Genomic DNA, 57,671 nt, shown 5'->3' with positions numbered 1-57,671 from the left:
GCCGTCCTTATCAAAAGATTCACCAGGTACTAAAGCCAGACAGGGAATCGTATAATGCACAAAATCAGTTGTTTTTATATAACCCCAGCTTTTATGTTTATGTTCACAACTATAAGGATTCCATTGATAAAAAATATGATATTCTCCTTGATAAAAACTCAAGCCATTTGGGTCGTTGATCAAGCCAAATGGCATTTCTATATGAAACCGATTGTGCCAAAAGTGTTTCATTGGCAAAGCAGCTATGATTTTTTCTTTATATTCTGTCTTTGTCCACACCATCTCTTTGCCTCCCGCAAACGCTTTCTCTCTCTATAAATGACAACGGTAAATTACTTTGTGATTCCATTTTTTTACCTGCTATAAGATCCAACAGCCCTTGCGCCGTTTTCATACCTACAAGTTCATAATCAAAAGCCACCGTCGTTAGTGCTGGATAAGATACCACCCCTACTGCATATCCCCCAAAACCAGCTACTGATATTTCCTGTGGCACTTTAATTTTTTGTTCATGCAAATATCGCAGAACACCCAAACCGATATTATCCGTAGCACAAACCACCGCCGTTGGTTTAAAGGCGAGGATTTCACTACCACTTGCATAGGCTGATTCAAAACTAAAACCGGTTTTAACAAAATCAACTTTTGCTTTTGGATGATTTTCCATAAATGCATCAATAAACCCCTGTTTACGTTCAATGCCAACCGCACGATCCATATTTGTTACTCCGGCAAACACTACATGATGATGTCCTTTTTGCCGCACATAAGCTCCCATAATACGGCCAGCTCCTTCATCATCAATTTTGACGTAATGAACTGCAGTATGCTGTTGTCCCGTAAAAACGACTGGAATATCAAAAGACTTCAATAACTGCAAATGTCCTCGGGTAATACCTAAAGAATCAATAATAATACCGTCAACACCCTGTTGCTGTAGATTACTTATATTACAAATTTCTTTTTGCTTTTTTAAGTCACTTACAAGAATGAGTCCTTGATACCCTTCCGGTTCCAGGATACGATTCACTCCTTCCAGCAATTTTCCAACCGTTACAGAATCCATACGTGGCAAAATTATGCCAATTAGCTTGCTTTGCTTCATTTTCAGACGTTTGGCAAAAAAATTCGATTGAAAACCCGTTTCTTTAATGACTTGTTTTATTTTATCCATTTTCTCTTGGCTTATATACCCCTGATTTAAATAACGTGATACGGTACTTTTAGAAACTTTTGCCATATCTGCTATATCTTGAATCGTATACTTACTATCCATGAAAATCCTCCTGTGCTTTTCCAAAAATCTGATGATATTCTTTATTACAAATATTCGTCAAAAAAAAAGAAAGCCCTGCCACACAAGAGGATTTTGCATGAATTTAAAGTGAAAGAATTACGTTATTACTGGATTCATCAAGCTTTTATATGGAACCGATCTACTAAAAGAAATCGACATGTTATATTGTTTTATCTTATAATAAGAAATTCCACTGAACTCTATACATATCGTTTGTTTCTTTTGTGTCTACATCTTTTCCCCATGCATACCAAGTTGTAAGCCCCATATTTTTGGTAAACACATAATCCAGCCCAATGCGGATTCCTTTTACATTCTGACACCAATCATCGGTATTGCTGTAACTTGCCAGTTGCGGACTTTTCCGATACATTGCAAAAACATCAAAGCTTTTTGGTTTTGTCAAATCAGCCGCTTTATATGTAAGTTTCATAAGATATGCTTTTTGATCGGTACTTGTAATACCAGAAGATGCTATTCCTTTCGCATCCGATTTCGCGTAAACTGCACAAAGACTTAAATTATCGGCAACCTTGCTGTCGAACCCAACGGTATAATAATTGACATAATCATTGACCGAAGATTGATGCTGCAAAATATTACCACCAATATGATAATAACCTAAATGTATATTGCTTATTTTACTTAATGGCACATCAAATAATGCCGCTTGATAATTTCCCGACTTATATTCATAATTTGTGCCATCAATCGTAACGGTTGTATCATCATCGGTAGAAGTTGCCAAACCACCTTCTAATGTTGTTTTCACTACGTTACCAAAGGAAATCTGTGCACCCGTTACTTTATCATCGTATACAAGTCCCTGTGGCGAATAGGCACTAAATCGACCAGCTTTAATATTTACATTTGGTAAAACGGGTCCCGCTAAATACATTTGTTCAAAAACAGAATGCTGCAGCGTTTCATTTTCGCCACCATAATTTAATTGACGTCCGTACTCATTTTCACCATGTAAAGACCACGCATCATTAATTTTATAAGCATAGTTTATATCAATATTAATGTGACTATTGGGTGTATAGCTGCCTTGCTTTGTTCCCCTTTGAACGGTCAATCCGCCCGTATTGCCTTTATCAAAACGTATCCGTCCCATTCCATCAAAGCTCAAACGATCTAGTTTGTTTTCTTTGACAACAGGCCCTTGTGTTTTTTCATTGTACACACCAATTGCTTGCAATTCATCCGAATACTCTTTGGCTAAATTATCAAGTACTACTTTTGTATCCGCATCAGCCATATTGTCTTTAGACATGGCTTTTGCCACAAGTACAGCCATTTCATTACGTGTAAGGATCTGATTTTTAGGTAAGCTCATATCATCATAACCACGAACCATACCTTTGTGGATTAAACTTTCAATCGCATTATATGACCAATCGCCCTGTAGCACATCGGCAAATGGATTTTTATTTGCGGAACCGGTTCCAGTTGTTGCCAAAAAAATTGCTGCTGTAAGTACACATATCGTATTTTTTCTCATATTCATTTTCATTACCCCTCATGTTTTATAATTTCACTGCACTCTCTGAGTAATCTTTAAAGTTGATCAATATAGTTCTTTGTATAAAAAAAACAGTTGCCGCTGCCTCAAAATACCTTTTGAACATTTGTTGATCCACTTAATGTTTTTTATTGAATACATGGTAAAGGAACCGTTTCGATAGAATTCTAAATTGATAAATAAAGCAACACTATTTATTCGCTCTGCTTAAACAGCATGAACGTAAGCGTAAAGGCTACACCAAAACCGATTGCATTGACAAAAAGATACTCAAGTAAATGATTCATGTATAAAAGTGTTCCCGGAATAACAGTAATTCCCATTCCAGTGCCGGCAAGATGCATGAGGCTTGCGGCCATACCAGCAGCAGCGCCGCCTATTAGTGCATAAATAAAAGGTTTAACAAATCGGAGATTGATCCCAAAGATAGCTGGTTCCGTAATACCAAGAAAAGCTGGAATGACGGAAGAAATATATAAAGAACGTTTTTTAGGGTTTTTTGTCTTCAAAGCAACGGCTAAAGCTGCCCCGCCTTGTGCGACAATAGCTCCAGTAATAATTGCATTAAAAGCATCTTGTCCAGTCGTGGCCAAAAGCTCTATTTCGAGTGCATTGAATACATGATGTACGCCAGTTACAACAATTACCTGATGTAAGCCGCCAACAACAAGACCGCCAAGGCCAAACGGTAAATCCAAGAATGCCTTAACTGCACTAAATATATTAGACTCAACGGAATGCATAATTGGACCAACAACAAGAATGCCAATAAGCATTGAAATGAATAATGTCATAAATGGAGTTATAATAAGATCAAGTACATCTGGCACAAAAGATTTAAACCATTTCTGCAATTTTGCCGCAAGAATTCCGAGTACCAGGGCGGGTAAAACAGACCCTTGATAACCTACAACCGGAACGGTAAGACCAAAAATACTCATTGAAATAACCTGTGCATCTCCACTTGCTACCGCATACGCATTTGGTAATTGTGGCGCAACCAGCATAAGACCAAGCACAATCCCAATAACAGGTGTACCACCAAATTTTTTCATTGTAGACCACGTAACGAGCGCCGGTAAAAAAGCAAAAGCCGTATCCGTAAGAATTTGTGACATTCGTAAAAAATTTTCACTGAACTGTATTCCTAAACTCTGCGCCATTCCACGCAATCCCATAAAAATACCAGTAGCTACAAGTACTGGTATGATTGGTACGAAAACATCGCCCAGTGTTCTTGAAATTTTTTGCAGCATTGTCATCTCTTGGTAAGCTGTTTCATTATTACTGCTGCCAGCTAAGCTTTCCGAATCACGGACAATAACCGCATAGACTTTATCAACAAAGCCTGTTCCTAAAATAATCTGGAACTGTGCTGCCGCAAAAAATTGTCCTTTTACCCCATCAATATTTTCAATAGACTTTTCATTGATCTGACTCTTATCTTTCAAAATAAGGCGCAATCTGGTGGCACAATGTTCTACAGAACGAATATTTGACTTACCACCGATATATTTCAATATTTCGGCGGCAACATATTCTTCCTTTACCATGTTGTCTGGTATACTGTCCTTCACGTTAGTTTCCCCTCCTATTGATTTTATGATCGTATCACCTAATAGCAGTGTGATCGTAGTATAATCTGCTGAATTGGTTACAACGATAACAGTTGTTGTATCATAACCTGCATTTTCAATCGCTGCCAGATCAAATTCAACCAGCATTTGTCCTTTACTTACCCGGTCACCTTGCTTCACATGTGCTGTGAAATATTGACCCGCCAATTTCACTGTATCAAAACCGATGTGAATGAGTATATCTATACCTGTCATCGATTTTAATCCAATCGCATGCATCGTTGGAAACAGGACTTCTACAACACCATCAAAAGGTGCATACACCTTACCATCAATTGGCTTTACAGCAGCACCTCTTCCCATAGCACCGTTCGAAAATCCGACATCCTTTACCTTGGACAACTCAATCAGCTCACCGGCAAGTGGGCTTTCAATACAAATATCTTGCATAGTATAAATCCTCCTTTATGAAATCGGTTCCATATTTGATATGATATCAGTTCCATATATTTTTGTCAATTAAAAGTTAGAAAATTTAATTTATTCAACACTATAGATAATGCATTAAAGAAATGCCGCCTATCCGCTTGTCAGGAATGGGATATAAAATATTTATTCGCCCGTTAAAAGAAACTATAAAATTTATGATTCGTTATAGATTCCAGTTCTAACACACAAAAAAGCAAGGCTACAGCAATAGCCCTGCTTTTTTGTGTGTTATATTTTTATGATACGGGTAGTCGTAAAGTGTTACCTTACAATTCTTATTATACTTATAAAATCTTGGATTTTTCTTTGAAAACAAAAAATTTTTATAAAAAAGTATTTTTTGTTTAATTTAACTAAAAGCCAGTATAAACGTACGTTCTATTGCTCTGTTTTCTACCTTATAAGATAATTTCAGACATAACTTCTTTTACTAAATCATCTGCGATGTCGGTCATTGTCCTTACTTTTCCAATGGATTCTATCAATACCCATTTCACTTTACCATTAACCGCTTTTTTATCATGGAATATACTTTTAAATAAACCGTCTACTGTACATTGTTGTGCTTTGATTGGTAAATGAAATTTTTCTAGCATGTTCTTTACCAGCTCTACATCTGTTGAGTGGATCAATCCTAGTTTCCAGCTGAGGCGTGCCGCCCCATACATACCAATAGCGACTGCTTCACCATGATTATATACTTCATAGTTTGTTTCACTTTCAATAGCATGTGCCAGCGTATGACCAAAGTTTAAAATAATCCGCAAACCGGATTCTTTTTCATCTTGACTTACCACCTCTGCTTTTATCTCACAAGAACGATGGATAATATGAGCTAGAACCGTTGATTCCAAAGCAAGGATTTTTTTCGCGTGCTGGTCAAGATAAGAAAAAAAATCTTGATCATAAATAATACCATATTTTATAATTTCAGCTAAGCCAGTATAAATTTCACGATTTGGCAGCGTTTTTAGCATATCTAAGTCCATAAAGACTGCACTTGGCTGATAGAATGCACCAATTAAATTTTTGCCAAGCCGATGATTGACGGCAACCTTGCCGCCCACACTAGAGTCTACCTGCGCTAGTAAACTTGTCGGGATCTGAATGAATGGTACCCCCCGCATATATGTTGCGGCCACAAAACCCGCAAGATCACCAACAACACCACCACCCAAAGCCACAATCGGTGATTTACGATCAAGTCCAAGTTCAATTGCTTTTGTATAGATTCCATCAGCCACCGTCAGCGATTTTGAACTTTCACCGGGAACCACAAAAATGATTTCTGCTTGAAACCCTGCTTGTTTTAGTAAGTCTAATAAGGCATTGCCATACAACGTCCCAACATTATTATCCGAAATAACCAAAACTGTTTTAGAAAAACTCGCTTGTAAAACAAACGTTCTAATATTTTCTGTTAGTTTGGTACCAATAAGGATCTCATAACTTTCTGTGCCAAGATCAACCATTACCTTACACATGAGCACCAACCTCCTTCCGCAGAAATAGCAAAATCTGCTCCACCACTTGTAACGGCGATAAATTACTTGTATCAATACTAAGATTAGCTTGTTGATAAAGATCTTTTCTACTATCCAATAAATTTACAATCATTTCTCGGCGTTGCGTTGCGTCTTCAAGTGCAAGTAAAGGACGTGATGATTTTCTACCGGTTCGATCTAAAATAACATCAATCTCTGCGGTCAAGGAAATAACAATGCCGCTTTCTTGTAAGATTTGCAAATTAGCAGGATTTAAAACGGTACCGCCACCAGTCGATATGACAACATTACGATACTTTGCAACTTTTTGAATCGTTTCAGCTTCTTTTTTGCGAAAATATGCTTCTCCGTATTTTGCAAACATAGCTTTTATAGTTATTTTATGATCCACTTCAATTTTATGATCTGTATCGATAAAAGAGTAACCCAAGCGACTTGCCAGTAATCGCCCCGTACTCGTCTTACCTGTTCCCATAAACCCAATCAAAATAATATTTTTCATCCGTACGTACCTTAAATCCGTTTTTGGTAATGTGCAATTGCTGCTTTTAAATCACCAATAGAATCCCCGCCAAATTTTTCTAAAAGTTCCTGCGCCACTACAATCGCGGTCATCGCTTCACCAACGACCGATGCTGCGGATACTGCACAAACATCACTGCGTTCTTTGCAAGCCAGGACGGCTTCTTTCAACTTAATATCGATTGAACGCAGTGGTTTCATTAATGTTGGTATCGGCTTCATTACCACTCGTACAACAATTGCTTCACCGTTGCTCATACCGCCTTCAATTCCACCCGCATGATTCGTTTTTCGATATACATGCTGCGATTCATCTAAAAATATTTCATCGTGAGCCAAACTTCCTGGTAGATTTGCATACTCAAATCCAGCACCAATTTCTACACCTTTAATGGCTTGAATCGACATTAAGGCGCCGCTTATTCTTGCATCCAAACGTCGATCCCATTGGATATGACTGCCTAATCCCGGCATAACCCCTAAAACAGCAATTTCAAAAATGCCCCCTAACGTATCACCATCGGTTTTTGCCTGTCTTATTTTCTCTTTCATTTTTTCTTCTGCGATAGCATCACAACAATTTAACTCGGAAAGATTCTCTCCCCACGTATCATAAGCGATGTTTGCCTCATCAATCTGAATACCGCCAATATTCGTAACCTGTGACACAATTTTGATTCCACATGCTTTTAAAAGTTGTTTTGCCAAACCGCCAACAGCCACTCTTGCTGCAGTTTCTCGGGCGCTGGAACGTTCTAATATATCACGAATATCTTTGCGATCATATTTTTTAATTCCAGTTAAATCCGCATGACCAGGACGTGCCGCTGTTACAACAGGTCCTTCTGGTTTACCTGAAACTGACATTCGCCCCGTCCAGTTTTCCCAATCTTTATTAGCAATTTTAACTGTAACTGGATCTCCCATTGTTTCGCCAAAACGCACACCTGAAAGAATTTCCATTTTATCTGTCTCAATTAACATACGTCCGCCTCTGCCATAGCCTTGTTGGCGGCGTGCCATATCTTTATTGATTTGATCAACATCAATTGTCAGTCCCGCTGGCATACCTTCTACAATTGCTGTTAAGCACTGTCCGTGAGACTCCCCAGCCGTCAAAAAACGAAACATAGTAACGCACCTCATCCATAAATTATTAAATATGTAAATCAACAGTTCAATTATACATATTTAATAGTTTATTCTATCAAGCAGTACAAATCAAGTGTATGGTAAAGAAAAAATTGTCTCATTGTAGTGGATTATACGATAAGTTCCTACTCTATCTCAATTTACAATGAATAAATACTAAGAACCAGTTTACAAACTAAAACACCATCTTGCGTCTGGATACTTAAATGGCTTCCTTTATTAAAGCGCCGTGCAGCCTCTATTTGTCGCAAAAAATGAAGTATCTGAAAATAATTACCCTGAAACTCAAGTAGAATGGGAATTTCTTGATAGTTATCTTTTGAAATCAGTTTATTCGGTTTTATCTGTAATAAAGTAACTTGGCTGGCGGCGGCCATTTTCTCAACTTCGCTTAAAAAACTGCTTAATTCCATATTATTGGGTAACATTTGTGACAAAAAATCATTTTTTTTCCTAAGTTCTTGCTCATAAGCAGCCATATCAGGATGTTCATTCATAAAATTCTCAATTGAAATTACACTTGTTTCTTTTTCTGTAACAGTTGCTGTCAAATCCAATAGTTCTTGCTGGCGAGGTACATAAACAAACGTGTACACCGTAACACTCAAAAGAATCACACCCAACAGAAAAAAACTCAGCTGATACATCAGTTTTTTAGACTTCATGATATCACCACTTTTATTTAAATTTTGCTGTAATTTCAAATACCGTAATATCTTTGTTAAAAGCTTCATCGTGCATATTTTTTGAATTGATTAATGCCGCCTCAGAAAACAATGTATCTTTTTCAAATTTTTTTACAAAAGATGCCAAAGCTTGATAATCTAAACTTTTGCCTTGCAGACTCAATTCATTTTTATCACTTAGATATACTTCCGTAAGCCATACATCATCAACAACTAAATTGCCTAAATGGACCATCATGGCATACCAAGAAATTTTTTGATTCGACAAATTGATTAAAATAGAATTTTTATCATCAATTTCCTGTTTAGTTTCAGTCAATTTTACTCGGCGGCTAACACTCTCATCAAGTAATTGTAAGGCGGCATCATTTTTTGTCAGCTGCTGTTCCATATTATAGATTTTTACACAAGTATAAGCATACCAACTACTAAAACAGCAGATCAATAAAATTAAAACACCAGCAAATAATCTATACAAGACAAAGTCATCGGCACGCTGCGCAAACGGTAACAAATTAATTTGCTGCCGTTCAATATTTTTATAAAATATCGTCTCTACGGCTGGCAAAATTTTATCAGGCTGCGATAGAATTGACTGGCTATCGAGCGCGGATGAAATAGCTATGTTTTGCTCTACCGCGGCATGTGATTGCCAAACGAAGCCCAATTCAGTTGCTTCAATAAGCTCTCCCTGCAACGCATCTGCTTCCAAAACACCTAACAGCGGCATCGAATTCACCTGAAAAACTGTCGCTACCGTGTCTAACAAGACTTTGTCCATCGCCGCAATACGCACGGTGATCTTCATTTCTTTTTTTTCAACAATTTGAAAATCATAATGATATTCACCTTCTAAAAATGGGATATATTTTTCTACATCCCATTTTATTGCTTCACGTAAAGCCGCCCCTTCTAAAACAGGAAAATCTGCCAGACAAGAAAAAATGTTTTTTGCCGAAAAAGCAACCACAGCTGCACATTTAGCCAACCCTTCAACGTCAATTGTTTTTTGCAGCAAAGCTTTATAAAGCAACGCCAATGAATCCTCTTCATATATTTGTGGAATTTGAATCTCTATACTTCGTAATAAAAGCGGGATTTTGTCTCTGCAATCCAGTTTTACAATCTGTATCGTATGTTCTCCGATAACAATACCCAAAACAACTTCATATGTTTTAACAAAAATTTTTTCCTGCCAAAATTTTATATTTTTATGCATTCCTCTGAAGCTCCCCATTAAAACATATTATTCACAACGTACAATCTCAAATTCATCATTTTTAAATTGTAAATAAACAACAATCTGAGCTTTTATCTTGCCCACATGTCCAATAGACATGACTAGCAATTGGTCATCCGCATTCGTCATATAAACTTCATAGGTGCCTTCTCTAAAAGCGTCTGTACGTGATTTCAATATCGAATCATTATCTAGTAACCCGTTTCGGGCTCGGTAAAATAGGTCTGAATCATTTTTTAAAAAGCACAGCCCATCCTGCACTCCTGCTTCCGCCAAATTTTGAGCCTGCATGCCCGACACAAAATCATTTGCCATATGCTGTTCATTCTGACTAATAAGAAACAAACCTGTTCCTAAAAATAAAAGAACAACCATAATGCATAATCCCAAAATTGAGCCAAAACCTTTTTGCATCCTTTCACCTTAATCCTCTTAAACACTTATGATCCATCCACCATCGTAGCAACAGCTGTTTCTAGTGAAATTTTTTTATTCGTATTTTCATTTACCCCTTCGATTGCTATATTGATAATATGATGCTTGATTTTTTTGCAATTGAATTTTGTAATAGAAATAGCAGCAACTTTACTTTCTCCCGTCAACGGTTGATTATCTTTCATTAAACGATTGATCGTGGGTCCCGTATTTAATTCATAAAGAATCTGTTTTTCTTGCTCTAAATGGCGTTTAGTCGTAATTTCCAGTTTATCCTCCCCTATTTCAACGATCTTTGCCGCTGCAATATCTCGCGTCATACTAAGTAGCGCAAATCGCATCTGTTGCTGTAATTCTAAATCACCTAGATAGCTACTATAAAATTTCATCAATAAAAGAAAACTCGTTCCAATTGTAAGCAATAAAAAACATAGCAGAGGCATAGTCACTAACATCTCGACCAGTGACGCTCCCTTTTTATTATGTAGGACCTGCCGCAGTTTATCCATGGCAGGAAACCAGCGTTGCCATGCTGACTTGTTTATTTATATGATTTTCTTCCCATGAAACCACCACAACTACTTTTTTCAATGCCTCATTATTTGGCACAGAATCGACTGTAGTATTTATAACATAAGCTATACCATTTTTTTTGACAGGAATAGGATCATCACTATCTTGCCAGGGAATTATGCCATTTTGATACATTTGCAATACTGCTGTATCACCTTTAATATACGCTAATTGCTTTTGCGCTAAGAAACCAGCGGTAATTTGAATTGTTGTATGTTCCATTGATTTTCCACTAATGGTATATAAACTAAACAATGCCGCAATCGCAAAAGCAATAGCCGATAGTACCATTACCTCCACTAAAAAAAATCCATTTTCATGCATAAATATAACCTCACTTAAAGAAACTTCATGGCTTTTCTATCCGAATCCGTCCTGCCACATCAATTATTACCGCCAGCCGTTCATGCCCTTTATATAAATAAATGGTCCGGGGCGGATTCATGCGTCCATCAATCGTAAAACGTACATTCACATAATTAGTGGGAATTGTAATTGGTTTCGTAAAAGTATGTTGTTTTACGATATTTGAACCTTGAAAAATAACATAACCAGACTCTGGATTCTGATCCATCACCAGCTTTGGCATGGTGTCAAACTCAATTCGATTGAATTTTGCATTCCCATTCATTCGATAAATCGATTGTTCCTGCATCCAACGTAAATCAGAAACCAGATATCTTGCCTCATAATCCAAACTTGTTTTATCTATCATCGTAAGTTTAGGTAAAATCAGGGCAGCCAGTATATTTATAATCAATAAGACACACAATAGCTCAATATAGGACGTTCCCTGCTCATCCATAAGCAATTGCCTGATAAACAGATAGAATAATGTTTCCATATAAATAAATGAAAAATGCAGCAAATGCTAAAAATGGTCCGAACGGCACAAAATCTTTCCGTGTTTTTTTGCCTGTTGCTAAAAGTAGAATTCCCACCAAACCGCCTAAAACAAACGCGATCCATAAAATCAATAAAATATCCTGCCAACCAAACCAAATACCTAGTACTGCGGCAAATTTAACATCCCCGCCTCCCATACCACCATGGCTCAAAATCATAAAAAGAAGCAAACAGCCACCGCCCGTCAAAAAACCCAAAAACATATTTAGATAAGAAGTCTGTCCTAAAAACATTTGAACAATACCTCCACAAAAAGCAAAACTAAGCAAAACTTTATCAAAAATCAAATGCCAGTCATAATCGATAAAAGCGATACTAATCAAAAAACCTATTAGTAAGATTCCCGCAAAAAAAGCTGCACTTCCGTTTTCGTTTTTGTAAACAATCACGCTTGTAAGACTTGTTAACACTTCAATCACTGCATAGCGGCAGGAGATAGGCGCTCGACAATAATAGCAGTGACCATGAAGGAAAATCCAACTAAAAAATGGCACTAAATCGATGCTGCGAATTTGCCTGCCGCAACTTGTACAATAAGAACGTGGCCATATAATAGACTGATGACGTGGTATTCGATAAATACACGTATTCAAAAAGCTCCCTAAACTCAAGCCAATTATGCCAATCCAGATGTCCATAAAACTATCTCCCATCGTTTTATTTGATCCGTTCCAAACACCTGTTTGTTTTTTAGGTAGTACCAAATTCATTTGCCATTTTACCTTGGCACAAAGCATGATCACCATCGGCATTTAACTCATAGGCCGTATTTTCAATTTTAACTTTTCCATCCGTACCACCATTCTTAACAAAACAGAATCCCTTAGGGGCTTTTAATGTATCAGCTCCCGTAATAAAAGAATTTAAATCCGTACCAATATTACTGGGATATTTACCATTTTGTGCCTGATACATTACAATAGCTGTATCAATTGTCTGTAAGTCAGATTGTATTCGAGCTGTATTCGCTTGGGCAATTGCATCATTAAATTTAGGAATGGCGATCAGCGATAAAATGCTAACGATGGCAATTACGATCATTAATTCTAATAAAGTAAAACCATTTTGATTATTTTTAATATATTTAAACATGCGAAGCGCTCCCCTTGCTTAATTTTATTGGTTGATATATGTAAGCGAATCAAACATTGGCCAAGCAATTGACAATACAATACTGCCTATGATAATCCCTAAAATTATAATCATCAGAGGTTCGAGTAAAGTTCCCATTCGTTCAGAAATACGATCTACGTCATTTTCATAATACTGGGCTGCTTTCTGCAAAATCTGATCCAATTCTCCTGTCGTTTCACCTACCACCATCATTTGTAAAAACATAGGTTCAAACACCGTCTGATCTTGCAGGGATTTCGATAAAGAAACACCTTTTTGTAAGTCGCTTTTTGCAATTAAAAAAATTTTTATTAAATACAAATTATCAATAATCTTTGTTACAATCCCCACTGCCTTATCGATAGGAACTCCACCTTTAAGAAGAGCTGCTAAGGTTGAACTAAACCTCGCAATTGCCATTTTAGTAAAAAATTCACCCAGGAACGGTATTTTTAACAACATTTGATCCAGACGCTCCCGGCAGGGCGGTCTTTGATAAACAGAATACCCTATTGCACCAATTAGACTAAAAAATAAGATAAGTGTCCATCCATAATTCACCACAAAATAGCTTCCTGCTAATAAAAGACGCGTTACGAGAGGCAGCTGTACATTTGCATTATCAAATAGTGTCACAAAAAGCGGCATAATAAATACTAAAATGAAAACCAATACAATGACAGACAACGACATAAGTAACAATGGATATAACATCGCTGATTTTAATTTTTCACGCATTTGATAATCTTTTTCCAAATAAACAGACAAACGATTCAGTACTATATCCAAAACTCCGCCACGCTCTCCCGCAGCAATCATATAAACCATAACCGATGGAAAAACCGATGCATATGAAGCTAATGCATTCGACAACGTTTGTCCTTCTTGCAACTGCATATAAATCACACGCAAAATATCTCTTAATGTCCCTGTCCCGGTTTGGTTCATCAGAATTCCCAGACTATCAGCTAATGGAATACCAGCTGTCACCATAATGGCCAATTGTCGGCATAAAAGAACGATTTCTTTGTCTTTAACGCCATTTCCCATAGTAACCATGTTTTTGATTGTTGTAATTTTTTTGATTTTCGTAATGTAATAGCCATCTTCCCTAATTAAATGCACCGCCGCCTGCTTTGATTCGGCTCGAATTTCGCCTACCATTACACGTCCTGCTATATTCCGTATTTCATACCCATAGCGATCCAGCAAAAGCACCCCCGTTCAAAATGCATCACCTCGTTGACATGAAGCCGCCACCTCTTGGGTGATGATATCTTTTTCCAACAATGCTTGTAATGCCATAGCCATCGTATTCATCCCAAATTTTCTACCCGTTTGCAATTGTGAAAAAATCTGCTGTATTTTTCCCTCGCGAATCAAATTACGAATAGCTGCGGTAACAACCAGAATTTCCATGGCACATACCCTCCCATTTCCATCTTTACGTAAAATAAGCTGCTGCGCAATAATTCCTTGCAAAGTCATTGCCATCTGCATACGGATCTGACCTTGTTGGTGAGTTGGAAACATACTAATAATACGATTGATTGCCTCGATGGTGTCAAATGTATGTAAAGTTCCTAAAACAAGATGGCCTGTTTCTGCGGCTGTAATCGCCGTGAGCATGGTCTCTGCATCGCGCAGTTCACCCACCATAATAACGTCGGGGTCTTCACGTAAAGCAGCTCGTAGTGCTTCATGAAAGGAAAAAAAGTCCAGCCCGTATTCTCGCTGATTCACCAAACTTTTTTGATGCGGATAAATATATTCAATAGGATCTTCTAATGTAACGATATGGTAGGCTTGGGTTTGATTCAGCCAATCCACCATTGCGGCTAAAGTCGTCGATTTTCCTGATCCAGTGCTCCCTGTCAATAAAATAAGACCATGTTTTTTGAGCAACATATTCTGTAAAATACTTGTTTGATTCAGCATCGACAAGCTGCGGATCGTCTTTTCGACAATGCGTATCGCCATTGCAATACAGCTTCGCTGTCGAAAAGCATGAACCCTGAAACGTCCCACTTGGGGAAACTCATAGATAAAATCCAATTCTGCTTTTTGGTCTAATTTTATTTGCTGGTCCGAATTTGTCATAAAGCAAAAAATAGCATCTAACTCTGTTTTTTCTAACGCTTGTTGTTTTTGGAAATGTAAAAGGCCATTTTTACGAAAAGCGGGTGGCGCACCCACTGTCAAATGGATATCCGATGCTTTTTGTTCAACACCTTCTTTTAAAATAATATAAACAAAATTTTCTGCCAATTTAAGTGATTCGTTACAAATTTCCATAGGTTACTCTCACAACCTCTGCTAACGATGTATTCCCTGCTAATGCTTTTTGAATGCCATCTTGATAAATTGGCACCATATTTGCTTGAGAAACACTATGTTTTATCAGAGAAATCGATATTCCATTTTGAAAAGACGCACGAACTGTATCATTCATCACCAAAACTTCCTGAATAGCCATGCGCCCTTTATAACCCGTTCCGCCACAAGACCCGCACCCTCTGCCACGGTAAAGGACGATCCCTGGTTGATAGAAATTTTCTAAATATTTACGTTCAGGAGAATTTTCTTTTACAATATAGGCCTCTTTGCAGTCTGGGCAAATTTTACGAACTAAACGCTGTGCCAAAACACCTAAAATAGAGGATGCGATTAAAAAAGGTTCAATTCCCATATCAAAGAGACGAACAATCGCCCCAATTGCATTATTCGTATGCAGCGTACTAAAAACAAGATGTCCTGTTAAAGCAGCTCGCACAGCAATTTCAGCTGTTTCGTTATCACGAATTTCACCAACCATAATGATGTTCGGGTCTTGCCGCAAAATTGACCGCAGGCCAACCGAAAAGCTGAGTCCCTTTTTAGGATTCACCTGAATCTGGCTAATTCCATCCAAACAATACTCCACTGGATCTTCTATGGTAATGATATTTTTACTAGGTGTATTGATTGCGTTTAAGGCTGCATATAAAGTTGTAGTTTTACCCGAGTTAACTGGACCGGTATTTAATATCATCCCATATGACCGGTGGCAAATATCTGTAAAAAGCTTAAAATTTGCGGGTGAAAATCCTAATTCACTCGTCTGCAGCAAGGATGCCGATTTATCTAAAATACGAATTACCACTTTTTCACCATACATAACCGGCATTGTTGATATCCGCAAATCAATTTTTTTCTGCGCATATTCATAATGGATGCGACCATCTTGCGGCATACGTGTTTCTGTTGTATCTAAAGAGCTCATAATTTTGAGGCGCGAAACAAAAAACGCATGAACTGAGATCGGCAGTTCATGCGTTTCGCAAAGCTGTCCATCAATACGAAACCGTATCCGAACTATCTCAGCTGTTGGTTCAATATGAATATCACTCGCATTGACGTCAATTGCTTGTTGGATAATTTTATCAACAAGCATAATAACTGGCGCATCATTTGGAGCTTTTGGCTGAGGCGGCTTATAAGGACTTGTCTCCACCTCAATGCTATGCAGCATTTTATGTATGAGCATTTCCATTGTATAATGATCTTCCAGCATTATTGGCATGGTATATCACCCCATCTACTCAAAATAAAAATTTACAAAAACATATATATAAGTTGCATTTATCCTATTAGTCTGCCAGGATTTAACCGAGGGCTTTTTGTAATTGTTCGGTCATAATCTGTGTATCAGGTCTTTGTTTCGTCCATAATTCAAACGCAGCTGCTCCTTGTTCTACTAACATCTGTTCACCATTTAGCGTCGGATTGCCGTGTTTTTTAGCCGCAGCTAAAAACTTGGTTTCCTGAGGCGTATAAATAATGTCATAAACAAATGTATCATTTTTTATATACTGCCAATTGACGGCCGGACTTTCATCTATTTTAGGATGCATACCCAAAGGCGTCGTATTAATCAATAAATCAACTGAACCTAATTTTTTCTGAAACACCGGATCTTCCCAGTGGAATAATTCAATATCGATAAATTTCTTAAATTCTTCAACTAGAGGTTTTACTTTTTCGATATTGCGAACACCAATGACAATTTGCTGAATTTTATTGGAAATCAAACCCCAAATAATTGCCCGAGCTGCACCACCAGCACCCAAAAGAGCAGCTTTTTTATGCTCAATTACAAAATTTTGTTTTTTTAATGCGACAATAAATCCGATGGAATCTGTGTTGTATCCAGCTAATTTCCCCTGCTCAATCACCACAGTATTTACAGCACCAATCATTCTGGAATTTTCATCGATTGTATCCAAAAGCGACATAATATTGACCTTATGAGGAATCGTAACATTAAAGCCGCGAAACCCTAACGCAACAATTCCTGCAACTGCATTTTGTAAACATTCTGGCTGCACGGGCATAGCGATATAAGCATAATCCAGTCCAGCCTTCAATAATGCTGCATTTTGCATCGCTGGTGAAAGTGAATGTTCCACGGGGCAGCCAATAACTCCCAAAATTTTTGTCTTACCTGTATATAACAAATTCATCATCCTTACTTTTTTAGATACATTTACCTACGTGAACTACATATTTTTTCAATTGTCCTATAATAATAAAAACTTCGCTGCACAATTTTCAATTCCTGCACGAAATAAGCACATTTTTTATCTTTATTTTGCTCCTGTCCATCGTTCAAAAAGTGTATGTTCTATTCCCATAGAATCACAAATTTTCCCCACAAGCATATCAATAATATCTGTGATTGTCTGCGGACGATGATAAAATCCCGGACAAGCTGGAATAATCCGAACGCCTAAACGTGACAATTTCAACATATTCTCCAAATGAATCGCATTAACAGGGGTTTCGCGGGGCACAATAATCAGCGGGCGGCTTTCTTTTAACGTAACATCTGCCGCTCGAGTCAATAAATTATCCGCTATACCATGTGCAATACTTCCCAACGTCTTCATTGAGCAAGGAACAATAACCATTGCATCATTTTTAAAAGATCCACTGGCGATTGATGCACCAATATTATCGACTTCATGTAAAACATCTACTTTTTTCGCAAAATCCACCTTGGAAATACCGCATTCATATTCCATGACTTGCAAGCCGCTTTTTGTCACAACAGCATGCACTTCGCAGTTTTTTTCTTTTAACACTTCAATGAGTCTAACTCCATAAATAGAGCCGCTTGCTCCCGTTATACCAACAATAACACGCATTTTAGACCTCGCTCACTTTCTGTTTCAGCACACTTCAAATGCATTTTTTATCTGATGCACCCGATAATTTTCTGTATTTTCATAATAAACTTCAACCACATCAAATCGACAAGGTTGATCCAACATATTTTTTTGCTGCAAATACCACTGCGCCACTTTAATGATTTTTCTCTGCTTATAATAATTGACAGCTTCCGCTGCATTACCAAATTTCAAGCTGCGCCTTGTTTTTACTTCAACAAAAACAAGAACGTCTTTGTCTTTTACAATAAGATCAATTTCACCAATTTTAACTTTAAAATTTTTCACTAAAACAGAATACCCATTTCTATGTAAATAGGTTGCTGCAATCGCTTCTCCAAGTGCCCCCAAACATTTATTATCCATAAAAACGCTTCCATTTCAAGCAATTTAATAAAAAAATCAAACTATCATAAGTTACATTAAATATTTTATATGGCAATCGTCAGGAATTTGGTATAGGGTTGCGTGGCGTTACGGAGGAATCAAACGATGCCCTGTACTAAATTCCCGACAGACTAATAGGCTAGATATCATTTATTTAATACATTCTATATAACATTACAAATTAAAATCCTTCATTCTTTTTTGGTCCATTCGATATACATACGCTAAAACTTCAGCAACCATGGCATACAGATCTGGTGGGATTTCCTTATCAATTTCAAGTGCCATAAGCATTGCTGTTAATGTTTTATTCTTATAGACAGGCACAGCATTATTTTGCGCAGTAAGCAGAATGTTTTCTGCAACGTTCCCCTTACCTTTTGCAATAATTTTTGGTGCCGTATTTTCATCTTCCCTATATTGTAAGGCAACGGCTTTAATAGTTTCTTGTTTTTCACTTTTTTCATCATTGATCATAGTTATTCACCTATCGCCCGCACTTTAAAATCTTTCAAAACCAAAGGATAATTTTCAAAAGAAGCTTTCAGTTCTGGTATATATTGATTAAACGACTCTACCATGTCTGTATTTGAAAAAGACAGCCGCACATTTATATTTTCTTTTTCATACAATCGAAATACCATTTCTACCGCACCAATATTTTCGGTAAGAAGACAAAGTCTCAGCCAAGTTTCTTTTTTTCATTATTTTGACCATTCTCATTTTCAGACTGGTCATATATATGAACATAGGTTGGATAATTTTTTTGATTCTCACCTAAATACAGCGGTGTCATAAATGCCATCGACCGATGATTTTCCGAAATTGAGTTTTCATTCCCCATTGATTTACGTAATAGCGAGGCAAAATCGTTCATATTTTTACTGGCATTTTTTAATTCATTCGCTTGCATATCCTTTAATTCACTCAAATCACACAGTTGAACAAATGTCCATAGTTTTGGTAATTCAGGCAGGTTTTGCTTGATTGCCGCCTGTGAAATAGATGTTGGTATGTTTTTTTCGCTGAGTTTCAGTAACAGTTGCAATTGCTTTGCATCTTCTTCAGGCATCATTTGCTGTTTGTTATTCATAAAATTTTTCAACAAAATAAGACTTTTTTCATCTAATGAAGAGTTATTCATCAGCTGGTTTGCTAAATTTTTCAATGTCTGCATCGTCTGCTCTGTATTTTCCAGCGGCGATGCGAGTAGTTGACTCAAGGTTTGCGGATTCACAGCTGAACTTACTACGAATTGTCTCATCATAGTAGAATTGGCTTGACCAGGTACGGATCCTGTAGAATTTTGCAGTTTAGTTTGTGTTTGCATCATTTCATTTTCATCAAATCCAGCCGTACCAGCATTTGTTAAAGTCAGATTGGAATCCGTCTTTGTGCCCACTGTCTGCTTTAATGTATCATTTGCCAAGGTTCTCGTCTCTGCATTTTGCAGTAAGGAAGAAGCCATTGCTTGCCCTTTCATTTGTGGATTGGTTCCAGCTTGATTATTTTGCTTGTTGGCTTGTTGATCCATCGATTCAGTTTCAGCTGATGTACCATGACTTGATAAGGTTGCATCCGTTTTTGTGGTAAGTGGCTGATTTAATGTATCATTTGCCAAGGTTCTCGTCCCTGCATTTTGCTGTAAAGAAGAAGCCATTGCTTGCCCTTTCATTTGTGGATTGGTTCCAGCTTGATTATTTTGTTTGTTGGCTCCATTTTCTTGATCCATCGATTCATTTAATGAATCTTCAATAGGCTCCTGCAGTGTCATCGTATTCAGTAAATTTTCATTTGCTGTACCAAAATTTTTCTGCATGGCATAAGTTGCCGAAGCCAAAGACTGTGTTGTTGTCTGTAAGGGATTTCTTGGACTGCCTTCATTTGGCATTGATTGTTTTGTATTCGTCGCCACCGTTTGATTTTCATTTTCCAAATTGCCTGTTCCTAATTTTTGCTGAGGTACATTCGTTGAAGCCGTGGTTGAGGATGCGTTAGGCTGTCCCATATTTTGCTGATTTTGCGATGCAGCATTTATCGAGGAAGGTGTCGGCAAAAACATTTTAACCAACTGTTTCAAAAAGCCTAAACTTTCCGTTTCTGATTGTGGCAAAGCGGGCATAGAACGACTGCTATTTCCTAGCAAAAGTTGTAATTGTGCAGGAAAATCTTCGATTGATTTCCCCTCTAACAATTGAAATGCCATTTTCATCAAATTTACGGAATTAAGCGTTTTTCCGTTATTTCCATCTAACTGCGTTAAATTACTTAAAAGTATTTTCAAATCATCCGGTAAAACATTTGCTTGATCCATTTCTGCCAGAGTGCCCATTTGATCTAAAATTTTTGCTGCGACATGCAATTGATCAAGCGTAAACCGTTGGCTTTGCAACACACTACCAAGACCTTCTGCTAAAGAAGAATCTACCGAAAAAGAATTTTGCAGCAAAGTATTGATAAATTTCTGTAATTCAGCCGGTATTTTTTGTGTTCCATCTGCGGTCTCTGTTGCAGCTTTTGATAACACATTCAGCATGTCCGTTACTGAATTTTCTATTGTTACATGTGTTTGTGGCTGAAAAGGCGAACTTGCTTGATCGCCTACTTCTTCATTAATGACTGTGCTATTATTTGAAATAGGTTGTGTCCGTTCTACTGGAGATATATTATTTACACCCGCAGCATTCGTTTCTATTGCCATAGTTATTCCTCCATACTTAACACTTCACAAGCGACTTCACTGGTTCAAAAGAGCGACGATGGATTGGGCAAGGACCGTATTTTTTAAGAGCCGCTACATGTTGGGCTGTTCCATATCCCTTGTGCTGCGCAAAACCATATTCAGGATACATTTTATCATATTCATCCATCATATGATCACGTTCTACTTTTGCCACAATTGAGGCTGCTGCAATTGAAGCACTGATAGCATCTCCTTTTATCAAAGACAATGATGGTATCTCTAGTTGTTCTAAAGGAACTGCATCAATCAAAACCTGCTGTGGTTTTGGCTTTAGTGATAAAATCGCATTATACATACCATTAATCGTTGCTTGATAAATATTAATCCGATCAATCGTTTTCTCATCCACAATTGATCTTTCAATAGCAATTGCTTCTTTTATCAGCAATTCATAAATTGACTCTCTGACTTTCGCTGATATTTTTTTTGAATCATTTATTTTAGGAATATATAAACCGATCGGTAAAATAACAGAAGCGACAAATACAGGACCAGCTAAAGGTCCACGTCCAGCCTCATCTACACCAGCAATGTATTCAATGCCTTGCTTTTGAAATTGATATTCATATTTATATAAAGCATCGACTCGCTGTATTTCATTTTGCTCACGTTCCCATTTACGAAAAAGTCTCTGAACCGCACTGCGTGTATCATTTGTTAACGCTGTGATTGTTTCTGCCTTTAAATCTTTTTGCTTAACTAATATCTCTATTTCTTTTATCGTCATTTTTTGAATATCCATTAATTAATTCTGCGCCCCATCTCATAATTCTTCTAAAAATATATTACATATATAGAACGCATTAAACATTTTATATGGCAATCGTCAAGAATGGGGTATAGGGCTCCGTGGCGTTACGTAGGAAGCAAACGATGCCCTATACCTCATTTTGGCAGACTGGTAGACTGGATGGAATTTCTTTAATGCGTTATATATAATCTGTATTCGATAGCAAAAGATTTGTTTCCTTGTAAAAAGTACTTTTTTTCTTCCGACTAAAAAAGCTGTCTACGATATTGTAAACAGCTTTTAGCAAAGGTTTAATGAACCTGCTGCGCATTGGGCTGATCCAAACTAATCAAACCAAGCTTGCCGGCACGAAATTCATTTATGATAATACGTCTACCTTTTTCATGATCGATAATACCACCTTTTAAAAGGAATCCACGTTTTTTACCAATCATCTCTAAAATTTCGGCCGATGTTTTTGGCAATTCACCGATTAATTTATAACGTTCTATGAGTCTTTCTGGATAATCTGCTGCCATCGTTTCTAAAAAAACACTCATTACCTTTTCCATATCATATGCTTCATCATTAATTGCTCCAGTAAAGGCGAGCTTTAACCCTACCGTCATATCTTCAAATTTCGGCCATAATATACCCGGTGTATCAAGTAAATCTAGATTTTTTCCTATTTTAATCCATTGCTTTGATTTTGTCACACCTGGTTTATCGGCGGTCCGTGTGACCGATGCACCAGCTAAACGATTAATCAAAGAAGATTTCCCTACATTAGGTATACCTAAAATCATAACACGTGCTGCTCTGGCATTCGCACCACGACTCACTAATTTTTCTGTTTTTACCCTTGCTAATTCTTCGGCCATCTTCACTAAAGTTTTCATACCAACACCGGTCATTGCATCAATAGAAACAGCTTGTACCTGCTGCTTTTTATACAAGTCAATCCACGCCTTTGTCGTTGCCGGATCTGCCAGATCCGATTTATTTAAAGCCACTACGCGCGGTTTTTCACCAATAAGTTCAAGAAGCATAGGGTTAGCACTACTATAGGGAATGCGTGCATCAAGAAGTTCAATCACCACATCAACAAGTTTTAAATTTTCGGTAATTAAACGACGTGCTTTTGCCATATGTCCCGGAAACCAATGAACCGTTGGCAAATCATTTTTCATTTCTTCAGTCATCTTTTATTATCCTCCTGTGAACCATTGACAATACTGGATTTTTCAATGGTTTCGCATTTTTATTTTTTAATTTTCCTGTATTATCTTTTTCTTTATATATGATTTTAAACTGAAATGGTAGATGGCGGTAGACAAATCGCTTAACATCAAGCATATTCTTGATTATTTATTTATAAATATTATCTATTGTTTAATTGTTGTTTTTTGCGTATACTTACAGTATCAACATAATTTGTTGAAATGGTCTGGAAGGGAATGGTTTATAATGCAGAGACACACTGTATCATCTAGTCGAATAGATAGTGTTGGTTGGGAAAATAACGTCTTGGAAATTAAATTTCCAGGCGGATTACTATATCAATATGCAGATGTTTCTAAAGCGGAATATGATAATTTTCTTAATTCCGCGTCTTTAGGTTCTGCTCTTTCCCGTATTGAAATAATCCATCATTATCATCGAGTTTAACTTATAAAAGTGGCTGTGGTTTTAGATGCAGCCACTTTTTTTATTTCTATAAATAAAACGCCAGTATATAGGTTCTATATACTGGCGTTGTTGTCTAATTAAGATAATGTCTTTAAATGATCAAACGGCCAAAATACCATAACCGCTTTTCCTTTTATTAATTCAAACGGAACAAATCCAACATCAGAAAATCTGCTGTCTTCTGAATTATTTCGATTATCGCCCATAACGAAGATGTGACCATCCGGCACAGTCGATAATGGGTAATCTCCCATTGTTTTACTTAAAATATAAGGTTCATTCATCAATTGTTGATTCACAAAAACTCTGCCTTCTTTTATCTCAATTGTATCGCCAGGTACAGCAATAACTCTCTTAATAAAATCGCGACTAGTGTCTTTTGGATATTGAAAAATCAAGACTTCGCCACGCTCAGGGGCTCTAAAGCGATAAATAAATTTATTTACCACCAAACGTTCCTGACTTAGTAAAGTAGGACGCATGGAAGGTCCATCTACTAAATATAATTCAACAATAAAATATCGAATGAAAAACGCTAATATTACAGCAATAAGTATGGATATGATCCAGTCTTTAAGTTCTTCACCCAGCGACATATTACTCACAAACGCAAGCCTCCCTATAAAAACAAAGAATAGGGACTGGAAATACAGTCCCTATCATTACTACTAACGTCTTTCTTTAATACGAGCAGCTTTACCAGTAAGGCTACGAAGATAATAAAGTTTCGCGCGGCGTACAACACCTCTACGAATAACGTCGATTTTTTCAAGTCTTGGAGAATGTACAGGGAAAGTACGTTCAACACCAACACCATAAGATATACGTCTTACTGTAAATGTTTCACGAACGCCGGTACTCTGACGACCAATTACAACGCCTTCAAACATCTGAATACGTTCACGCGTACCTTCGACGACTTTTACATGTACACGTACACTGTCACCAGGTGCAAATTCAGGAATATCTGAGCGAAGTTGTTCTTGTTCTAAAGCTTGAATAATGTTCATTGATAATTTCCTCCTTAATTCAGACGTTCATGGTAAATCATATAATCATTACTCAGAGGACCGTCCACATACTTTTTCATTATATCATATATTATAATTTGTTTCAAACACTTTTTTCATTTCCACCAGATTTCACCTAATAGGCGATCTAAAATAATCGCTGCAGCGGCACGAACTGGTAAATGATTATAATCAACAGCACCATAAATTGGAGCAAGAATAAAATCAAACTTTGCCATGGTCTCTTTTTCAATACCCCAGCCCGTACCAAATAGCAGTAAATATGGCTGATCGTTCGTAGCCAGCTTATTTCGTAGCAGCTGATATGATATCGTATTGGGATAGGTTCGTGCATCTGTTGTTACAACAAAAGGTCTCTGACCTTCTCGTTCTTGAATTTGTTGAATGGCGTCTTCAATCGTAGCAACCTGTTGCAAAATAGAAAATGCTTCCTTACGATCTTTATGATATTCGCTGCCATAACCAGTTTGCCAATAATCAATAACAGCCTGAGCCAGCTTTGCCTGCGCTTCATTTGGTTGAATAATAAAATATTTAACCATACCATAAGTTCGTGCAGTTCGTGCAATATCATGCAAATCATAATTGGTCAAAGAGGTCGTTACAACTTCCATATTGCGATTATAAATCGGATAATGTACCAAACCAATATACACCGTCATATTAGCTGCCCCTGCGTTCTGCTTTTATTTCAGCTAATAGTTTGAGGTCCGTCGCATCAAGTTCAATCTTTTCTAATAAATCAGGACGTGCGTACAATGTTACACGCAAAGCTTCTCGGCGACGCCACAAATTAATTTTCGCATGATCCCCAGAAAGAAGAATATCTGGTACTGAAAACCCATGATATTCTCGCGGACGAGTATATTGCGGACACTCTAAGAGGCCTGCATAAAATGAATCCGTTGGCGCTGACTCAGCTGAACCAAGCACGCCAGGCAGCATTCTAGACAATGCATCAACAATCACCATTGCGGGCAATTCACCACCAGTAAGAACATAATCACCAATGGAAATAGCTTCATCAACTAGATGATCCGTAATCCGAGCATCAAAACCTTCATAATGACCACAAACAAAAATCAACTGATCATAGCCTGCCAATTCTTTTGCTTTAGCTTGCGTAAAAGGCTGTCCACTCGGACACATCAATACGATGCGACGATTGATAAATTCTGTATTGTCTTTAATATGCTTGACCGCACGAAAAAACGGTTCTGGTTTCAAAACCATACCGTTGCCGCCGCCAAAAGGAGCATCATCGACCTGCTGATGTTTGTCATAAGCAAATTGACGAGGATTTGTAATTTGTACATTTAAAAGATTGTTTTCAATTGCTCTTTTGGTAATGCTTTGACCAAAAGGACCCGCAAACATCTCAGGAAATAAAGAAATGATATCTATCTGCATAATTAATCCAACTCTTCCGGACGAATAATTTTCATTTTACCATTCACGAGATCAATCTCTGTTACAACCTTTTTAAGTGCTGGTACTAAAATCTGTTTTGCTTGCCCTTTTTGCGAAACAATATATACATCATTGCTGCCTGTTTTTAATATTTCCGTAATGTTTCCAACAAGCTCATTATTTTCATCGTACACAGACAAACCAATGATATCAAAAGAATAATATTCACCTTCAGAAAGTGGTGGAACTTCACTGCGTTTCACATGGATCAATTCCCCATTAAAAGGCGTGATATCATTCCGTTCATTGAATTGCTTAAATTTCATAATAATGAACTGTTTATTGTATTTCATTGATTCCACCTCAAGTGTTGTGGAATCTTCCAAATAAACTTTTTTCAAAGACTCAAATCGATCAGGGAAATCAGACAAAGAAATAATACGAACTTCACCCCGCACACCGTGCGGGGCACCAATCTTACCAATTACAATTAATTTTTCCATTGGTTTAGTTGCGGAAGGCAATGATTTTTCCATCTTCCACCAAAATTTCAGCATTCATGATTTGTGGCATTTCATCGCCAACTTTGATTTCAACAATTCTTTCCAATGTCCCCTGAACGATTTCCGCGCCAATTTCAAGCTGTCCACTTTCTTTTAACTGATCAACTAAATGATTTTTAAAATCAAGGCGCTTCTTAGTTTCCGCATCAATTTGTTGGCGAACTGCTTCCAATCCCTGCATATCCTGTTTTGCTTGTTCTGCCATGATACGCTTTGCCTGAAATTCAATCTGCTGCAATTCTAAATCTGTTTTCTTGATATTGTTTTGAATCTCACTCGCTAATTGTTTTTTTAAGTCTTCCGTAACTTTTGCCTTGATAGTTACAGGACATTTCAAAGTCATACTATCCATTATACGGTCACTCCCACTCTATTTTATGTAAATAATCTATCATTTTCCATTAATTTTTTTATAAAGAAACAGCGGCAATAATCCCTATTCTAAAATAATGGATTCGTTGCCGCAGTTTTTAAACGATCTCAACAGTGACTTTTTTGTTTTCGCGAGTAGCCGCCGCTTTCACAACAGTCCGCATTGCTTTCGCAATGCGACCTTGTTTGCCGATGACTTTGCCCATATCATCCGGAGCAACATGTAATTCATATACAGTAATACTAGTATTATCTTTTTCTTCTACTACTACCTGTTCCGGATTTTGTACTAATGATTTGGCGATAATTTCAACAATTTGTTTCATATCTATTATGCCTCTTTCTTAGTTCTTTGTGCGTTTTGCTTCATCAAATTTAGCCATGATACCTTCTTTTCTAAATAAAGACTTAACGGTATCAGTTGGTTGAGCACCTTTATTCATCCACTCAAGAGCTTTTTCTTCATCAATCTTAATAATTGCAGGTTCTTTAGTGGAATCATAATGTCCTAATATTTCAATAAAACGACCATCACGTGGTGAACGAGAATCAGCTACTACCACACGATAGAAAGGGTTCTTTTTCGCACCCATACGGTTTAAACGAATTTTAACTGCCATAAAAAAATTCACCTCCTTCTAAAAATAATAAATTCTATAAACTTTAATTCATAAACGGCATTTTAAAACCGCCCAGACCTTGTTTACCTTTACCTTTGGTCATTCCCTGCATCTTTTTCATCATCTTTTTAGCTTCAGAAAATTGTTTGATGAGTTTATTAACCTCTTGGACTTTTGTACCACTGCCTACAGCAATACGTTTACGTCGGCTGCCATTTATAATATTTACATCACGACGTTCTTTCGGCGTCATGGAATAAATAATAGCTTCAATATGTTTTATTTCTTTACCATTCAAATCAAGATCTACATCGCCTAGCTTTTTCTTGATATTACCCATACCCGGAATCATACCAAGAATCTGATCTAACGATCCTAATTTACGAACCTGCTGCATCTGTGCTAAAAAATCATCTAAAGTAAATTCATCTTTACGGAATTTCTTTTCCATTTTTTTGGTTTCATCGGCATCAAACGTTGATTGTGCTTTTTCAATTAAAGAAAGCATATCACCCATACCAAGAATTCGTGATGCCATACGGTCTGGATAAAATGGTTCAAGAGCTTCTAGCTTTTCGCCCATACCGACAAATTTAATTGGGCAGCCTGTTACTGCCTTAACAGATAATGCCGCACCACCGCGGGCATCACCATCTAATTTGGTGAGGATTACACCATCTAAGCCTAAATCAGCATTAAAACTTTCCGCAACATTAACTGCATCTTGCCCCGTCATAGCATCAACTACAAGTAAAATTTCATGTGGTTTGACGTGCTGCTTAATTGATTTTAATTCCTGCATCAACTCTTCATTGATATGCAAACGACCGGCTGTATCTATAATTACAATATCATTGATATGTGAGTTTGCTTGTTCCATCGCTTTTTCAGTGATTGTCACAACATCCGTGCCTTCCGGCATTGCAAAAACTGGAATATTAAGCTGTTCGCCTAATACTTGCAGTTGCTTGATTGCTGCCGGACGATAAATATCCGCTGCCACTAAAAGAGGCCTTTTGCCTTGCTTTTTCATTGCTAAACCAAGTTTTCCTGCCGATGTTGTTTTCCCTGCGCCTTGCAGACCAACCAGCATGATAACCGTTGGCGGTTTAGATGCAATCATAATTCGGCTTTGTGTGCCACCCATTAAAGCCGTTAATTCTTCATTAACAATCTTTATGACAACTTGCGCCGGTGTCAATGTTTCTAAAACATCTTGACCAATTGCACGTTCTTTTACTTTTGCAACAAATTCTTTTACAACTTTAAAGTTAACATCTGCTTCTAAAAGTGCCATACGCACTTCACGCATTGCTTCATTAACATCAGCTTCTGTTAACTTGCCATGACCGCGTAACTTCTTAAAAGTCTCTTGGAGACGATCCGCTAAACCTTCAAAAATCATTTCATGCCTCCTTAACCTTACCAATTAGGCTGGAAAGCCTTTTCAATATATCATTTATTTCTGTTTTATTATCTAAACCCCGAAGTTTCTCTACCGATTCTGAAATCGATTGCAGCTCCAAGCGTTCTTCTTTATATCTTGCGACTAAACCCAGCTTTATTTCATAATCATTCAAAGACTGCTCTGAACGATGGATAATATCATAAATAGCTTGCCTCGATATTCCCAGTTCATTTGCAATTTCTGATAAAGACAAGTCATCAAAAAAATGCATTTCCAGGCAACGTTGTTGCTTCTCTGTAAGTAAAGCCCCGTAAAAATCAAACAATGCACTCATGTGCAAAAGTTTTTCCAGCACGTCGGATCACCCTGACTACTACATTTATTCTGCCAAGTAAATTCACTTGACTTTGCTATTATACAGAACTTATTTATTATTGTCAAGCTTTTTTACTTGTCGGAGAATAAAGCTTTTGCAAAGTCTTCTGAATTAAATGGTCTCAAATCATCTACTGCTTCACCGATGCCAATCCACTTCACTGGCATTTTTAGTTCGGCTTTGATGCCAACAACAACGCCGCCTTTTGCCGTACCATCCAGTTTCGTCAATACTACACCAGAAATTGGTGCCGACTGTGAAAAAACATCGGCCTGATTAATCGCATTTTGTCCCGTTGTTGCATCTAGCACAAGCAATGTTTCGTGGGGAGCTTCGGGAATTTCGCGTTGAATGACCCGATTTATTTTTTTCAATTCTTCCATTAAATTTGATTTTGTATGCAAACGACCAGCCGTATCAATAATAAGTACATCAATATTTCTGGCTTTTGCAGCTTTTACTGCATCAAAAGCAACCGATGCCGGGTCCGATCCCTCGTCATGTTTAATGACAGTTGCCCCAATTCGAGTGCCCCATATTTCCAACTGATCAATCGCTGCGGCACGAAATGTATCCGCAGCAGCCAGCATAACGGTTTTGCCTTGTTCCTTATAGTAATTTCCCAGCTTACCAATGGTTGTCGTCTTACCGACTCCATTAACACCAATAACCAAAATAACGGTAGGCGGATTCACTGCCAATGTACTTGCATCCGACCCGGTCATTAAAAGCGCACTGATTTTTTCCTCCAGGAACGGTCGTAAATCTTCTGGTGTATTAATTTCTTTCTTTTTGATGCCGTGGTGAACCTCTTCCATTAACAGCGTTGATGTCTTTACCCCAACATCTGCTGAAATCAATGCTTCTTCCAACTCATCGAGTAAATCATCGTCTATTTTTGCGTAACCCACAACAATTTGTTCAATTTTTTCTGTAAACGATTTACGTGTTTTTTCTAACCCTTTTTTTAATTTATCAAAAAATCCCATAATTTTCCTCCAAAATTTATTTCAACGCTTCTTCCAGCCTTACGGAAACAAGTCTCGAAACACCTGCATCTTCAACGGTTACTCCATACATGATATCCGCGGCCTCCATCGTTCCTTTACGATGTGTTACAACAATAAATTGTGTTTTTAGAGCATATTCTTTCAAAAAAGCACTAAATCGATCCACGTTCGCCTCGTCAAGCGGTGCATCGATTTCATCGACTACACTAAATGGTGCCGGACGATATTGTAAAAAGGAGAACAGCAGAGCAATAACCGTAAGTGCCCGTTCGCCGCCTGATAAGACTGCAAGATTTTGCAGCTTTTTATCGGGCGGTTGAACAGCAATTTCCACCCCGGCTTCCAATACATTTTGTGTATCAGTAAGTTCCAATTTAGCTTGACCGCCACCAAATAATTTCACAAAAATCTCGCTGAAGTACAGGCTGATTTGGGCAAAAGCTTCTGAAAACTGTTTAGACATTGTAATATCCATATCACGAATAATACCCGCCAAATACTCTTTTGCGACACTAAGATCCGTTAACTGCTTTTGCATGAATGTATACCTTGTATTGAGATTTTCATATTCCGTTATCGCATTGGGATTGATCGGTCCTAATTCTTCCATTTCTTTTTCCAGTAAACGAATTTTTTTACCAAGTGAGGTATTCGTCTCATCGAGTCTATATGTTTGTGCCTGTTCAATCGACAAATGATACTCACTCTCGAATATTTCAAGACATTGCTGCCGTTCAAATTCAGATTTTGTTTGTAACAGTTCCGTTTGATGAATTTTATTTTGCAAGTCATTTTGTTGTTTATTCGCATCTTTTATTTCGCGATCATTACTTTGAATTGACACCATTTTTTCCATTTTAACTTGATAAAAATTATCATAATCTTTCGTGCCAATCTCACGGAGTGTAACGAACTGTACATTTTTCTTCGCCAATTCCGTTAATTCTCGCTGCGTCGCAACAGTCACCTGATGCAGTGACTCTTGTTCCTGTTTGATTTTTAGTAAATCGCTGTTATACCGATCCATAGTCTGCTGCATATTAGTTCGAAGTTCATGATGGCGGATTAATTCCTGCTCAGCAACGGTTTGTTCTATTTTACTATTCACAGAAATCTGTCGAAGTGTTTCTTGTTCTTTTTTTAATTGTATAAGCTGATTTTCCGTCGTTTCATCTTGACCTTTTTGTTGATTATCCGTATGCTGCATATATTCAATTTCAGCTTTAACATCTGTCATCTGCTGTTTGATACGAATTTCTTTTGCCTGTAACGTATCGCCCAGTTCCTGTAAAGAATGCAGCTTGGTTTTCTTATCAGCTAATTCCATCGTCGCTTTTTCAATATAAATTTTCAGTTCCGCCTGTTGTACTGTCAAGAGGTGCTCTTGCTTACTAGCAGTTTGAGCTTGCATTTCCAATTCTCGCAAACTATTTTCCTGTAGAATCTTTTTTTGATTCAATTCTATGAGTTCACTCTGCTTGCTTGCGATTTCCTGATGAAAGGCTGCAATTTCGCCACTGCGATTTAAGAAACTCGCCTCACGCCGACCCGTACTACCGCCAGAAATAGATCCGCCTGGATTGATAAGTTCGCCTGCCAGAGTGACAATTCGCGCTTTAAAGCCTTGCTTTTTCGCCAATTCAACTGCATGTTCAATCGTATCGACTACTAATGTTCTAGCGAGTAAAAAATCAACGATTTTTTTATATTTTACATTGGTGGAAACGAGTTCGTTTGCATATCCAATAAAACCTGGTGCCATTTGCAGACTGCCATCATCAAATGATTTACGAACAACAATTGTATTCAAAGGCAAAAAGGTTACACGTCCTAGTTTCTCGCGTTTTAAAAAATTAATTGCTGCTTTTGCTGTCATATCATGATCGGTAACGATATTTTGCAGACTGCCGCCTAAAGCAATTTCAACTGCCGTAATATAATCCGATTGAACATCAATGAGTTCCACTACAGCACCGCAAATACCAGCCTGCCATTTTTCATTGCTTTTTAACACACTTTTTGTAGCACGACCAAAGCCTTCGTATTCTTTCTGCATATTTGCCAAAAATTCAACTTTTGATTGAGCCGCACTGAGTCCTTGCTGCAGATTGCGTTGTTTTTCATCCATTTCATGCTGCTCAATGCCAGCCGCTTCAAGGTTTTTTTCCACCAACATTTTTTCATGCTGTGCTTTCATCATGTTATCAAACAAAACTTGTGCCTGCGTATTTAAATCCATTAAAAGGACCTGATTATCCGTCATCTTGTGTTGTTCATTCACAGCTTCTTCATTTAGTTGAACCAATTGTACTTGAAGTTCTTTTATATCATGCTCTAAAAGAAGCAAATCATTGCGCCGATTCGTTAATTTTTGGACTTGTTCCAACGATTTTTCCTGAATCATTTTTATTGCCAGTTCAATTTCAGAAATTTGCCCCTGCAGGATTTCTTCACGGACAGATTCCTCTTGAATCTGTAAAACAATTCGTTTAGCTTTTTCTTCAAATTGTTCTATCTTTTTCTGTGATTCAAAAAGTTGGTCTGACATTTCCAGCTTATTGTTCTCCAGTTCGGCTTGATTGGTTTGTAATCGCTGACCATTCTCATTGCTTCGTTCTAAGCGTTCCTTGCATATAGCCATATCACTATTGTTTTTTTCAATCGCAGTAGCGAGTTCACTATTTTTAACCGAAAGTATTTGCAGTGATTTCTCTACTTGGGTCAATTCATTATTTAACTGTTCCTTTGTGACCTCTAATAAATTAACTCTCACTTCACTTGCCTGACTAGATTGCTGCAATTCCAAAATTTGTTTCTTATTCATTTCAAAATCATGATTATATTGTTCGTACCGATTTAGTAATACGGTTAATTTTGATTTTTTATATTCTTCATGTAACACATTATACTGTTTTGTTTTTTCTGCATATTCAGCCAGTGGCCCTAACTGATGTTCAATTTCATGAATAATATCCATCACACGCAGCAAATTTTGTTCGGTATCTTCTAGTTTACGTAAGGATTCTTTCTTTCGATTACGATACTTGGTAATACCTGCTGTTTCTTCGAATAAAAGACGTCGCTCTTCCGGTTTACTATTTAAAACCTGATCAATTTTATTTTGGCTGATGACGCTGATCGCATCACGCCCTAATCCCGTATCGGCAAAAAGATCATAGATGTCTTTTAAACGACAACGTGCTTTATTAATATAATATTCACTTTCACCGGATCGGTACAAACGGCGTGTTATGACAACTTCATTAAAATCGACCGACAGCTGTCCATCACTATTATCAAAGGTCAGAGAAACTTCAGCTAAACCTAATGCTCTTCTGGTAGAGCTTCCTGTAAAAATAATATCTTCCGCTTTTGCTCCACGTAAATTCCGTACATTTTGCTCACCCAAAACCCAGCGAATTGCATCGGTAATATTACTTTTTCCGCTGCCATTTGGACCAACAATTGCCGTAATTCCCTTATCAAATTCAATTTCCAGCTTATCAGCAAACGATTTGAAGCCATACGCTTCTAATTTACGTAATTGCAATCTATTCACCAACCTAATATTATTGCTATATAGAAATAAATTTTTTCAGTCGTTCTATACCTTAAAATAACTCTCAAATTTATTGTATCACAAACAACCTTTATAAAACAATTACAGCCAAATCATCTGGTACATAGATCTGCCCCTTATAATACGCTACACCTTCAGTTGTATAAGAATACTGACGATTTTTCATGTTTTTATCTTCGGTATGATAAAGCACCAAATTCTTTGCTTTAAGTAGTTCAGCTGTCTCACAAGCTTCTTTTACAGTACTATGATTCTTTTCATATGGCTTGAAAACATCACGATCCGCATAAAGACAAAACGCTTCTGATAAAAGCCATTCACTGTTTTCAACATAACCCTGACAACGTACATTAAATGGTTCATCACCCAGACAGGAAAAACGTTTCCCACTTGGCAAAACTGCTGTAAACCCAAATTGCTTTGCTTTTATCGATGCAATATCAAAAAATGTCATTTTCATATCTAATATCGACAAAGATTGACCATCTTGCACTTCTTTAAAGAAAATGCGTCGTTCTAATTGCTGCACATCCTTCTTTTTCAAAGTTAATGTGGTGATGGTGGTTATGATATCGATTAATTCCCTGTGACAATATATCGTAAAATTCCCCTGATATTTATTTTGGTTCATGAGGGTTGCTATTTTTCGAATGACCCAGATTACTCCAAGCACATGATCGGTGTGACTATGTGTCACAAACATATGGTGAATATTTTCACAGGGAATATTTGTTTGTTCCAATTGGCGCAAAATACCATTGCCACCCCCCGCATCCACTAAAAAATATTCTTCGGATAAATGTATGGCAAAACACGTATTAAAACAATTTGTCACCATAGCCGAACCAGTTCCCAGCATAATTAATTCTTCCATCTCTCAAATCACCTTTTCATTTCATAATTATATAAGTTTCATTAAATATTTTATCTGGCAATCGTCAGAAAACATTATTGGCATGGTTTTTCAACAATTTTTTGATGTTCCGCTGCCGTTTCATACAAGCCTGCTTCTAGATAACTTGACCCAAACTGATGCATCATTTCTAAAATAGGAATCATCTTTCTGCCATTATCCGTCAGACCATATTCAACTTTTGGTGGAATGACCGGATACACTTTACGAAAAATAAGTTTATCTTCCTCTAAACTTCTAAGCTGCAAGGTCAGCATCCTTTGCGTAATATCGGGCAAGCGCCTTTTTATATCACTAAAACGAAGCACTTTATAGCTTAAATACCAAAGAATAATCAATTTTCGTTTCCCTGATAAAAGATGTTGTACTAAATCCATTGGACAAATCGCATATTGGACACAAGTGTCTTTCATATGACATTCTTCATGTTTTTTAATTTCTTTCACAAATACCCCTCCTTTACAGTATCATTATTGATACTACAATACAAATAAGTGCCTACTTGCAAAATAAATAGTGTAATGTTACTATCTTAACATACAAATTAAAGATTTGCATGTAACAAATAAAATACAATTGAAAACTTAGAGGTGCTTTATATGTTGAACCAAAAAATTAAAAAACAAGTAATCATCAGCCAAATTATGCTGCCGAATCAAGCGAATGTAGCTGGCAATGTTCATGGCGGCGAAATCATGAAAATCATGGATTCAACTGCTTATACAGCAGCTCGTAGATATGCACATACCAATGTTGTCACAGCCCGAGTTGATGAATTGCAATTTCATGAACCAATTTTAATTGGTGATTTAGTTATTTGTACAGCTGAAATTGTATTTGTCGGTCATACATCAATGGAAATTTCCGTAAAAGTAGAAGTTGAAGATCTGGACGATGAGTCCACACCACAACAAGCTTTATCCGCTTATTTTACAATGGTAGCAATGGATCGTAATGGTAAACCATTGCCAGTACCACCATTAAAATTAGAAACAGATACAGAAAAAAGAGCTTTCATGGAAGGCAAACGCCGTTATGAAGAACATCGTCAAAGTAAGCGCAAATCTGCTTAAAGTAAAAAAGACTTTTGCACGAACGCTACTATACAATTAGAAAATTACGAAACCTACACAAAATAAACTCTGCTCAATTCGGGCAGAGTTTATTTGTATATCTTTTTATATCATGACTAATAAATCACTATTCAAACTGTATTTTATGTTTTGAAATTCTACAACAACGTGATGTAACGTTGCCAAATCCTGTTTTAAAATAATATTTTTTAACTGATACTCTTTATACCAAAGGCCCAGATTGCAATTTTTATTACCTCGTAGTTTAGAAGTATCTTTCGGATGATGGTGCACAATAATTTCTCCATATTTAGTGGGAAGGCCTTCTAACAGCTGATCCATTTGGATTTTAAATAAATACGAATCCACTAATTCGCCAAAAGCAGGATGATACGGTCCAGCCAGAATCGTTTCACCATCGTCAAGTTGTTCACTAGCCTGAAGCCCAACACGAATGACCTGAATATCATGACGAATAAAAGTCAGCTTCATGAGCGCAGCATATTGAATGGCCTGTTTTAATGACAAAGGCTGATAATCTCCTTTTTGATAAAGCTGTGCTAATTTTGTCTGAATTAAAACCAAGGTAGGATAAATACGCACAAAATCAGGACAAAGTGCAATCGTCTGTGAAAGGGAATCCATAATAGTTTGCCAAGTATCTCCAGGCAGTCCTGGCATCAATTGAATTCCCAAACAAAATCCATGCCCACGCACAAGTTCAGCTGCTCTTAAAATGTCGTCCACGGTGTGACCACGTTCCGATCGTGCAAGGATTGAATCATTAAAAGATTGGGCACCGAGTTCAATCGTCTTTACACCAAAAGCAGCTAAATTATCCAAAATATCACTACTAATACAGTCTGGGCGAGTCGATATGCGAATCGATTTTATTTTTTTTGCTTGCATATAGCGATAAGCCGGCTCTAATAATTTTCTTTGCAAAGAAAGCGGCAGTGCCGTAAAGCTGCCACCATAAAAAGCAACTTCAATAAATTTATTTCCCCGGATTCGATTTAAATGATATTCAATTGTGTTTTGGATAAACTCTTGCGTCACGTCAGTTTGGATACCAGTTATTTTGCGTTGATTACAAAATACACAGGTATGAGGACACCCATAATGCGGTATAAAAATTGGAATAATATAATTTTTCATATTTGCCTCATACAAAAATTGGATGGCCTCAGCCATCCAATTTTATTCATCAATTTTATTCATTTTTGCTAAAGCTGCCTTAGCAGCGTGCTGCTCCGCCTCTTTTTTGCTCTTGCCGAAGCCAATTCCATATTTCTCATCATTTACCATAACAGCAATTTCAAAGATTTTATTATGATCTGGACCATCTTCCGAAAGCAATGCATAGTGAATTTTTTGATCGATATTTTTTTGAATAACCTCTTGCAATAATGTTTTATAATCTTGAATATTTTTTCCCGTTTCAATCATCAATAAATCATCTTGCAACTGTTTTAGAATATAAGCGGATGCTTTTTGCATGCCTTGATCCATATAAATAGCACCAATAACCGCCTCAAAAGCATCAGCCAAAATAGATGCACGCGTTTTACCACCAGTTGCAAGCTCACCCTTACCAAACAGAAGATACTCCCCTACATTAAGCTTGGAAGCCCGTTTAGCAAGAGTCGCCTCACAAACGACAGAGGCTCTTGCTTTTGTCAATTCGCCTTCGGGCAAATTGGGAAAATGTTTAAACAAATACGAACTGGTTGCTAGTTCCAACACTGCATCACCCAAAAATTCCAACCGTTCATTATGAACAATATGCGACCGTTTCGCTTCGTTCGCATAAGAAGTATGAGTCAACGCCTGATGGAGCAAATTCCAATCCGTAAATGCAACACCCAATTTCTTGGCAAATGTAACTAATGCTGCTTTTCTTTCCTCAGTCAATTTCTTAGCTACATTCATTTTACTTTACATATTTCTTTAAAATGAGACATGCATTATGACCACCAAAACCTAAGGAATTTGATAAAGCAACATTGACAACTTTTTCACGGGATTTATTTGGTACATAATCAAGATCTAAACCTTCATCTGGCACTTCATAATTGATCGTTGGCGGCATAATATCATTTTCAATTGTGAGCGCCGTTGCAATACATTCAATTCCACCAGCAGCACCAAGCAAATGTCCTGTCATGGACTTAATTGAGCTCATAGCCAATTTATAGGCATGATCACCAAAAACAGTTTTAACAGCCGCTGTTTCTGTTTCATCATTCAAATGAGTGGATGTACCATGGGCATTGATATAATCAACCGATTCAGGAGCAAGCTTTGCGTCTTTTAACGCAATTTGCATGCATTTTGCAGCCTGTGCACCACCTGGAGCAGGAGATGTAATATGAAAAGCATCCGAATTGGAACCATAGCCTACAATCTCAGCATAAATATGAGCCCCACGCTTTTCGGCATGTTCTAAACTTTCTAATAAAACTACACCAGCGCCCTCACCCATAACAAACCCACTACGTGTTTTATCAAATGGACGAGATGCTTTTTCCGGATCTGCGTTATGATCGGAACATAATGCTTTCATTGAACAAAATCCAGCAACCGCTGCAGGTGAAATACATGCTTCTGTCCCACCAGCAACCATAGCATCCGCATCGCCGCGTTGAATCAAACGACAAGCATCACCAATTGAATTGGTTCCGGTAGCACATGCTGTTACGACACAGCTGCTTGGACCTTTAAGACCAAAGGTAATCGACGTTTGGCCAGCTGCCATATTGCCAATCATCATCGGAATAAAAAATGGGCTGATACGACCAGGACCTTTATCGAATAACGTCGTATATTGTGTATGCAATGTCTCAATACCACCAATACCAGTACCAATGATAACTCCGATGCGATCCCGATCTTCTTGATCTAAATCAATTTTTGAATCTTCTAAAGCAAGCTTACTTGCCGCCACCGCAAACTGCGTATAACGATCCATGCGCTTTGCTTCTTTTTTATCAATATAGTTGAATGGCTCAAAATCTTGAACTTCTCCAGCTACTTGTGCAGTATAGTCAGACGCATCAAATCGGCTGGTTTTTTTGATTCCAGACTTTCCTGCTAACAGAGCTTCCCAGAATGCATCTTTACCAATACCGATTGGAGTAATCGCCCCTATACCTGTAATTACTACTCTATTTTCCAAACTCTAAACACCTCACAACTTAATCTATAATTGCAATTTCCGCCTGTAATCTTGAAAATATTTCCTTAACCGATAAAATTTCTTTTATACGATGAATATATTCTCCTGTGAATACCAACCCTGTTTCTACATCGCCCTGTTGGGCTCGAATCAGGGCTCGAATAATGCAAAAATTCTGTTTGCAATTTTTCAAACAGGCATCACAGGTTTTAACAGGGACTGACCCCACTAATATTTTTTCTACAAACGGATTTCGAACTGCACGTCCCGGAAGACCTACTGGACTTTGAATTACAACTACATCTTCAGCTCTAGCTTTTAAATAAAATTCTTTTAATGCTGGAGCTGCATTAGACTCTTCACTGGCTGCAAAACGTGTACCCATTTGTACACCATTTGCCCCCATTTTTATCAGATCAACAATATCTTGACCATTCATTACACCACCTGCTGCAATTACAGGAATATCCACAGCCCTACGGATATCGGGAATTAAATTTCTTACCGATGTATCGGTTCCCAAATGTCCGCCTGCTTCTTTTCCTTCTACAACAATGGCTGCTGCACCAAGACGTTGAGAAATTTTCGCTAATTTAACAGAAGAAACAATAGGTACGATTGGAGTACCAGACTCCTGACCTAAACCAAACATATCGCGCGAAAATCCGGCACCTGCAACAACTAAATCTATACCTTCATCAATTGCGGTTTTTACAATCTCGCTAAACTTTCTTGCTGCAACCATCACGTTAATGCCAACAATTCCGGACGTTAAAGATCTAGCCAGTCTGATTTCATAACGCAACTCGTCATTTGTCATACCGGAAGCCGCAATCAGTCCAATACCACCCTGATTAGCTACTGAAGCAGCTAATTTAGCAGTGGATAAGCGAATAGCCATACCACCTTGAATGATAGGTATTCTTGCAATTTTAGTGCCAATTTTCAGCTCTGGAAGTTTCAAAATAACTCCTCCAATCAATTCAATGCATATTACCTTTAGAAAGTCCCGAGAACGAATTCACGGGACTTTTCTTCTAAAAGGTAAGACTCTCAAACTTATTTGCTTTGGTCTATATAGGTTACAACATCATTAACAGTTTTAATCTTTTCAGCAGCTTCGTCCGGAATTTCAATACTGAATTCTTCTTCGAATGCCATGATTAATTCAACAATATCAAGAGAGTCTGCACCTAAATCATCGATGAAAGTCGATTCGATTGCTACATCGTCTGCTTCCACACCTAATTGTTCTACTACGATATCTCTAACTTTTTCAAAAGTTGACAAGTCGTTCACCTCCTCCCACTAAGAAAAATTATAATTACATTACCATACCGCCATCTACATTGATAGTTTGGCCAGTGATGTAAGAAGCATTATCAGATGCTAAGAATAAGACGGCCTGTGCTACATCCTCAGGAGTTCCCATTCTTGCGAGTGGAATATTTTCCACCATATCTTCTTTAATCTTATCAGAAAGAACGGCTGTCATATCGGTTTGAATAAAACCCGGAGCTACCAAGTTTACTGTGATACCTCTTGAAGCCAATTCTTTCGCCATAGATTTAGAAAACCCAATTACACCAGCCTTTGCTGCTGCATAATTTGCCTGACCTGCATTACCAGTCAAACCTACCACGGATGTCATATTAATAACACGACCAATTCGTTGCTTCATCATGATTTTTGAAACAGCCTTTGTACAATAAAAAACACCTGTTAAATTTGTTTGAATGACTGCATTCCAGTCACTTTCTTTCATACGCATCAAAAGTCCATCACGCGTAATTCCAGCATTATTTATAAGAATGTCGATCCGACCAAATTCAGCCATTGTTTGTTGAATCATGGCATCGACAGATTCACTATCTGCAACGTCCGCTTGCACCAGCATCACTTTACCGCCGGCACTCACTATAATCTGTTCTACTTCTTTGGCAGCCGCTACATTACCTGCATAGTTCACTACAACAGCTGCACCGGCTTTCGCTAATGTAATTGCAATGGCACGGCCAATTCCACGCGATGCCCCAGTAACAAGAGCAACCTTACCGTCTAAAAGCATTTTAGCGAACCTCCTTGAAATAATCAAGCGTTTTTTGTAAAGATTCAAGATTTTCCACATTTAAACTCTTCAGTGTTTTATCAATACGTTTGTTAAAACCATTCAAAACTTTACCTGGTCCCACTTCTACATAGATATCCGCACCAAAATTTTTCATTTCAGCAACACAGTCTTCCCATTTCACTGGACTTGCAGCTTGGGCAATAAGACTTGCTTTTATTTCATCTGCCTTTGTTAAGATTGTCCCAGTAACATTTGTTACCACTGGTATCAATGCATCAGCAATCGTTACTTTATCGAGTTCAACTGCCAATTTATCAGCTGCTGGTTTCATGAGTGCACTATGAAATGGCGCGCTCACTGGTAAAATCACACATTTCTTCGCACCAGCTTCTTTTAAGAGTTCTGATGCTTGTTCCACGCCTTTTGTCGTGCCGGCAATTACAACCTGTCCTGGACAATTAAAATTAACAGCCTGTACAAGATTATCTTTTGAAATCTTTTCACAAATTTCAATTATAACATTCCTGTCAAGCCCAATAACAGCAGCCATGCCTCCCTGTCCAACTGGAACAGCTTCCTGCATGAAAGCACCACGTTTATTGACAAGGCATACAGCATCTTCAAATTTCAAAACACCCGCTGCCACAAGAGCCGAATACTCACCAAGACTATGTCCCCCAACTATTTCAGGTGCAATCCCATGCTCTTTTAATATTTCATGACAAATTACACTTATCGTAAGAATAGCTGGTTGTGTATTTGCTGTCAAACGGAGAGATTCTTCAGGACCATTAAAACACATATCCATAATGGAAAACCCCAAGGATTCATCCGCTGCTTTAAATATTTTTTTTGCTACATCATATTTTTCATAGAATTCTTTTCCCATGCCAACAGTCTGCGAACCCTGACCTGGAAATACAAATGCAATTTTACTCATTACAATGCTCCTCTATGTATTTTATTTACAATTTTCTTCTATTGTATTCATAACACCAGACAATCCATCTACAAGATCATGAATGATTTCATCCACAGATTTCAATTCATGAAGCAGTCCGGAAATTTGACCGATCATAACCGATCCATTCTCCACATCACCCTTATGCGTTGCAAGATGAAGTTTGCCAGCACCAAGTTTCTCTAATTCGTCAACAGATACGCCTGTTTTTTCCAGTTCTAAATATTCACGCGTCAGTTTATTACCGATAACACGAACTGGATGGCCTGTTGATCTGCCCGTGACGACAGTCGCACGATCTTTAGCTTTCAGTACAGAATTTTTATAATTGTCATGTGCAATGCATTCTTTCGAAAGCACAAAACGAGAACCAATCTGGACCCCTTGCGCACCAAGGGCAAACGCTGCCGCAAGACCTCGTGAATCACCAATTCCACCTGCTGCAATTACAGGAATATCGACGGCATCAACAATTTGCGGCACAAGTGCCATTGTAGTGATTTCACCAATATGACCGCCGCTTTCTGTTCCTTCAGCAATAACAGCATCAACACCAGTACGTGCGAGGCGTTTTGCTAACGCTACTGAAGCTACAACCGGAATGATTTTACTACCGATTGCTTTTAAAGCCGGAATATACTCGCCAGGATTTCCTGCACCAGTTGTAACAACCGGCACTTTCTCATCAACAACAACCTGCATTACTTCTTTAACAAAAGGTGACATTAACATGATATTAACACCAAACGGTTTATTCGTCCAACTTTTAACTTTTTGAATTTCCGCTCGCAAAATATCTGGAGGCATATGTCCAGCACCAATAATCCCTAAACCACCAGCATTCGATACCGCAGAAGCCAGTTCAGCCGTACCAATCCATGCCATACCACCCTGAAATATAGGATACTGAATATGTAACAATTTGCAAATAACATTATTACCAAACATGCTAGTCCTCCTTAGCCCATTTCATAATGCACGATGCCCATGTAAGCCCTGCACCAAATCCGGCAATAGCTATTACATCGCCTTTTTTAAAGCGTTTTGCCTGCACTGCTTCCGCCAAAGCAATGGGAATCGATGCTGCGGAAGTATTACCATACTGTGCCACATTAACAACTACTTTTTCCATCGGCAAATGCAATCTTTTAGCTGCCGATTGGATAATACGAATATTTGCCTGATGGGGAATAAGACAATCAATTTGATCTTTTGTGAGACCAGACCGTTCTAAAGATTTCAAAACGGTACTGCCCATTACTTTTATGGCAAACTTAAAAACTTCACTGCCGTTCATATGAATATAATGCATATTACTAGCAATCGTTTCCAAAGATGCTGGATGGAGACTCCCGCTAGCCGGTATATCAAGACATTCTGCCCCAGCCCCATCCGAGCCAAGATCAATGCCCAGTATCCCATAACCATCGTCTACTTGACCTAAAACAGCCGCACCAGCACCATCACCAAATAAGACACAGGTATTGCGGTCTTTCCAGTTAATATATTTCGATAAAGTTTCAGCTGCAACAACCAAAACTTTTTTATAAACACCCGTTTTAATAAACTGAGTTCCAACACTCATTGCATAAACAAAGCCCGAACACGCTGCCGATAAATCAAATGCAGCTGCATGCGTTGCCCCTAATTTATCTTGTAAAATACAAGCTGTAGATGGAATCGTCCGGTCTGATGTGAGCGTAGCTACAATAATCAAATCAAGTTCTTCCGCTTTAATGCCTGCATTGTCAATTGCATTTTGAGCAGCTTTAATGGCAAGCTGCGATGTAGGAACATCATCTTCCGCAATTCGACGTTCACGAATTCCGGTCCGATCGACAATCCATTCATCGTTTGTATCAACCATTTTTTCTAAATCAAAATTGGTTAAAATCTTTTCTGGTACATAATACCCGACGCCGATAATACCAACACTATTTTCCGTCACTATCATTATTCAATATCTCCTCCTTTGCTATACTATCACTGATGTGTTCCAAAACATTATTCTTCACATATTCATTTGCAACCCCAATGGCACTACGAATTGCTTTTGCATTAGAACTGCCATGGCAAATGATATAGCATCCATTAACACCTAACAAAGGAGCGCCGCCGTACTCAGCATAATCCATTTTCTTCGCTAATTTTTTAAATGTTGGCACAAGCAAAACTGCCCCGGCTTTTGCTAACCAGCCGCCGCCTTTGATTGTCTCTTTAATCAGCTTCATAATAGTTTTTGCTAAACCTTCAGCAAATTTCAGCACAACATTCCCAACAAACCCATCACAAACCACTACATCGAATGTACCGCGAGGAATATCCCGACCTTCGGCATTCCCTTGAAAATTAATTGTTTTCATCTCTTGCAAAAGTGGATACGTAGCAAGTGCCTGTTCATTACCTTTTGTTGATTCTTCACCAATATTTAAAAGTCCAACTCTGGGACTTTTTATACCAAAAACATATTCTGCATAAATTGATCCCATTAAAGCACTTTGTACCAAATGTTGTGGTTTACTGTCGATATTTGCCCCTGAATCCAATAAAAGAGTAACACCATTTACCGTTGGCATCGGCGTTGCTATTGTCGGACGATCAATACCCTTTATCCGGCCAAGGCCAAATAAAGCTGAAGCCACTGCAGCACCCGTACTGCCTGCTGAAAGCACCGCATCGCAAGTCCCGTCTTTTACAAGACGGGTAGCAACAACGATTGATGCATCTTTTTTTCGTCTTACGGCTGCACCAGGATGTTCGGCCATACCAATTTCATCACTTGCATGATAAATCGATATTTTCAAATCCTGCCAATGAGGACTTTTATTTAGCTCCGCTTTTACTTTATTTTCATCGCCAACTAAAACGACTTCACAATCATATTGTTTCGCAGCTGCAATCGCACCTAGCACGATTTGTTCAGGAGCAAAATCCCCACCCATAGCATCAACTGCAATTTTCATACACTAGGTCCCTCCATTAACTCTCCAATGAAACCATTATAAATTTAGCTCTAAATACTTCCTGTGTTTCATTTTTTGTTTTAACCCAAACAAAGTATTTATTCCCTCGTTTACGCATAATTTCTGCCTTGGCAACTAACTTCTCACCAACATGAACTGGAATTTTATATTTTACATTCGCTACACCAGTCACAGCCAAAGGTGCATCAATAATCGCAAGTGCTAAAGAATTCGCTTGTGAAAACACATAATGTCCACGTGCAACCTGCGTTTTTTCAAACACCATTTCTTCTGTAATTTTCATGAGTGATATACCCGATTTTCCAAGTTCAAGATCAATGAGTTCTCCAACTACTTCGCCTCGGCCAATAGATTTAACCTTATTTTGTGCGTTTTCTGCCATTTTTTTGACACGTTCACGCAACTCAGGCATTCCAAGCTCTAATCGATCAAGCCGAATCGTCTGGATGCTAACCTGCAAAATTTTCGCCAGTTCTTCATCCGTAAGAAACGGCTTTTCTTTTACCTGATCCAACAACAACTGTTGTCTGATTCTTTTTTTTATACGCACCATATGATTATCACCTATTTTTAGTACTAGATACTATAACCAGTTACAATTAAATATTATAACGACTTTTTAGCTAAAAGGCAAGTAAAAAGAATGAGCAAGATATAAGTAACTTATATCTTGCTCATTCTGAAGACTTTTATTCAGCTGCTGCTGCAATAACTTGTTTACCATCATAATAACCACAATCCAGACATACATGATGTGGCATTTTTGGTTCATGACATTGCGGACATGCAATAAAACCAGGGGCTGTTAACTTCCAGTTTGCACGGCGTTTGTCACGACGAGCTTTCGACATTTTACGCTTAGGTACTGCCATTTATTACACCTCCTTAAAAGGATCACCGTTGTGATCAATTCCAAGCTATTCCTTATTTAAAGCTTCTTGTAATGCTGCAAGCCTAGGATCCACAATATGGCGATCGCAACCACATTCTGTTTCGTTTAGATTAGCACCGCACTTCATGCATAACCCGCGACAATCAGGACTACATATATTATTCAACGGCTGTGAAAGCAAGATCACATCACGAACTAAGTCCGTAAGGTCAAGCGCGTCACCGTTAAAATAATTTACATTTTCATTTTGATCTTCTGCTTCTTTTTTATAACTTTCATCAAAAGAATGCTTCTGATCGTGTACAAAATGTTCGAGACAGCGGTCACATTGAAAAGATTTTTTACAATAAATAACGCCTTCCACACGATAAACTTTTCCCGTATTCACAATAGAACCTTTCACTTCTATTTTTCCTTCAATAGAATAGGTTTCGTGAACTAAGTCAATTTCATTAGCAGAAGTCGTAAATGTAAATGAATATGCACTTCCAATGTCTGATTCCAACTGTACAATACTTACTCTCATCATTTAGCATCAACCTCAATCTATTATAGCGGCCAGAATATCATTTGTCAAGGGTTTCTCCTTGTCTTACTTTTTGATTTTTCTCAGCCAAACTATACAAAAATTTATTTATCATGGTAAAATATAGTAAACGAAAGGTGGTCTCTTATGGAATCCATTGGTATTATTGCTGAATATAATCCGTTTCACAACGGACATCTCCATCAAATAACGGAAGCAAAAAAAAAATCCAAACTCGATTATACAATCTGCATCATGAGCGGCAACTTCACGCAGCGTGGTGAACCAGCACTTTTTAGCAAATGGACTCGCGCTGCTATGGCTGTCAATTCAGGTGTAGATCTTGTCATAGAGCTTCCTTGTGTCTTTACCGTGCGCAGTGCACAAGACTTTGCCAGAGGCGGCATACGGCTCTTAAACAGCCTCAACATTCGTTACATATCTTTTGGCAGTGAACATGCAGACCTTTCACTTCTGGAAAAAGTTTCGTCAGCCTCACTTGATCCAGCCATCACGGAAGAATTACACACCAATTTAAAATCCGGTCAATCCTATGCGGCGGCGTTGAGTACTGCGATAAGTAAAACGCATTCCATTCCAGCAGCTATTTTATCACAGCCAAATACTATTTTAGCAGTTGAATATTTAAATGCAATAAAAATTTTCAAAACAAAGCAAAAAATACTACCAATCGAGCGTGCTGCTGCCCCTTACCACAGTGGAATAATTTCAGGTGATCTTGCCAGCGCTGGTGCGATTCGCAAAGAACTATACAGCTCTTCTCCAAATTTTTCTTTAATAAAGCAGTCCGTCCCGTTAGAAACTTATCAAACAATTGAGACATTCTGCCAAAATAGTGCAGCCCTGCCATCAATGGATTTACTCAGTACCAGTATACTTGCTTTACTTCGCAAAATAAAACAACCAGAATTAAAAAATATCACGGGGATTTCCGAAGGTCTTGAATACAAAATCGCCAAAGCCGCTTTGCAAAGCAGGGATTTAACGGAGCTTTTAGCTTTAACAAAAAGCAAACGCTATCCCATGAGTCGGCTGCACAGACTTGTTCTGCATTGTTTGCTGGGTACCACCAAGCAATCTATTGCCGCCTTTGATCAAAGTGGACCGCTCTATGCCAGAGTTTTGGCCTTCAATATGAAAGGGCGTGAAATCTTGCATGAACTCAAAAGAACTGCCAGCATCCCAATCATCACGAAAACAACTAATTTTTTAGACAGCACAAAACGCTCTCATTCTCAACTTTCGTTGCTTGAGAGCATGCTTGCCATCGATACGTATGCAACCGATCTATATGCACTTTGCTTTTCCCCAGCCCAGATAGGCGGGTTAGATTTTCTGACCTCACCTATGTATATTAAACGCTAAATAATACGTCTATATTATTTACTGCCTTGGTTTAAATCTGCTTTGGCTTGTTGAACAACATCGAGTGTGCTATTCATCCCTGATAATAAATGATCAAAAACCTGATTTGCATATTTTACAGAATCCTCTTTAAGTTCATTTGAATTTTGAATTGTTTTTTCCATAATTTCACTTGCTTGATTTTGAGCCTGCTTTACGATCTCGTGTTCGGCTACTAATTTTTCACCATAATTTTTTGCCTGCTCAACAATTTTATTTGCTTCTCTTTTTGCTTCATCAAGTATTTGCTGGCGTTCTTGCATAACTTGACCCGCATTTTGAATTTCATTTGGCAGTGCATTTCTCAAATCATCAACAAGACGGATCAAATCATCTTCTTCAATAATGCATTTGTTGGTGAAAACAACGCGTCTAGCATCCACTACTAAATTTTCAATTTCATCTAAAATTTCATTTACAGCCATATATCCAGCCTACCTTCATCTTTTCGTTAAATTTATAAAATTTCTATTCAACTTTTATTTTGAACTTTTTGTTTAATTGCTATTTCTACACATTTTGGCACAAGTCCTTTAATTTCACCTTGAAAATTCGCTAATTCACGAATTCCTGATGAACTCAAAAATGAATATTCATTACTGGTCATCATGAAAACAGTCTCGATTTCCGGATCCAGGTGTTTTAGTAAAAGAGCTCTTTGAAATTCGTATTCAAAATCACTCATCGCCCGAAGACCTCTTACAATAATACGTGAACCCTGTTGTTTTACGTATTCGTTCAACAATCCGTGAAAAGAAGTAACTCGTACGTTTTTAAGATGTTTCGTCGCCTCCGCCAGCAAAGTTACTCGCTCTTGCATCGTAAATAAAGGTTTTTTATTTACATTATGAAATACACCAACAATGAGTTCATCAAACATCGTACTAGCTCGTTCTATAATGTCGATATGCCCATTCGTCACTGGGTCAAAACTCCCCGGACATACAGCAATTTTCATACTCCCGCCTCCATTTCAATTAACAATCTGTTAAAAAATCTGTTTTTCTGATAAAAATACTGATCTGCGTCGTCGCCCCATAGCGCTGATTCCGAAAAAGTACGATATTCTGTAAATTCAGTTCCAAAGAATCCTCCGCGGCATGTTCCATAATTACAAGGGCTTCACTTGTCAATAGATCCATTTCGTCAAAAAGTAGTAATGCTTTTTGGCATAAATTTTTATTATATGGTGGGTCACAAAAAACAATATCAAATTTTTTACCCAACCGTTGTAATTTTTTCATTGCTGTGAACACATCGCATTTGATAATTTCTGTTGCTTCCGTTAATTTTGTATGTTCAGCATTTTGTTTAATGATATTTACACTATCGACACTTTGATCAATAAATACTGCATCGATAGCACCACGACTGAGCGCCTCTAAGCCCAAGTTTCCAGTTCCAGCAAAAATATCCAGTACATGCGTGCCCGCTATATCCGCGTTTAAAATATTAAACAAAGATTCTTTAATGCGATCAGCTGTTGGTCTTGTGCTCATTCCTTTTGGTGTTTTAAGTTTGCAGCCCTTTGCTTTCCCTGTTATGATTCTCATATATCTACTCCAAAACTATATAGAACGCATTAAAGAAATTACATCCAATCTATCAGTCTGCCAGGAATGGGGTATAGGGATACCCTATTCCTGACGATTGAGATATAGAATATTTAATGCCACTTATATATTAATAATTAATTGCTTTCATTTTACCATACTTTCCCGTGTTAGTGAACTATTACACGTAGGTCAATAGTACTCCATTTATGTTATAATACGATGGTAATAATTTTTTCATAGCAAAAGGATGATGTTTTGTGAAGCTGCGCTGGCTATTTTTCGTTGTTTTTATATCGAGTCTAGTTGTTTATTTTAATTATACGACCCAAAGGTTTCAAGCAGCTGCACCAGTTGAAACCAAACAAATTTATACGCATACTGTTATTTTGCTGCCCCTTGACAGCCGTCCCCCATGCCGACAGTTTGTGGTTGATGCGGGCAAAATTGCGAATATTAAAGTAATCGTTCCACCACCAAACATCCTTGATTACTATACGCAATCCGGTGATACAAAAGCACTGCGCTTATGGCTGGCAGAAAATATAAAGCAGGCAGATGCCGCCATTATTTCCATTGATCAGCTGATTCATGGCGGCTTGCTTGCCTCACGTGAAGCGCGCAGTAAAGAAAGCGATGAAATAGAAGCTCTGGATTTTTTAGAAAAACTGCACGCTGATAATCTTAAAATCCCGATATATGCTTTCAATATCTTACCGCGTATCTATCCCACTGCCAGTATTGACAATTATAAAGATCAAAAAGCCCTCATAAAATACTCAAGATTACTTGATGAACTTGCTACTTTCGAAAACCCCCTTGATCTTGATGAATTAAATCAAATACAAAAAAAGATCAAACCTGAAATTATTGAAAAATATAAATCACTTTACACAAAAAACACACTGCTCAATGAAAAGCTGAGTGCTTTAGCTAAACAGGGTGTCTTAACCAAGCTCATCATCGCCCAAGACGATGGCCAAGATTTTGGAATTCCCAATATGGAAAAAAGACAAATCCAGAGGTACTTACATCAAGAAAATATTTATTCCAGTCAAGTTACCAGCACACGAGGTGCCGACGAAGTTGCACTTACACTACTTAGCGACATTAATAATAAGCAGGAGTCTTATCAGCCTAAAATTTACGTTGAATACTGCGATGAGGCAGCACCTAAAACCATCATGCCTTATATGCCATGTTCCGTAGCAACAACCGTCAAAGAAAAGATAGCCTTGGTAAACGGACAACTCGTGAATAATCCAGTGGCAGCTGACTTTATTTTATATGTCTATATTGGCAACGAAAAAAATCTCAGTCAACGAATACAAAGCACGAAAAAAATTGAAGGTTTCCTGAAACAAAATTACAAAGTTGCCTTAGTTGATTTAAGTAAACATTTTTTAGCAGAGGAAACCCTTTTTCCTATTTTACTAAACCACAATATCCCGTTAAACCAGTTAATTGCCTATGCCGGCTGGAATACAACCAGCAATGCGGTTGGCACGGCAATCACCCAAGCTTCACTTTTTACCGAAAAACTGAGGACTCCACTTTCATCAGCGAATGCATTGCTGCTCTATAAAAACAACCTTACATTTCTGAACAATCGCTACGTAGAAGATTATTATTATTTAAAAGAAGTCATTGATCTTGTAAATGTAAATCTCAAAAAATCCGGTTTTACAAATGTGAATGATCTGGACCTTGACCATAATTACAAATGGGCCAACGATATGCTGCAAACAGGTCTCACGAAACGAACAACACTTTTAAAATACAGTAAAGCCTATAAACAATCTATCCCGGTACATACCACCGATGGTGATTTATTACTCAAAATTAATGATATACAAATCGAGGCGTCTTATCCCTGGCCACGAACCTTTGAAATTTATTTAGAAGCTACATTATCGTTGGGGAAAATTGATTATTGACTTTCATGCTTTATTTATGTATAATGTTGAACTGTTGAGAACACATCTTTTGGGGTATCGCCAAGTTGGTAAGGCACGGGATTCTGAATCCCGCATTCGTTGGTTCGAGTCCAGCTACCCCAGCCATTATGTTTTTTATGTAATTCCAGTATCGGAATCGCAATATTATAAATCCAATACGAAAAAAGCAGCGATTTAGTAATCGCTGCTTTTTTCGTATTATTGTGCTTTTTTATGCTGATAGTCTAAAATAATCAATTCTGCAAGTTTAACAGGAAGCTCTTGATAATGTGAAAATTCCATATCAAACGTGCCACGGCCTTGCGTCAATGAACGCAAATGGGTAGCATATTTATTTAATTCCGCTAATGGAACTTCAGCACAAATTCGTCCGCTGCCATCATCCCGAACATCCGTAGATGAAATATGCGCTCTTTTGGTATTAAGACTGCCGATTACATCACCCGTATAATATTCAGGTGCCTCAATAACCACCTGATAAATCGGCTCTAAAAGCACTGGCACTGCATCCATAACACCTTTTTTTATTGCCTGTGCTGTTGCAACCTTAAATGCCAGTTCGGATGAATCGACATTATGGTAGGAACCATCCACTAAATTGACTTTGACATCAACGACAGGATAACCGGCAAGCACTCCAGCCTGTAATGTTTCAAAAGTACCTTTTTCCACAGCTGGTATATATTGTCTTGGCACTGCTCCACCAAAAATACTTTCGATAAATTCATTGCCTGCACCTGGTTCCAAGGGTTCGATTTCCAGCCAAACATGACCAAATTGTCCATGCCCGCCACTTTGTTTTTTGTGTTTGCCTTCCACCTTAACCTTTTTCTTAATCGTTTCACGATATGGAACAATAGATTGATGCAGACAAGCTTCCACTCCATATTTACGCTTCATTTTTTCAATGACGATTTCAAGCTGCACTTCGCCAATCCCATTGATTAAAAAGTCTTTTGTCTCGGAATTTTTCCCCAAACAAAGTGTCGGATCTTCATCTTTCATCTTAGTCAAAGCACTACCGATTTTTTCTTCATCGCCTTTGTTTTTAGGACTGATTGCCATTGTCAGCATTGATTTTGGATACACTATTTTTTCATACAAAATTGGTGAATTTTTATCACAAAGAGTATCTCCCGTATTGGTTTCTTGTAGTTTTCCCACCATACAGATATCACCAGCATTGATACAATTAACATGTTCCTGCCGTTTTCCCTGCATAGTGACAATATTACCAATACGTTCATTCTTTTTAATATTGACATTGTAAACATAGGATTCACTTTTTAAAACACCGGATAGAACCTTTATAAAACTAAGCCGACCGACAAATGGATCAACCAATGTTTTAAAAACCTGACCGGAAAAAGCACCTTCTGTTTTACGTTCAAGCAAATCGCCGTTGTCAGGATCTGTACCGAGTGAAGTTTTAAAATAAGGGACAGGCATATATTCAACCATAGCATTCATCATTTTCATTACACCAACATTGCGATAACCAGAACCACAAAGTACCGGAAAAATCTTAGCTGAATGAATTCCCTCAATGAGTGCCGCGGCCAATTCCACTTCGGTAATTTCTTCCCCCTCTATGTATTTTGTTAATAATTCATTATTATACTCAGCAACTACTTCAATTAATTTTTGGCGAGCCTGTTCCACCTCAGCCGCTAGATATTCTGGAATACCGCCTTCAACTACATCATCTTTCACGGTAACAATCTTCGTGTGCATTGTAAGCAAATCTACAACGCCTTGAAAGGCTGCTGCATGACCAATAGGGATTTGAATTGGAACCACGCCAGGGCCAAACTTCATACGGAGCTGCGAAACCACGCCTTCAAAATCGGCATGTTCACGATCCATTTTATTAATAAAAACAGCCCGTGGCAAACCGATATCACTTGCATACTTCCAGACACGTTCTGTTTCTACTTCAATCCCTGATGGTGCCGATAACACCACCAATGCATTGTCCGCTGCCAGTAAGGCACCTTCGACATCACCAAAAAAATCTGGATAACCAGGTGTATCTATAAAATTCAGTTTGTACCCTTGCCATTCACACGAAGCCAGCGCACTGCTGATACTGAGTTTTCTTTTGATTTCTTCTGGATCGAAATCTGTAGCTGCTGTACCATCGTCAACTTTCCCCAAACGCTTCACAGCTCCGGCATTAAATAAACAAGCTTCCGCCAAAGTCGTTTTACCACATTTTCCATGTCCAATAATCGCAATATTGCGTAAATTTTTACTGCTATATTCTTTCAAAAAAATCCCCTCCCAATCACCCAGATTTTTCTATATAAATTGAACTAAAGACTATGAATAAAAAAGAGTTGCTTACCAGCCCTGACAGACTGCTAAAAGACCCCATCCTTTAACACAACCTATATAGCTTTGCTTATATATTCTCTAAAAGCAGATCAGATTCCTTTTTATTTGTTGCATTTTATAAATTAGCTTCACGCAAAATGGGGATTGTTTTTCTCAAACAATCCCCCGTACATATTATAGCTCTTCAGTTCGCATAAGTACAAAACATAAATCAGATAAACGATTCAAAACCAGCAGTACATTTTTATTGATTTGTTCAGATGCAGCAAGTTCCAAAGTCCTGCGTTCTGCCCGCCTGGTAACGGTTCTTGCAAAATCAAGTGCGGCTCCGCCTGCGCTATCACCCGCTGTAATAAATGCAGTAAGGGGTGGAAGTTTCGCCTCCAAATCATCAATTGATTTTTCTAGTTCATGAACATGCGCTTCTGTAATATAGTCCTTTGGCGCAATACTGGCCAAATCTGCCATAAGCATCATATTCAATTTTTGTAATTCTTTGATTTTTTCTTTTACGAAAGCCTTGCTGCATAAAGCACGTGCCAAACCTAAAGCTGAGTTGATTTCATCAACCGAACCATAAGCTTCAACCCTGCATGAATTTTTAGCAATTCGTTCACCCGTAAGTAATCCAGTTGTTCCCTGGTCACCTGTTTTCGTATAAACACTCATACCTATTCCTCCAAATCAGAAATCAATCAAATATTTCTGTTTCATTAAAGAAAATGTGAATCTCTCGCGCGGCACTTTCAAGTCCATCCGAAGCATGTACGGCATTATGCTGCACACTTTGCGCATATTCTTTGCGAATTGTACCTGCTGCTGCTTTTTCAGGATTCGTCGCCCCATTTAAAGCTCTAACTTTAGCAATCGCATTTTCTCCTGTTAAAACCATTGCCACCAGCGGTGCGGAGGTCATAAAACCAACTAATTCATCATAAAAATCTTTACCAATATGCTCTGCATAATGTTTTGCCGCAAGCTCAGGTGTCATTTTTAATAGCTTCAATGCTTTAATCTTAAGACCATTTTCTTCATAACAAGTAAGAATCCTGCCCGTATATTTTTTATCAAAAGCATCTGGCTTAATCAAAACCAATGTATTTTCTATCATGTTAAAACTCCTATTTCTTCATATATTCTTGCGCCACTAAATTATAATTAATAGCCGATTGATGAATGGCTGCGATTTCATCATCACGCAACGGTCTAATAATTTTCCCTGGAGCCCCCATAACCATTGAATTTGGTGGAATTTTTTTATGTTGTGTAATAATTGTCCCCGCGGCAATAATAGTATTTTCACCAATTTCACAATAGCCCAGCAAAATAGCACCCATGCCAATTAGACAATTATTCCCGACTTTATTACAATGAATCACCGCATTATGCCCGATTGTAACATAGTCACCAATAATTGTTGGTTGATTTCCCATTACATGAATTGTTGTATTATCCTGAATATTTGTATATTTACCGATATGGATACGTTCAATATCACCGCGCAAAACTGTATTAAACCAAGTACTTGAACCTTCCTCCATTGTCACATCACCGATAATCGTAGCTCGATCCGCGACAAAAACACTCGGATCAATTTTTGGTGTTAAAGATTTGTAAGGCATAATCAAATTTTCAGACATTTTTACCACTCCTTCACAATCTTACATTATACTACACAGATACTTCCAATTTACAGTCTCTTTTCATTATACAATATTTTCCTCATAAATGTAAATAAAGTGCTAGATAAAACCAGAAAATAAGTGTTACCGTTTCATTTTAACTCCAAGCATTTTTTGGCACGCTAAAATGCGTTGCTGACGTATCCAGATACCAATATCGCTGCCCTGCAAGGCTGCCGGTTTATTCGTACCACGCACTTTGTAAATTGTCTGCAAATATCGTTTATATTCTTGCAGGTAGGCAGGTAATCCTTTATGATCTGCCTCAATAATCAAATTAAAGCCTTCGACTCGCAAGGGATTTTTATCGAGCAATAAAAGTAAATCGATGATTTCACCAATTTTTTTTAGATGTGGTGCCCGCATATGTTCCGAAATAATCACAGTTGCACACTGCAGCCAAATCTTAGGCAACTGCATCCGCCTGTTCCAATCTGCCAGAATTTCTCTGCCAACGAGCTCATGCCCATAATGATGTGGCAAAAGATCGGGTTTTGTATCATCACCTTTGCCGATATCATGAACCAATGCTGAAAAACGAACTTCGAGGCGTTCCGTTTTTTTTGCAACTTGATCTAATATAAACATACTGTGTTCAAAAGCATCCCCCTCTGAGTGAAACGCAGCCGGCTGGGTTTTACCAATCAAGGCAAAAATTTCAGGAAAGGTTACAGACAAAATCTCCGCCTCAGCAAGATAGCGAAAAAAACAGGATGGCTGGCTTGATCCCAAAGCCAGCGTCAATTCCTTCAAGATTCTCGCCTGCGGTTCGCGAATCAATTCGCTCCGACAAGCTTTCATCATAAGAACCGTTTCCGATTCAATTGAGAACCCAGTTTGTGCCGCCTGCCGTGCTGCCCGCAGTGCTCGAACTGGATCTTCTAAAAAATGCTCCGATATCGCCCGAATCTTTTTATTTTTAATATCTGCCTGTCCACGATATGGATCAATTAACTCTCCATTTGGCAGTGCAAGAGCAATACTATTCATCGTCGTATCCCGCCTATACAAATCTTCTTCAATTGTAACCGAAGCATCATAAAAAACAGCAAAACCCTTATAGCCACTGCCTGTTTTTCTTTCTTTACGGGCAAAAGCAATTTCACAAATCTTCCCATCAATTTCGAGCAAATATACAGGAAATGATTTTCCAACCTTCGAAGCGGTCGGAAATGCTGCTTTGAACTTCATTTCCGTGATTCCAGTGATTACATAGTCTTTATCTTTTTCTTTTATCTGCCTCAATTGATCTCTAACCCAGCCCCCCACAATATAGACTTTTCCGTCATTTTCTTGGATTCGATCCATAAAAACTTTTTCATTCATATTAAACACCTCAAAAGCCCAACTCAAACTAAGAAAGCAACAGGCAAAAATGCCTGTTGCTTTCTTAGTTTCGCCTTATAGCAGGCATGCTCCTTTTTTATCAATCGTCAAAAGTAAATATTTTGCTTTGACGTTATGTTCTTTAAAAGCAGCAACCATCGCTGTGCCAATTGTGTCACCATTTTTCTCAGTAAAAGCGATTAAACAAGGACCCGCTCCACTCATCGCTGCTCCCAAAGCTCCATTTTCCCCCGCCGCAGCAAATACATCGTACATACCCGGAATCAGTTTTTCACGATATGGTTGATGGAGACAATCTTCAAAAGCATGCTTCAAAAACTCCGTTTTACCTTCGCAAAGTGCACCAACTAAAAGCGCTGCCCGCCCAACGTTAAAAACAGCATCTTTGAGTGGAACAACAACTGGCAATACTTTGCGGGCTGCTTTTGTTGATAAAGAAAACTCAGGAACTGTAACAATAAGCTGTAAATCAATTTTAGGAAAAAAAGACAAACATTCCGGCTCACCATCTTTACGAAGAATACTCAATGTCATTCCGCCAAAAATTGCCGGAGCAACATTGTCTGGATGTCCTTCAATATCCGTAGCCATCACAAAAATTTCCTGAGACGTAAAACGATTTCCA

Annotated in this window: 66 protein-coding genes and 1 tRNA gene (2 of these 67 cut by a window edge); 5 read left to right on the top strand and 62 right to left on the bottom strand. The window is 37.9% G+C overall.

Annotated elements, in window-relative coordinates; translation table 11 throughout:
- The 26 genes from BMY14_RS04130 to ylqF all read right to left on the bottom strand — a co-directional run.
- A protein-coding gene (locus tag BMY14_RS04130; RefSeq protein ID WP_091829464.1) for a sucrose-6-phosphate hydrolase crosses the window boundary here: on the bottom strand, positions 1-282 show its beginning. 1,152 nt of this gene lie to the left of the window's left edge; the window shows 282 of its 1,434 coding nt (coding positions 1-282); it begins with the start codon at positions 280-282; the stop codon falls past the left edge of the window.
- Positions 257-1,276 (bottom strand): LacI family DNA-binding transcriptional regulator, encoded by a 1,020-nt coding sequence (locus BMY14_RS04125; protein ID WP_091829462.1) that lies wholly within the window; start codon positions 1,274-1,276, stop codon positions 257-259. The genes BMY14_RS04130 and BMY14_RS04125 overlap by 26 nt, the downstream gene beginning before the upstream one ends.
- Before the next feature lie 196 nt (positions 1,277-1,472).
- Complete coding sequence (locus tag BMY14_RS04120) at positions 1,473-2,807, bottom strand: S-layer homology domain-containing protein (RefSeq protein WP_091829460.1); 1,335 nt, start codon at positions 2,805-2,807, stop codon at positions 1,473-1,475.
- Positions 2,808-3,016: 209 nt separating this feature from the next.
- Complete coding sequence (locus BMY14_RS04115) at positions 3,017-4,849, bottom strand: sucrose-specific PTS transporter subunit IIBC (protein WP_091829458.1); 1,833 nt, start codon at positions 4,847-4,849, stop codon at positions 3,017-3,019.
- 437 nt (positions 4,850-5,286) lie between these two features.
- On the bottom strand, positions 5,287-6,372 hold the full coding sequence (gene aroB / locus BMY14_RS04110; protein WP_091829457.1) for a 3-dehydroquinate synthase: 1,086 nt from the start codon (positions 6,370-6,372) through the stop codon (positions 5,287-5,289).
- Entirely contained in the window at positions 6,365-6,895 is a 531-nt protein-coding gene (locus BMY14_RS04105) for a shikimate kinase (protein WP_091829455.1), read from the bottom strand. The genes aroB and BMY14_RS04105 overlap by 8 nt, the downstream gene beginning before the upstream one ends.
- A gap of 11 nt (positions 6,896-6,906) precedes the next feature.
- Positions 6,907-8,046 carry a chorismate synthase gene (aroC, locus tag BMY14_RS04100; protein WP_091829453.1) on the bottom strand — a complete coding sequence of 380 codons (1,140 nt, stop codon included), beginning with the start codon at positions 8,044-8,046 and terminating at the stop codon, positions 6,907-6,909.
- Positions 8,047-8,207: 161 nt separating this feature from the next.
- Positions 8,208-8,732: a type IV pilus inner membrane component PilO gene (locus BMY14_RS04095; RefSeq protein ID WP_177177474.1), complete on the bottom strand. Its 525-nt coding sequence runs from the start codon at positions 8,730-8,732 to the stop codon at positions 8,208-8,210.
- Between the two features lie 13 nt (positions 8,733-8,745).
- On the bottom strand, positions 8,746-9,972 hold the full coding sequence (locus tag BMY14_RS04090) for a PilN domain-containing protein (protein ID WP_177177473.1): 1,227 nt from the start codon (positions 9,970-9,972) through the stop codon (positions 8,746-8,748).
- A 27-nt stretch (positions 9,973-9,999) separates the two neighbouring features.
- Complete coding sequence (locus BMY14_RS04085) at positions 10,000-10,407, bottom strand: hypothetical protein (protein ID WP_091829446.1); 408 nt, start codon at positions 10,405-10,407, stop codon at positions 10,000-10,002.
- 26 nt (positions 10,408-10,433) lie between these two features.
- Positions 10,434-10,883, bottom strand: coding sequence for a PilW family protein (locus tag BMY14_RS04080; RefSeq protein ID WP_143063140.1), 450 nt, complete (start codon positions 10,881-10,883; stop codon positions 10,434-10,436).
- Between the two features lie 46 nt (positions 10,884-10,929).
- A complete protein-coding gene (locus BMY14_RS04075; RefSeq protein ID WP_091829443.1) occupies positions 10,930-11,325 on the bottom strand; it encodes a hypothetical protein in 396 nt (131 codons plus the stop codon).
- Between the two features lie 25 nt (positions 11,326-11,350).
- Positions 11,351-11,845, bottom strand: coding sequence for a pilus assembly FimT family protein (locus BMY14_RS04070; protein WP_177177472.1), 495 nt, complete (start codon positions 11,843-11,845; stop codon positions 11,351-11,353).
- A complete protein-coding gene (locus tag BMY14_RS04065) occupies positions 11,799-12,617 on the bottom strand; it encodes a prepilin peptidase (RefSeq protein WP_177177471.1) in 819 nt (272 codons plus the stop codon). The genes BMY14_RS04070 and BMY14_RS04065 overlap by 47 nt, the downstream gene beginning before the upstream one ends.
- Complete coding sequence (locus tag BMY14_RS04060) at positions 12,598-12,999, bottom strand: type IV pilin protein (protein WP_091829437.1); 402 nt, start codon at positions 12,997-12,999, stop codon at positions 12,598-12,600. The genes BMY14_RS04065 and BMY14_RS04060 overlap by 20 nt, the downstream gene beginning before the upstream one ends.
- 24 nt (positions 13,000-13,023) lie before the next feature.
- Complete coding sequence (locus tag BMY14_RS04055; protein ID WP_091829435.1) at positions 13,024-14,232, bottom strand: type II secretion system F family protein; 1,209 nt, start codon at positions 14,230-14,232, stop codon at positions 13,024-13,026.
- A gap of 12 nt (positions 14,233-14,244) precedes the next feature.
- Positions 14,245-15,315, bottom strand: coding sequence for a type IV pilus twitching motility protein PilT (locus tag BMY14_RS04050; RefSeq protein WP_091829433.1), 1,071 nt, complete (start codon positions 15,313-15,315; stop codon positions 14,245-14,247).
- Positions 15,302-16,582, bottom strand: a complete 1,281-nt coding sequence (locus BMY14_RS04045) for a GspE/PulE family protein (RefSeq protein ID WP_091829431.1) — start codon at positions 16,580-16,582, stop codon at positions 15,302-15,304. Before BMY14_RS04045 ends, BMY14_RS04050 begins: the two co-directional genes overlap by 14 nt.
- 82 nt (positions 16,583-16,664) lie before the next feature.
- The gene (locus BMY14_RS04040) at positions 16,665-17,522 is read right to left on the bottom strand and encodes a shikimate dehydrogenase (RefSeq protein WP_091829429.1); all 858 of its coding nucleotides are present in this window, start codon (positions 17,520-17,522) and stop codon (positions 16,665-16,667) included.
- Positions 17,523-17,645: 123 nt separating this feature from the next.
- Complete coding sequence (locus tag BMY14_RS04035; protein ID WP_091829428.1) at positions 17,646-18,206, bottom strand: UbiX family flavin prenyltransferase; 561 nt, start codon at positions 18,204-18,206, stop codon at positions 17,646-17,648.
- A 24-nt stretch (positions 18,207-18,230) separates the two neighbouring features.
- Positions 18,231-18,593 carry a YraN family protein gene (locus BMY14_RS04030; protein ID WP_091829426.1) on the bottom strand — a complete coding sequence of 121 codons (363 nt, stop codon included), beginning with the start codon at positions 18,591-18,593 and terminating at the stop codon, positions 18,231-18,233.
- A gap of 195 nt (positions 18,594-18,788) precedes the next feature.
- Positions 18,789-19,091, bottom strand: a complete 303-nt coding sequence (locus BMY14_RS04025; protein ID WP_091829425.1) for an EscU/YscU/HrcU family type III secretion system export apparatus switch protein — start codon at positions 19,089-19,091, stop codon at positions 18,789-18,791.
- Positions 19,092-19,093: 2 nt separating this feature from the next.
- Complete coding sequence (locus tag BMY14_RS20475) at positions 19,094-19,258, bottom strand: hypothetical protein (protein WP_177177470.1); 165 nt, start codon at positions 19,256-19,258, stop codon at positions 19,094-19,096.
- Positions 19,259-19,296: 38 nt separating this feature from the next.
- Complete coding sequence (locus BMY14_RS04020) at positions 19,297-21,315, bottom strand: hypothetical protein (protein ID WP_091829423.1); 2,019 nt, start codon at positions 21,313-21,315, stop codon at positions 19,297-19,299.
- A 16-nt stretch (positions 21,316-21,331) separates the two neighbouring features.
- Positions 21,332-22,099 carry a ribonuclease HII gene (locus BMY14_RS04015; RefSeq protein WP_091829421.1) on the bottom strand — a complete coding sequence of 256 codons (768 nt, stop codon included), beginning with the start codon at positions 22,097-22,099 and terminating at the stop codon, positions 21,332-21,334.
- Between the two features lie 299 nt (positions 22,100-22,398).
- Entirely contained in the window at positions 22,399-23,289 is an 891-nt protein-coding gene (gene ylqF, locus BMY14_RS04010; RefSeq protein WP_019553081.1) for a ribosome biogenesis GTPase YlqF, read from the bottom strand.
- Between the two features lie 121 nt (positions 23,290-23,410).
- On the opposite strand from ylqF, the gene BMY14_RS21170 reads away from it, so the two are divergent.
- The gene (locus BMY14_RS21170; protein WP_425438909.1) at positions 23,411-23,755 is read left to right on the top strand and encodes a KTSC domain-containing protein; all 345 of its coding nucleotides are present in this window, start codon (positions 23,411-23,413) and stop codon (positions 23,753-23,755) included.
- A 98-nt stretch (positions 23,756-23,853) separates the two neighbouring features.
- Here the strand turns inward: BMY14_RS21170 and lepB are convergent, their stop codons facing one another.
- From lepB to BMY14_RS03935, 14 genes are all read right to left on the bottom strand, one after another.
- Entirely contained in the window at positions 23,854-24,372 is a 519-nt protein-coding gene (gene lepB, locus BMY14_RS04000) for a signal peptidase I (RefSeq protein WP_091829721.1), read from the bottom strand.
- Between the two features lie 72 nt (positions 24,373-24,444).
- On the bottom strand, positions 24,445-24,786 hold the full coding sequence (gene rplS / locus BMY14_RS03995; RefSeq protein WP_019553078.1) for a 50S ribosomal protein L19: 342 nt from the start codon (positions 24,784-24,786) through the stop codon (positions 24,445-24,447).
- A gap of 116 nt (positions 24,787-24,902) precedes the next feature.
- Positions 24,903-25,469, bottom strand: coding sequence for an RNA methyltransferase (locus BMY14_RS03990; protein ID WP_091829419.1), 567 nt, complete (start codon positions 25,467-25,469; stop codon positions 24,903-24,905).
- A gap of 1 nt (position 25,470) precedes the next feature.
- Positions 25,471-26,217 carry a tRNA (guanosine(37)-N1)-methyltransferase TrmD gene (gene trmD, locus BMY14_RS03985; RefSeq protein ID WP_091829417.1) on the bottom strand — a complete coding sequence of 249 codons (747 nt, stop codon included), beginning with the start codon at positions 26,215-26,217 and terminating at the stop codon, positions 25,471-25,473.
- 2 nt (positions 26,218-26,219) lie between these two features.
- Complete coding sequence (gene rimM, locus BMY14_RS03980) at positions 26,220-26,753, bottom strand: ribosome maturation factor RimM (RefSeq protein WP_091829415.1); 534 nt, start codon at positions 26,751-26,753, stop codon at positions 26,220-26,222.
- Entirely contained in the window at positions 26,725-27,132 is a 408-nt protein-coding gene (locus BMY14_RS03975; protein ID WP_019553074.1) for a YlqD family protein, read from the bottom strand. The genes rimM and BMY14_RS03975 overlap by 29 nt, the downstream gene beginning before the upstream one ends.
- 118 nt (positions 27,133-27,250) lie before the next feature.
- Positions 27,251-27,478 carry a KH domain-containing protein gene (locus tag BMY14_RS03970; protein ID WP_091829414.1) on the bottom strand — a complete coding sequence of 76 codons (228 nt, stop codon included), beginning with the start codon at positions 27,476-27,478 and terminating at the stop codon, positions 27,251-27,253.
- Between the two features lie 18 nt (positions 27,479-27,496).
- Positions 27,497-27,772 (bottom strand): 30S ribosomal protein S16, encoded by a 276-nt coding sequence (rpsP, locus tag BMY14_RS03965; RefSeq protein ID WP_019553072.1) that lies wholly within the window; start codon positions 27,770-27,772, stop codon positions 27,497-27,499.
- Between the two features lie 43 nt (positions 27,773-27,815).
- Positions 27,816-29,177, bottom strand: a complete 1,362-nt coding sequence (gene ffh / locus BMY14_RS03960) for a signal recognition particle protein (protein WP_091829412.1) — start codon at positions 29,175-29,177, stop codon at positions 27,816-27,818.
- A gap of 1 nt (position 29,178) precedes the next feature.
- Positions 29,179-29,535 (bottom strand): YlxM family DNA-binding protein, encoded by a 357-nt coding sequence (gene ylxM / locus BMY14_RS03955; RefSeq protein WP_019553070.1) that lies wholly within the window; start codon positions 29,533-29,535, stop codon positions 29,179-29,181.
- A 92-nt stretch (positions 29,536-29,627) separates the two neighbouring features.
- Entirely contained in the window at positions 29,628-30,545 is a 918-nt protein-coding gene (gene ftsY, locus BMY14_RS03950) for a signal recognition particle-docking protein FtsY (RefSeq protein ID WP_091829410.1), read from the bottom strand.
- 16 nt (positions 30,546-30,561) lie between these two features.
- Entirely contained in the window at positions 30,562-34,116 is a 3,555-nt protein-coding gene (smc, locus tag BMY14_RS03945) for a chromosome segregation protein SMC (protein ID WP_177177469.1), read from the bottom strand.
- A gap of 100 nt (positions 34,117-34,216) precedes the next feature.
- Positions 34,217-35,020 (bottom strand): MBL fold metallo-hydrolase, encoded by an 804-nt coding sequence (locus BMY14_RS03940; protein ID WP_091829406.1) that lies wholly within the window; start codon positions 35,018-35,020, stop codon positions 34,217-34,219.
- 74 nt (positions 35,021-35,094) lie between these two features.
- Positions 35,095-35,505 (bottom strand): winged helix-turn-helix transcriptional regulator, encoded by a 411-nt coding sequence (locus BMY14_RS03935; protein WP_019553066.1) that lies wholly within the window; start codon positions 35,503-35,505, stop codon positions 35,095-35,097.
- A 153-nt stretch (positions 35,506-35,658) separates the two neighbouring features.
- Here BMY14_RS03935 and BMY14_RS03930 point away from each other — a divergent pair, with 153 nt between their 5' ends.
- Complete coding sequence (locus BMY14_RS03930) at positions 35,659-36,132, top strand: acyl-CoA thioesterase (protein ID WP_019553065.1); 474 nt, start codon at positions 35,659-35,661, stop codon at positions 36,130-36,132.
- A 105-nt stretch (positions 36,133-36,237) separates the two neighbouring features.
- Here the strand turns inward: BMY14_RS03930 and BMY14_RS03925 are convergent, their stop codons facing one another.
- From BMY14_RS03925 to BMY14_RS03865, 13 genes are all read right to left on the bottom strand, one after another.
- On the bottom strand, positions 36,238-37,290 hold the full coding sequence (locus BMY14_RS03925) for an elongator complex protein 3 (RefSeq protein ID WP_091829404.1): 1,053 nt from the start codon (positions 37,288-37,290) through the stop codon (positions 36,238-36,240).
- Positions 37,291-37,332: 42 nt separating this feature from the next.
- Positions 37,333-38,064 (bottom strand): ribonuclease III, encoded by a 732-nt coding sequence (gene rnc, locus BMY14_RS03920; RefSeq protein ID WP_091829402.1) that lies wholly within the window; start codon positions 38,062-38,064, stop codon positions 37,333-37,335.
- 1 nt (position 38,065) lies between these two features.
- The gene (gene fabF / locus BMY14_RS03915) at positions 38,066-39,310 is read right to left on the bottom strand and encodes a beta-ketoacyl-ACP synthase II (RefSeq protein ID WP_091829400.1); all 1,245 of its coding nucleotides are present in this window, start codon (positions 39,308-39,310) and stop codon (positions 38,066-38,068) included.
- 19 nt (positions 39,311-39,329) lie between these two features.
- A complete protein-coding gene (locus tag BMY14_RS03910; protein WP_091829398.1) occupies positions 39,330-40,274 on the bottom strand; it encodes an NAD(P)H-dependent flavin oxidoreductase in 945 nt (314 codons plus the stop codon).
- 95 nt (positions 40,275-40,369) lie between these two features.
- The gene (locus BMY14_RS03905; protein WP_019553060.1) at positions 40,370-40,600 is read right to left on the bottom strand and encodes an acyl carrier protein; all 231 of its coding nucleotides are present in this window, start codon (positions 40,598-40,600) and stop codon (positions 40,370-40,372) included.
- Between the two features lie 34 nt (positions 40,601-40,634).
- Positions 40,635-41,378 carry a 3-oxoacyl-[acyl-carrier-protein] reductase gene (fabG, locus tag BMY14_RS03900; RefSeq protein WP_091829396.1) on the bottom strand — a complete coding sequence of 248 codons (744 nt, stop codon included), beginning with the start codon at positions 41,376-41,378 and terminating at the stop codon, positions 40,635-40,637.
- A gap of 1 nt (position 41,379) precedes the next feature.
- Positions 41,380-42,321: an ACP S-malonyltransferase gene (gene fabD / locus BMY14_RS03895; RefSeq protein ID WP_019553058.1), complete on the bottom strand. Its 942-nt coding sequence runs from the start codon at positions 42,319-42,321 to the stop codon at positions 41,380-41,382.
- Positions 42,322-42,342: 21 nt separating this feature from the next.
- Entirely contained in the window at positions 42,343-43,290 is a 948-nt protein-coding gene (gene fabK / locus BMY14_RS03890; RefSeq protein WP_091829394.1) for an enoyl-[acyl-carrier-protein] reductase FabK, read from the bottom strand.
- 1 nt (position 43,291) lies between these two features.
- Positions 43,292-44,296 (bottom strand): beta-ketoacyl-ACP synthase III, encoded by a 1,005-nt coding sequence (locus tag BMY14_RS03885; protein ID WP_019553056.1) that lies wholly within the window; start codon positions 44,294-44,296, stop codon positions 43,292-43,294.
- On the bottom strand, positions 44,277-45,305 hold the full coding sequence (gene plsX, locus BMY14_RS03880) for a phosphate acyltransferase PlsX (protein WP_091829392.1): 1,029 nt from the start codon (positions 45,303-45,305) through the stop codon (positions 44,277-44,279). The genes BMY14_RS03885 and plsX overlap by 20 nt, the downstream gene beginning before the upstream one ends.
- A gap of 16 nt (positions 45,306-45,321) precedes the next feature.
- Positions 45,322-45,879 (bottom strand): transcription factor FapR, encoded by a 558-nt coding sequence (gene fapR, locus BMY14_RS03875; protein WP_019553054.1) that lies wholly within the window; start codon positions 45,877-45,879, stop codon positions 45,322-45,324.
- 136 nt (positions 45,880-46,015) lie between these two features.
- Complete coding sequence (rpmF, locus tag BMY14_RS03870) at positions 46,016-46,198, bottom strand: 50S ribosomal protein L32 (protein WP_019553053.1); 183 nt, start codon at positions 46,196-46,198, stop codon at positions 46,016-46,018.
- A gap of 45 nt (positions 46,199-46,243) precedes the next feature.
- On the bottom strand, positions 46,244-46,747 hold the full coding sequence (locus BMY14_RS03865; RefSeq protein ID WP_091829390.1) for a YceD family protein: 504 nt from the start codon (positions 46,745-46,747) through the stop codon (positions 46,244-46,246).
- Between the two features lie 144 nt (positions 46,748-46,891).
- Here BMY14_RS03865 and BMY14_RS03860 point away from each other — a divergent pair, with 144 nt between their 5' ends.
- On the top strand, positions 46,892-48,130 hold the full coding sequence (locus BMY14_RS03860) for a nucleotidyltransferase (RefSeq protein ID WP_091829388.1): 1,239 nt from the start codon (positions 46,892-46,894) through the stop codon (positions 48,128-48,130).
- A gap of 14 nt (positions 48,131-48,144) precedes the next feature.
- On the opposite strand, the gene BMY14_RS03855 is transcribed toward BMY14_RS03860, so the two are convergent.
- The 3 genes from BMY14_RS03855 to rsmD are packed head-to-tail and all read right to left on the bottom strand — an operon-like array spanning position 48,145 to position 49,722.
- Positions 48,145-48,594: an ATP synthase subunit B family protein gene (locus tag BMY14_RS03855; RefSeq protein WP_091829386.1), complete on the bottom strand. Its 450-nt coding sequence runs from the start codon at positions 48,592-48,594 to the stop codon at positions 48,145-48,147.
- 47 nt (positions 48,595-48,641) lie between these two features.
- The gene (gene coaD / locus BMY14_RS03850) at positions 48,642-49,127 is read right to left on the bottom strand and encodes a pantetheine-phosphate adenylyltransferase (protein ID WP_091829384.1); all 486 of its coding nucleotides are present in this window, start codon (positions 49,125-49,127) and stop codon (positions 48,642-48,644) included.
- 19 nt (positions 49,128-49,146) lie between these two features.
- Entirely contained in the window at positions 49,147-49,722 is a 576-nt protein-coding gene (rsmD, locus tag BMY14_RS03845; protein WP_091829382.1) for a 16S rRNA (guanine(966)-N(2))-methyltransferase RsmD, read from the bottom strand.
- A gap of 260 nt (positions 49,723-49,982) precedes the next feature.
- Here rsmD and BMY14_RS03840 point away from each other — a divergent pair, with 260 nt between their 5' ends.
- Positions 49,983-51,659 carry a DUF4127 family protein gene (locus tag BMY14_RS03840; RefSeq protein ID WP_091829380.1) on the top strand — a complete coding sequence of 559 codons (1,677 nt, stop codon included), beginning with the start codon at positions 49,983-49,985 and terminating at the stop codon, positions 51,657-51,659.
- Between the two features lie 50 nt (positions 51,660-51,709).
- Positions 51,710-51,785: transfer RNA gene (locus tag BMY14_RS03835), tRNA-Gln, on the top strand.
- A gap of 93 nt (positions 51,786-51,878) precedes the next feature.
- Here the strand turns inward: BMY14_RS03835 and fusA are convergent.
- The 6 genes from fusA to thrB all read right to left on the bottom strand — a co-directional run.
- Positions 51,879-53,951, bottom strand: coding sequence for an elongation factor G (fusA, locus tag BMY14_RS03830; RefSeq protein ID WP_091829378.1), 2,073 nt, complete (start codon positions 53,949-53,951; stop codon positions 51,879-51,881).
- A gap of 240 nt (positions 53,952-54,191) precedes the next feature.
- Complete coding sequence (locus BMY14_RS03825) at positions 54,192-54,686, bottom strand: cob(I)yrinic acid a,c-diamide adenosyltransferase (RefSeq protein ID WP_091829376.1); 495 nt, start codon at positions 54,684-54,686, stop codon at positions 54,192-54,194.
- Positions 54,687-54,708: 22 nt separating this feature from the next.
- On the bottom strand, positions 54,709-55,125 hold the full coding sequence (ndk, locus tag BMY14_RS03820; protein WP_091829719.1) for a nucleoside-diphosphate kinase: 417 nt from the start codon (positions 55,123-55,125) through the stop codon (positions 54,709-54,711).
- A gap of 13 nt (positions 55,126-55,138) precedes the next feature.
- Positions 55,139-55,657, bottom strand: coding sequence for a gamma carbonic anhydrase family protein (locus tag BMY14_RS03815; protein ID WP_019553043.1), 519 nt, complete (start codon positions 55,655-55,657; stop codon positions 55,139-55,141).
- 126 nt (positions 55,658-55,783) lie between these two features.
- Positions 55,784-57,025, bottom strand: coding sequence for a tRNA nucleotidyltransferase/poly(A) polymerase-related protein (locus BMY14_RS03810; protein ID WP_091829374.1), 1,242 nt, complete (start codon positions 57,023-57,025; stop codon positions 55,784-55,786).
- A gap of 75 nt (positions 57,026-57,100) precedes the next feature.
- A protein-coding gene (gene thrB / locus BMY14_RS03805) for a homoserine kinase (protein WP_091829372.1) crosses the window boundary here: on the bottom strand, positions 57,101-57,671 show its 3' portion. Its footprint extends 344 nt past the window's final position; 571 of the gene's 915 nt are visible here — the last part of the coding sequence; its start codon lies off the right edge, out of view; it ends in the stop codon at positions 57,101-57,103.

It is taken from the genome of Propionispira arboris (assembly GCF_900109225.1).
Taxonomy (GTDB): domain Bacteria; phylum Bacillota; class Negativicutes; order Selenomonadales; family Selenomonadaceae; genus Propionispira; species Propionispira arboris.
This window is presented reverse-complemented; position numbering and strand designations above follow the sequence as displayed.

Bases quoted from the DNA above. Each gene is read 5' to 3' on its own strand.
- BMY14_RS04020 (WP_091829423.1), bottom strand. From the start codon at position 21,315: ATGGCAATAGAAACGAATGCTGCGGGTGTAAATAATATATCTCCAGTA.
- BMY14_RS04015 (WP_091829421.1), bottom strand. From the start codon at position 22,099: ATGGATATTCAAAAAATGACGATAAAAGAAATAGAGATATTAGTTAAG.
- BMY14_RS03970 (WP_091829414.1), bottom strand. From the start codon at position 27,478: ATGAAACAAATTGTTGAAATTATCGCCAAATCATTAGTACAAAATCCG.
- BMY14_RS04025 (WP_091829425.1), bottom strand. From the start codon at position 19,091: ATGATCAATGATGAAAAAAGTGAAAAACAAGAAACTATTAAAGCCGTT.
- BMY14_RS04075 (WP_091829443.1), bottom strand. From the start codon at position 11,325: ATGCATGAAAATGGATTTTTTTTAGTGGAGGTAATGGTACTATCGGCT.
- aroC (WP_091829453.1), bottom strand. From the start codon at position 8,046: ATGTTTCGTTTTTTGACGGCTGGGGAGTCTCACGGACAGTGCTTAACA.
- BMY14_RS03975 (WP_019553074.1), bottom strand. From the start codon at position 27,132: ATGGATAGTATGACTTTGAAATGTCCTGTAACTATCAAGGCAAAAGTT.
- BMY14_RS04095 (WP_177177474.1), bottom strand. From the start codon at position 8,732: ATGAAGTCTAAAAAACTGATGTATCAGCTGAGTTTTTTTCTGTTGGGT.
- BMY14_RS04060 (WP_091829437.1), bottom strand. From the start codon at position 12,999: ATGTTTAAATATATTAAAAATAATCAAAATGGTTTTACTTTATTAGAA.
- ffh (WP_091829412.1), bottom strand. From the start codon at position 29,177: ATGATTTTTGAAGGTTTAGCGGATCGTCTCCAAGAGACTTTTAAGAAG.
- BMY14_RS04085 (WP_091829446.1), bottom strand. From the start codon at position 10,407: ATGCAAAAAGGTTTTGGCTCAATTTTGGGATTATGCATTATGGTTGTT.
- fabD (WP_019553058.1), bottom strand. From the start codon at position 42,321: ATGAGTAAAATTGCATTTGTATTTCCAGGTCAGGGTTCGCAGACTGTT.
- rimM (WP_091829415.1), bottom strand. From the start codon at position 26,753: ATGGAAAAATCATTGCCTTCCGCAACTAAACCAATGGAAAAATTAATT.
- BMY14_RS21170 (WP_425438909.1), top strand. From the start codon at position 23,411: ATGGCGGTAGACAAATCGCTTAACATCAAGCATATTCTTGATTATTTA.
- trmD (WP_091829417.1), bottom strand. From the start codon at position 26,217: ATGCAGATAGATATCATTTCTTTATTTCCTGAGATGTTTGCGGGTCCT.
- fapR (WP_019553054.1), bottom strand. From the start codon at position 45,879: ATGGTGCGTATAAAAAAAAGAATCAGACAACAGTTGTTGTTGGATCAG.
- BMY14_RS04090 (WP_177177473.1), bottom strand. From the start codon at position 9,972: ATGCATAAAAATATAAAATTTTGGCAGGAAAAAATTTTTGTTAAAACA.
- aroB (WP_091829457.1), bottom strand. From the start codon at position 6,372: ATGTGTAAGGTAATGGTTGATCTTGGCACAGAAAGTTATGAGATCCTT.
- BMY14_RS04045 (WP_091829431.1), bottom strand. From the start codon at position 16,582: ATGCCAATAATGCTGGAAGATCATTATACAATGGAAATGCTCATACAT.
- BMY14_RS03940 (WP_091829406.1), bottom strand. From the start codon at position 35,020: ATGGAAGAATTAATTATGCTGGGAACTGGTTCGGCTATGGTGACAAAT.
- BMY14_RS04115 (WP_091829458.1), bottom strand. From the start codon at position 4,849: ATGCAAGATATTTGTATTGAAAGCCCACTTGCCGGTGAGCTGATTGAG.
- coaD (WP_091829384.1), bottom strand. From the start codon at position 49,127: ATGAAAATTGCTGTATGTCCGGGGAGTTTTGACCCAGTGACGAATGGG.
- BMY14_RS03855 (WP_091829386.1), bottom strand. From the start codon at position 48,594: ATGGCTGTAAATGAAATTTTAGATGAAATTGAAAATTTAGTAGTGGAT.
- BMY14_RS04105 (WP_091829455.1), bottom strand. From the start codon at position 6,895: ATGAAAAATATTATTTTGATTGGGTTTATGGGAACAGGTAAGACGAGT.
- rpsP (WP_019553072.1), bottom strand. From the start codon at position 27,772: ATGGCAGTTAAAATTCGTTTAAACCGTATGGGTGCGAAAAAGAACCCT.
- BMY14_RS04080 (WP_143063140.1), bottom strand. From the start codon at position 10,883: ATGTTAGTGACTATGCCTCTGCTATGTTTTTTATTGCTTACAATTGGA.
- BMY14_RS20475 (WP_177177470.1), bottom strand. From the start codon at position 19,258: ATGGTATTTCGATTGTATGAAAAAGAAAATATAAATGTGCGGCTGTCT.
- plsX (WP_091829392.1), bottom strand. From the start codon at position 45,305: ATGAAAATTGCAGTTGATGCTATGGGTGGGGATTTTGCTCCTGAACAA.
- BMY14_RS03925 (WP_091829404.1), bottom strand. From the start codon at position 37,290: ATGAAAAATTATATTATTCCAATTTTTATACCGCATTATGGGTGTCCT.
- rpmF (WP_019553053.1), bottom strand. From the start codon at position 46,198: ATGGCAGTACCTAAGCGTAAAATGTCGAAAGCTCGTCGTGACAAACGC.
- ylqF (WP_019553081.1), bottom strand. From the start codon at position 23,289: ATGACTGAAGAAATGAAAAATGATTTGCCAACGGTTCATTGGTTTCCG.
- BMY14_RS04050 (WP_091829433.1), bottom strand. From the start codon at position 15,315: ATGGAAATTTGTAACGAATCACTTAAATTGGCAGAAAATTTTGTTTAT.
- BMY14_RS04070 (WP_177177472.1), bottom strand. From the start codon at position 11,845: ATGGAAACATTATTCTATCTGTTTATCAGGCAATTGCTTATGGATGAG.
- BMY14_RS03930 (WP_019553065.1), top strand. From the start codon at position 35,659: ATGTTGAACCAAAAAATTAAAAAACAAGTAATCATCAGCCAAATTATG.
- ftsY (WP_091829410.1), bottom strand. From the start codon at position 30,545: ATGGGATTTTTTGATAAATTAAAAAAAGGGTTAGAAAAAACACGTAAA.
- rnc (WP_091829402.1), bottom strand. From the start codon at position 38,064: ATGAATGTAGCTAAGAAATTGACTGAGGAAAGAAAAGCAGCATTAGTT.
- BMY14_RS04065 (WP_177177471.1), bottom strand. From the start codon at position 12,617: ATGAATTTGGTACTACCTAAAAAACAAACAGGTGTTTGGAACGGATCA.
- BMY14_RS04125 (WP_091829462.1), bottom strand. From the start codon at position 1,276: ATGGATAGTAAGTATACGATTCAAGATATAGCAGATATGGCAAAAGTT.
- BMY14_RS03815 (WP_019553043.1), bottom strand. From the start codon at position 55,657: ATGTCTGAAAATTTGATTATGCCTTACAAATCTTTAACACCAAAAATT.
- lepB (WP_091829721.1), bottom strand. From the start codon at position 24,372: ATGTCGCTGGGTGAAGAACTTAAAGACTGGATCATATCCATACTTATT.
- BMY14_RS04030 (WP_091829426.1), bottom strand. From the start codon at position 18,593: ATGGATAATAAATGTTTGGGGGCACTTGGAGAAGCGATTGCAGCAACC.
- rplS (WP_019553078.1), bottom strand. From the start codon at position 24,786: ATGAACATTATTCAAGCTTTAGAACAAGAACAACTTCGCTCAGATATT.
- BMY14_RS04040 (WP_091829429.1), bottom strand. From the start codon at position 17,522: ATGAATTTGTTATATACAGGTAAGACAAAAATTTTGGGAGTTATTGGC.
- BMY14_RS03865 (WP_091829390.1), bottom strand. From the start codon at position 46,747: ATGATGAGAGTAAGTATTGTACAGTTGGAATCAGACATTGGAAGTGCA.
- BMY14_RS03860 (WP_091829388.1), top strand. From the start codon at position 46,892: ATGGAATCCATTGGTATTATTGCTGAATATAATCCGTTTCACAACGGA.
- fabK (WP_091829394.1), bottom strand. From the start codon at position 43,290: ATGTTTGGTAATAATGTTATTTGCAAATTGTTACATATTCAGTATCCT.
- BMY14_RS03990 (WP_091829419.1), bottom strand. From the start codon at position 25,469: ATGACGGTGTATATTGGTTTGGTACATTATCCGATTTATAATCGCAAT.
- fabG (WP_091829396.1), bottom strand. From the start codon at position 41,378: ATGCTTTTAGACGGTAAGGTTGCTCTTGTTACTGGGGCATCGCGTGGA.
- BMY14_RS03885 (WP_019553056.1), bottom strand. From the start codon at position 44,296: ATGATAGTGACGGAAAATAGTGTTGGTATTATCGGCGTCGGGTATTAT.
- rsmD (WP_091829382.1), bottom strand. From the start codon at position 49,722: ATGAGAATCATAACAGGGAAAGCAAAGGGCTGCAAACTTAAAACACCA.
- BMY14_RS04120 (WP_091829460.1), bottom strand. From the start codon at position 2,807: ATGAATATGAGAAAAAATACGATATGTGTACTTACAGCAGCAATTTTT.
- BMY14_RS03810 (WP_091829374.1), bottom strand. From the start codon at position 57,025: ATGAATGAAAAAGTTTTTATGGATCGAATCCAAGAAAATGACGGAAAA.
- BMY14_RS03825 (WP_091829376.1), bottom strand. From the start codon at position 54,686: ATGAGTGTTTATACGAAAACAGGTGACCAGGGAACAACTGGATTACTT.
- BMY14_RS04035 (WP_091829428.1), bottom strand. From the start codon at position 18,206: ATGCGTGTTATTGTTGGTATAACGGGAGCAAGCGGCTCTATTTATGGA.